This is a genomic window from Collinsella aerofaciens, assembly GCF_015561195.1.
GTDB lineage: Bacteria > Actinomycetota > Coriobacteriia > Coriobacteriales > Coriobacteriaceae > Collinsella > Collinsella aerofaciens_AC.
This window is the reverse complement of sequence record NZ_JADMSU010000008.1, coordinates 57,422-115,092: the sequence shown is the minus strand read 5'-3', so window position 1 is coordinate 115,092 and position 57,671 is coordinate 57,422. Positions and strand designations below refer to the sequence as shown.

Sequence of the window (57,671 nt, the reverse complement as noted above, 5' to 3'; positions counted from 1 at the left end):
ATCGCCACCAACCCCAACATCGAGGGCGAGACCACGGCGAGCTACCTGGCCCGCACTATCAAGCCACTGGGCGTTGAGGTGTCGCGTCTGGCGAGCGGCCTGCCCGTGGGCGGCGACCTGGAGTATGCCGACGAGCTTACGCTCGGGCGCGCCATCGAGGCCCGTCGCACGATTTAGGTGGCGAGCCTGCTCCTGCCGTATGTTTTCCTCGCGACGCACGGGGTAGTCATAATTTTCCCGTGCGACTGTAAGTTTGTTGTGCAACAAAGATGCTTTGTATCCGCTTATCGCATGGATGCTTCCACTCGCATCCTTAATTTGCCCATTCGTTGCGCAACCTTTTGGGTTCGCTGATACACTCAAATATGGATTCGAATGAATGCGCCGCTCCCGAGCGGCGTGTTTTTGTTGGAGGAGAACGCATGCGGCCCGGTGGCACTCAGACAAAGCACGGCGCCGCGGTGCGCATGCGACGCCGACTGGGCTTGGCGCCGCGGGCGTACGCACTGCTGTCTTGCTCGCTGGTGCTGGTCATAGCTGGCGTTTCTGCCTATGGCATGACCGTGCCGTCCATGATACAGGCACATGCCGCACGCGAACCGCGCGTGGGGCATGAGGTCAAAAGTGACCTGGGCACCACGACTGGATATGCTTGGGCAAGTGTGGTCGCGCATATTGTGTTTGGCACTGACGACGCGGACGGCGCCGAGGCCCCGGACAACGAAGTCACGCTTGCCAATGGCAAAACCATCGTGCTCACCAACACCAAGATTATCGATCGGTTGTCCAACAATAGCGTGGCGGCAACGGTGAATAAGGTCGAGCAGCAGAAGGAGCAGGACGCCCAGCAGTCCGGAAAGCCCGGTAGCTCGGATACTTCTGGCTCCGGCTCGGATTCGTCGAGTTCGGGCGGCGGCTCTGGGTCGGGTTCCTCTGCCGGAGGGTCTGGAAGCGGCGGCTCGACGGGCGGCAACACTGACAACGATGCAAACTCCGGTGGCCTTTCCGCTGCTGAGGAAGAGAGCATTCACAGTTGGCTTGTGACCAAGTACAACATGCTCGACGGCTATGTTTCTCGTGCCAATGACGTGGTTTCGACCTATAACTCTACGGGAGATCCCAGGCCGTGCGACAGCCTGGTCGGGGAGATGTTTGTCATTCGAGCCGAGTTCGGTCGTCAGACATTCTCGCCCCGGTCAAAGTGGTATCAGCAGTATGCCAATCTGTGGGGCTGTTACACCAACCTATGTCAATGGGTCGGCCATTACGGCGATGATGACGTCGCGCTCGGTAACTTCAACAATAACGTGGCGGCGCTTGCCCTATGATGACCGATCTTGCATCCACCACACCGCAATCGCTCGGTCGCGATCCCATGGTCGGCCTGCGCCTGGCGCGTGTCGACGGGTTTGAGCCGGCCATTGCGCTCGGTCAGGACGAACTGCCTGCCTATCTGCGTCGTTTTACGATACTGTTTGCCGACGATGCCACCATGCGCCGTGGCGGTATCGGCCGCGTGACGCGTGCCGTCAACGCCCAAGGCGAGGCCGTGGCACTCAAACAGCTCATCTTGCCGACGCGCGATGAGTTTGACGACGATGCCGCCCATGAGGCGCTGGTCGCCAAGTTCAAAGCGGCATTTCGCGAGGAATATGAATGCCATCGCGCCCTTTCGGGCCTTAAGGGCTTTCCCCGCCTCTATGGCTGGGGCGAGGTTGACGGTGTGCCTGCAATTGTCATGGAATGGGTCGAGGGCGAGACGCTCGCCCGCTTGCGCTCGCGCTTTGCCGTGGACGATGCCGGCCGCCTATCGCCGCTTGTGGCGGCGCGCTTGGGGCGCGACCTGTTCGACCTGCTCTGCCGCATGAGCCTGGTGGGGGAGGGCTTTGTCCATCGCGATATCTCGCCCGCTAATATTATGGTGCGCACGGCGCGCCTGCCGCTTGACCGGCAGCTTGCCGAGGGCACCTTTGACCTGTGCCTGATCGACTTTGGCTCGTCGCTGGCGCTCGATCCTGCGTCGGCCGTGGCCGGTACCGGCGGCAAGGCGTCGTTTACGGAGCGCTATGCCACGCTGCGTCGCGCGACGGTGGCCTACGCTCCGCCCGAGATGCTCACCGACGATATTCCCGACCTGCGTGCTTTGCGTATGTCGCCGGCGATCGACGTCTATGCCGCAGCAAGCACGGTTTACGAGCTCATTGCCGGCGCCGCGCCATACGAAGCCGCGCCGAGCACTTCGGGCACCTCGGGTTCGCGCAAAAAGACGCGCGACATCGCCAGCCCCTACCGTCTCAAGATGGACACGCTGCCCGACTATCCCATTGGTGCCCATGCGCCCGGTTGCGATTTGACTCAGCTGCTTCGTCGTGAGCCCGATGTGGCGCTCGCTGCGGCCGAGCAGGCCCAGCAGCTGGGGCTTGAGCCGGATTCCGAGGAGCTACGCGATGCGCTGGCGTTTGTCGATGCCCAGCTGTTCGACGTGGTGATGGCCTGTCTGTCCAGCCATCAAAAAGATCGTCCCGAGCCGGCGGCGGTCGAGGCGGCGCTCTCGGCGTTTTGTGACCACTATGCGCAAAATGTCGGTCGTTCGCTCCGCGGCGAGCCGCTCACGCCGTGCCCCATGGATGCGTCTGGCCGCGCGGTTCGTCGCGCGCTGATGGTCGGCGCGACGGTCGTCTGTGGCGTGGTTTGGGCTGTGGTCGTGGTTTCGGCCGCGCTGCTGGCGTCGGGCGCTCGCGTGACGGCGACTTTGGGATCGCTCGTGTGGTCTGGGTCGCTACCGGGTATTATTGCCGCACTGGCGTTGGCGCTGCCAGGCATAGCCGGCGTTGCCGCGGGGGCACTTGCGCGCAATCGGCGCTCGGGCTTCCTGCAGGGTGTGCTTGCGCTTTCTGCCTGCGAGGTTCCGGTGCTGGTTGTGGCTGCATGTAGCGTATTTTCCCAACGCGCCGTGATGGGCGGCCTTGTTGCCGCTCTGGTTGCAACCTATACGCTTACGTGGTTTTTGCTTGCGATGGGCTTTGCCTTTGAACTTCCCGTTTCGGCACCGCGACGTACAAAAGCCCAGATGGCGACTCCGCTTGCCGGTGGAGCCGCAGCTGCCCGTACTTTTGGCGGACCTGTCGAAGTATCGTCCGATTCTATTTCTACGACCAAGGAGGCCTAGGTCATGGCATCTCAAGTTGAGCTCACCCCATGCGGGGCCATGTTTGACATCTTTAAGCGCGCGGCGCATCTGAGCCATATCGAGCTGTGCGGCTTGGTGCTTTCGTCCCGTCCGCTCGCCGACGGCCGCAGCCCGCAGAGCCGAGCCGCCGATCGCTCTTGGGTTTCCCGCTTTATCGTTCGCGCGCCGGTCGGCACGCTTCAGCAGCGCTGCTTTGCCGAATACGGTACCTCGGCTGCGCGTATTATGTCGCAACTGGCCCTGCGCCAGCGCAATCCCATGGACTCCACGGCTGTGATCAATATGGTGTGCGGTCCTGCAGGTGAACCGATGGTGCGCGCGCTCGAAGAGTGCCACCAGGACACGAATCTCTATCGCAACGCGCTCGATCGCCTGTCCCAGGCGGCAGAACTCATGCCCGCCGAGCGCGCCGAGGCCGTGCTGGTGCTGTTTGTCGCCGTCGGTTGTTCGGCGGATGTGCGGTCCTCGGTGAACTATGCCATCGACTACGCACACGCGACCTGTGGCGGAGGCACCTCCACGCCGCGTTCGCTTGGCATGTCGATGACCGCGGGCGAGCGCGAACCCGCCCCGGCGCATCCCTTGGGCTTGCTGCGCGTGCAAAACAGTTTTGTCGTGAGCGCCCCGCGTTGGATTCAGCCGAGCGAGCAGGGTGTTGAGATTGGCGCGCTGGCCACTGGTGAGGGCGATATTACCGACGTCGGCGACGATGTCTCGGCCCGCCATGCCCATATCTGGTGCGATGCTCAAAATATCTGGCACGTCGAGGACTTGTCGTCTACCAACGGAACCGTGGTGGTAAACGGGGCCACGCGCGTCTGCATTCAGGTCGAGCCCGGCCGTTCCGCCCAACTCAATCCCGGCGACGAGCTCAAGCTCGGCGAATCCACTACCTACGCCATCCTCTTCGGTGCCCTCTAGCCAGTCCCGCCAAATGGTCCCTCCGTCCCCAAGGGATCATTTTGCTCCCGGCAGTCACCCGAGGTAAACCTTTACCGCCCGCCTATATTTGCCGAAATTACACTTGACGGCGGGGTACAATAAACCCGCATGCGGATTTCCGTTGCGGGCGCTTCCCATCGCCGGGGCGTGCCCGGGAGCATCCGGCATGCGGCCTTTGCGGCGCTCGGTCATGTGCAAGACGGGCGGTCGGGTCTGTGGGGCGCATCAGTTGCCCCTCGCCTCGGCATGTCTTCTCTCCACGCCACGTACCTGCTGCTGAGCCTGCCTGCCAGATGATTGGAAGCAACAGCGTAAATCCCATCACGCCAACATCCCGGCGATCGCCGGGGCCTGTATACCTATATGAGAGGAGAGGGGTATATGGCGCGTAAGTTTAAGTCTATGGACGGCAACGAGGCGGCCGCATATGTTTCGTATGCGTACACCGAGGTAGCGGGAATCTATCCCATTACGCCGTCCAGCCCGATGGCCGACCATGTCGACCAGTGGGCGGCCCAGGGTCGCAAGAACATCTTCGGCACCCCGGTCAAGGTCGTCGAGATGGAGTCCGAGGCAGGTGCGGCCGGTACCGTTCACGGTTCGCTGGGCGCCGGTGCTCTGACCACCACCTACACGGCTTCTCAGGGTCTGCTCCTGATGATCCCGAACATGTACAAGATCGCGGGCGAGCAGCTCCCGGGCGTCTTCCACGTCTCCGCGCGTTGCGTCGCCTCCCACGCCCTGAACATTTTTGGCGATCACTCCGACGTCATGGCCTGTCGTCAGACCGGCTTCGCCATGCTCGCCGAGGGCAACGTCCAGGAGGTCATGGACCTCTCGCCGGTGGCTCACCTTGCCGCCATCGAGGGAAAGACCCCGTTCCTTAACTTCTTCGACGGCTTCCGCACCAGCCACGAGATCCAGAAGGTCGCCATGTGGGACTACAAGGATCTGGCCGAGATGTGCGACATGGACGCCGTCCAGGCTTTCCGCGACCATGCGCTCAACCCTGAGCACCCGCACACCCGCGGCAGCCACGAGAACGGCGATATCTTCTTCCAGAACCGTGAGGCCTGCAACAAGGTCTACGACGAGCTTCCCGCCGTCGTCGAGGGCTACATGAAGAAGATCAACGAGAAGCTCGGCACCGATTACGGCCTGTTCAACTACTACGGCGCTCCCGATGCCGATCGCGTCGTCGTGTGCATGGGCTCCTTCTGCGACGTGCTCGAGGAAGTCATCGACTACCTCAACGCTCACGGCGAGAAGGTCGGCCTGGTCAAGGTTCGTCTGTTCCGTCCGTTCTCCATCAAGCACTTCGTCGACGTTCTCCCCGAGACCGTCCAGAAGATCGCCGTCATGGACCGTACCAAGGAGCCGGGTTCCATCGGCGAGCCGCTCTACCAGGACGTCGTCTCCGCTCTCTACGAGGCTGGCAAGACGGGCATCAAGGTCGTCGGCGGCCGTTATGGCCTGGGCAGCAAGGACACGCCTCCCGCGTCCGCGTTCGCTGTCTTCGAGGAGCTCAAGAAGGACGAGCCCAAGCGCGAGTTCACCATCGGCATTGTCGATGACGTGACCAACCTGAGCCTGCCTGAGGCCGAGGATGCGCCCAACACCGCAGCCCCCGGCACCATCGAGTGCAAGTTCTGGGGTCTGGGTGGCGACGGTACCGTCGGCGCTAACAAGAACTCGATCAAGATCATCGGCGACCACACCGACAAGTACGTCCAGGCCTACTTCCAGTACGACTCCAAGAAGACCGGCGGCGTCACCGTCTCGCACCTGCGCTTTGGTGATTCTCCGATTCGTTCGCCGTACTACGTGACCAAGGCCGACTTTGTCGCCTGCCATAACCCTAGCTACATCGTTAAGGGCTTCAAGATGGTCCGCGACGTCAAGCCGGGCGGCACCTTCCTGGTCAACTGCCAGTGGAGCGACGAGGAGTTCGCCGAGCACATGCCCGCCGTGGCCAAGCGCTACATCGCGAACAACAACGTCAACGTCTACCTGATCGACGCTATCGACCTGGCGGCCAAGGTCGGCATGGGCAAGCGCACCAACACGGTGCTCCAGTCCGCCTTCTTCGCGCTGGCCAAGGTCCTGCCCGCCGAGGACGCCCTGCAGTACATGAAGGACGCGGCTACCAAGTCCTACATGAAGAAGGGCCAGGCTATCGTCGACGCCAACCACAAGGCCATCGATGCCGGCGCTACCGCTTTCCGTAAGTTCGAGGTTCCGGCCGACTGGGCTACCGCCGAGGACGCCGCTCCCGTCGAGCTCTCCGAGGAGACCAAGTCCGCCATCGCCCAGCAGGTCAAGAACCTGCTCGAGCCCATCGATCGCATGGATGGCGACAGCCTGCCCGTTTCCGCCTTCGTCGGTTGCGCCGACGGCCAGTTTGAGCTGGGCGCCTCCGCATACGAGAAGCGCGGCGTCGCCGTGGTCGTTCCCCACTGGGACGAGACCAAGTGCATCCAGTGCAACCAGTGCGCCTACGTGTGCCCGCATGCCACCATCCGTCCGTTCGCGATGACCGAGGACGAGGCTGCCGCCGCGCCCGAGGCTACCCGCACGCTCGACGCCATGGGCCCCAAGGCCAAGGGCATGAAGTTCACCATGGCTGTGTCCCCGCTCGACTGCATGGGTTGCACCAACTGCGTCAAGGTCTGCCCCAAGGGCGCCCTCGAGATGGTTCCCACCGAGCAGGAGATGGACCAGCAGCCCGTTTGGGACTACATGGTCGAGAACGTCTCCGAGAAGAAGGAGCTCATCGCGGCCAACGTCAAGGGCAGCCAGTTTAAGCAGCCCTACCTGGAGTTCTCGGGTTCCTGCGCCGGCTGTGCCGAGACCGCCTATGCACGTTTGGTGACCCAGGTCGCCGGCGACCGCATGTTCATTTCCAACGCCACCGGTTGCTCCTCCATTTGGGGTAACCCCGCTGCCACCGCTCCTTACTGCAAGGACAAGGACGGTCACGGCCCGGCGTGGAACAACTCCCTGTTCGAGGACAATGCCGAGCATGGTCTGGGCATGGCCGTTGGCTATGAGGCCGTTCAGCACAAGCTGATCGCCGCTACCCAGGACATCATCGCTGCCGATGGTCCGTCCGATGAGCTCAAGGCCGCCGGCCAGGCTTGGATCGACTCCGTCAATGACGCCGAGGCCTCCAAGACCGCTGCCGCTGCCTACGTTGCCGAGCTCGAGAAGTGCGGCTGCGACGCTTCCAAGGCAATCCTCGCCGACAAGGCTTACCTCACCAAGAAGTCCTTCTGGATCTTCGGCGGCGACGGCTGGGCCTACGACATCGGCTTCGGTGGCCTGGACCACGTCCTGGCTTCCGGCCACAACGTCAACGTCTTCGTCTTCGACACCGAGGTCTACTCCAACACCGGTGGTCAGGCCTCCAAGGCCTCGAACCTGGGCCAGGTCGCTCAGTTCGCCGCTGCCGGTAAGGTGACCAAGAAGAAGTCCCTGGCCGAGATCGCTATGAGCTACGGCTACGTCTACGTGGCACAGGTTGCCATGGGCGCCAACCCGGCTCAGACCCTCAAGGCCATTCACGAGGCCGAGGCCTACGACGGCCCGTCCCTCATCATCGGCTACAGCCCCTGCGAGATGCACTCCATCAAGAAGGGCGGCATGCAGAACTGCCAGGCCGAGATGAAGAAGGCTGTCGAGTGCGGTTACTGGAACCTCTTCCGCTTCAACCCCGAGGCTGCTGCCGGCAAGAAGTTCTCGCTCGATTCCAAGGAGCCCGCGGGCGGTTATCAGGAGTTCCTGATGAACGAGGCCCGTTACGCTTCGCTGACGCGTTCCTTCCCCGAGCGCGCCGAGGAGCTCTTCAAGGAGAATGAGCAGGCCGCTATGGACCGCTATCAGCACCTGCTGAAGCTCAAGACGGTGTACAACGAGGCTTAGGTCTCCCACCGCAGGATCTGAGGGCTGACCTTCGCGGACGTCCTCGGACATGAAAGAACCCCCGCTGCGCACTACGTGCGGCGGGGGTTCTTTCGTCCTGCGGAATGTCCGCGAAGGTCAGCCCTCAGATCCCGCTACGACTACGTCCTCGGATTGTGGGGCTGAATGAAGGACATGGCTGTGGGGGTGCCTTGTCCCTAGCGCTGTTTCGCGCCCTTGGCGCGAAAGGCGCGTTACTTTGGGAGTGGAGGGGGACTTGGCTGTCGCTGCCTTCTATTCCCTTACTGTTTCGGTGGCTTTGAGACCTCAGTGAATCACGCTATTTGCCGATTTTTGTACTATTTAGGTCATTACTATTTGCCAATTTTTGTACTATTACTAGTAATTCTATCTGCCAATTTTTGTCATTTAGGGGTTTTAATGCTACGCCGCAAGGTTACTGATAGGCTTTTGAGCTGGAAGAATAACTCCAATAAGGCGTTGCTTGTTACTGGCGCACGTCAGATTGGCAAGAGTTATGCGATTCGCGCGTTTGGAAAAGGCAACTACGCTTCGTATTTTGAGGTCAATTTGCTACTCGATGCCGAGGCAAGGGATGTGCTAATTGACGCTAAGAACGCCGTTGACTTTATCAACCGTGTAGCCCTTCTTGCGGACGCGCCGCTTGTTGAGGGGGATACGCTTGTCTTTGTCGATGAGATTCAGGAGTATCCGCAGATTGTCACACTTATGAAGGCGTTGGTCGAAGACGGGCGCTTTAGCTATGTATTCTCAGGGTCTATGCTTGGGACCGAGTTTAAGGGGATATCTTCTTTTCCGGTGGGGTATGTCGAGCACGTTGTTATGCGACCGATGGATTTTGAAGAGTTTTGTTGGGCAAATGGCGTCAGCGAGAATGTGCTTGCAGACATTCGCAACTGCCTTGTCGAGAGACGTCCCGTCGAAAACTACATTCATGAGGCAATGCTCAAAAACTATAGAGCTTATATCGTTTGCGGCGGCATGCCGGAGGTCGTTCAGAACTATATCGATTCGGGTTATTCGCTCGTGAGAACGCGTGAGCTTCAAATTCAGCTGGTCGATCAGTACAAGAGCGATATCTCTAAATATGCATCGACTCGAGCGTTTAACGTTCGCTCGATTTTCGAACAAATTCCCGTTCAGCTTGAAGCGGAGTCCCATCGCTTTGTTGTTTCGTCTCTGGGCGAGGGAGCGCGCCTTAAAAAATATGAGCAGGATTTCCTATGGCTGGTGAGCGCGGGCGTTGGATTGATGGTCGCCCAGGTAACGGAGCCTCGGAGCCCCCTCAAGAGGACGGAGAAGGCGACAGCCTTCAAGCTGTACGAGTCCGATACGGGTATGCTCGCATCGCGGTATCCCGGCAGCACGGCACGAGCTGTCTATCTTGATATGAAAACTCCCAACCTCGGCGGTCTCTACGAGAACGTGGTCGCTCAGGAGCTTGTCGCCCTTGGGGCTGATGCATGGTACTACCAGACGCGTGAGGTCGGTGAAGTTGACTTTGTGATCGAAGGCGCCCGCGGGCATGTTGTCCCGATCGAGGTCAAATCGGGCAAGAAAGTTCGAGCGCATGCGGCTCTCGATCGCCTAATGAGTGTAGACGAGTACAAAATTCCCGAGGCTGTTGTACTAAGCCACGAGAATCTCGGCAAAGAGGGCAAGATCCTGTACGTCCCTATCTATATGACATTCTGTCTCGATGAGTTTATAGAAAAGGATGACCCCGACAACGATTTCTCGTTTGCACCCATATCTCTCTAGGCTATCTGAGTCCGCAATCCAGCCCTTGTTGTTTCGCGGCTATGCCGCGAAAGGCGCGTCACTTTGCGAAAGGGCTGGGGTCGCTGCTGTATGCGTCTCCAGCCCTCTGATTGCTACTTTGGGTCCTGCGATGGGGTGTTGTTGGTGTTGCTAGTTCGGCTTACCTTGTCTCGCCGGTTTCGGTGCGTAGGCGGTAACCGTGGACCAGGTCACTGATGGCCGGCCAAGGAATCTGGCGATCGACCCAAAATTGCAGCTGAACCAGATAGCGCTCGGCGGCGCGGGTGAGGGCGGCAAACTGCTCGTGGGTTTCGACCTGAGCGTAGAGGTCGCGGCTGTGGGCGAGGATGGCGGTCGTATCGTCCATCTTGCCGGTTACATCGAAGGCGCCCGAGAACCAATTGCACAGGCGCGCGGCGCTGTTGCTGAGGGTGGCCAAGTCGGCGGTGTCGCCGTTGGCGTTCTCGGTTGCCTGGGCGCGCAGGAGCGAGAGGGCGTCGGCGGCGTTCATGCAGTAGCCGACGGTGAAGTTCCAGACGGCGAACTCACGGCCGGTGTCGAGCTTGCGGCGGCGCATATAGTCGATATCGCGCGGCTCCTCGAGCATCATTTGATCGGCAAGGGCTTCAAGCGAAGTGGTGTACTCCGCAAGATCGAGTGCAAGCAGGGTGTCGATATTCGTCATCTTTAGGCCTCCGCTTCGATCTCGATGATTTCGTTTTTGATATACATGCCCTGGTTGTCCCAGACGTTGCGGCAAGCGGCGGCAAAGCGCTCGCGATCGGCCTCGCAGATGCGGGCGAACATATTGCAGGTGCCAAAGGGCTCGCAAATATCAAAGAAGATGCAGATCGACGACCAGCCGCCGTACCAGCTCACCGCGCCTGCCGGCTCGTGAAAGACGGGGTTCTCGATGTGCTCGTAGTTGGCGATAGGTCCCGATACGGGATAGGTCACCTCAGCATCGCAGATCTTGGCCGAAAAGATGCGCGACTCGACCGGACAGGACGATTCGAACAGCCTGCATGTTTCGGGTGCCTCGTTCCAGAGCATGTCGGCGAGAAACGTCTCGTCATTCAGCGTAATCTTGAGCATTTTTGTCATGGTAAGGACCTCCTCAATCCGTCGCTCAAGGGGCTCGCTGGCGGATAAAGGAGAAGACAGCTACGGGGTCGCCGAACCCAAACTTCACGACAGATACCTGTCGCCCCAGCCCGTGCTGTACTCGGCTAAAGTATCATGCCGCAGGTACGGAAGCAATATCCCAGTTTTGTTTTGGACACTTGATTAGACCCGCTTGGCCAAAACGCAGTTCATTCTCAGTCGCTTGCCGCAGGGTGAGGCGCGATTGGTTATTCCTTATGTTGGATGAAAAGTCCCATGTTTTTGCAGGGGTGCATACTCGTCTTATAAGTGCATAGAATCTCGTATAGTGCGAGTAAGATTTTGCGCTGTCCGTTTTGTGTTTAGCAGAGATATAGTTTGCATAATCCGGTCTAATCCCTGCTCTATTTAAATAAAGTTGCACGTAAATGGCGTAGATATGCGTGAGCTGGGGTTCTTTACGCTGAGCGGGTAAAAACGACCGTTCACCGTTCCGCTATTTTCAAAATGAATAAAATGAGCGATAAAGAGAATATAAACCTTAATAAACTCGCGTATCGCACGGACGCGGGTTATTAATGGGTTGTAGGCCTTTTACAGAAAGGATTCCAGCAATGTCTAAGCCTCTTGGCAAGCCCGACCGCATCGTCGTCGCCCTCGGCGGCAACGCCCTCGGCAACAACCCCGTCGAGCAGATCGAGGCCGTGGGCAACACCGCCCACGCCCTCCTCGGCCTCATCGAGCAGGGCAACGAGATCATCATCACCCACGGCAACGGCCCGCAGGTCGGCATGATCCAGAACGCCTTCGCCGCCGCCCACGACGCCATCGGCACCCCCGAGATGCCGCTGCCCGAGTGCGGCGCCATGTCCCAGGGCTACATCGGCTACCACCTGCAGCAGGGTATCGGCCGCGAGATGCACAAGCGCTACAAGCGCTGGCACGCCGCAACCGTCGTCACCCAGATCGAGTGCGACCCGGATGATCCCGCGTTCAAGAACCCGACCAAGCCCATCGGCCCCTTCTACACCGAGGAGCAGGCCAAGGAGTTCATGGCCGAGGATCCCTCCAAGGTCTTCGTCGAGGATTCCGGCCGCGGCTGGCGTCGCGTCGTCGCCTCCCCCGATCCCAAGAAGATCGTCGAGGCCGACTCCATCCTCAACCTGCTCGACAACGAGTTCATCGTCATCGCCTGCGGTGGCGGCGGCATCCCCGTCGTCCGCGACTACGAGAACAAGGGCTGCTACAAGGGCGTTCCCGCCGTCATCGACAAGGACCTGGGCGGCGAGCTGCTGGCCGAGGACTGCGACGCCGACGTCCTGTTCCTGCTGACCGCCGTCGAGCATGTCGCCATCAACTTCGGCAAGCCCAACCAGGAGGAGCTCGAGGACCTCACCGCCGACGAGGCCGAGCGCCTGGCTGACGAGGGCCAGTTCGGCAAGGGTTCCATGGAGCCCAAGGTCCGCGCTGCCATCAAGTTCGCCCGCTCCCGCAAGGGCCGCACCTGCATCATCGGCGCCCTGGACAAGGCCGCCGAGACCATGGCCGGCCTCTCCGGTACCCGCATCCACGAGTAGCCTCTACTCTGTTGCCTCTCCCGTGGGCGCCAGGCAAAGCGCCCACAAACTAGCCTCTCTTCATGAGCCCCGCGGTCCGCTCCGACCGCGGGGCTTTTGCTATTCACCTAGTCATTGGGGACAGACTTAAATGAGTAGTCCAAAACGGGTGCATTTTCCTTTGAGGCCCTCAACCGGAAAATGCATCCCGGAAATATGCCGAAAAGTGGCTCTCAGTTTCCCAAGCAGGCCGCTAACGGAAAGCGTATCCCGCTATCGAACTTCAAAGCGGGATGCGCCTTCCGTGCCGGCAGTTCCGGGCAGTCTGGGGCCACTCATTTAAGTCTGTCCCCAATGAGTGCACCCAATGACTAGTAGTAGGCCCACATGGCTTCGATTTCGTTGAGGACCTCCACCACGCCCCAGCGGCGGGCGCTGCGGCTGGCCGAGTTGGGGTCGTAGACGCCAATCTGGTTGGCATCGTCGATGCCGTGGAGCACGATATAGTGGCCTACGTTGGTAAACGTGCCGGGGCGCACTGCGGCGATGACGGGCGCACCCGAGCGAAGTGCTTGGGTAATCGATTCGCGATTGTTATAGAGCTGTGTTCCGTTGAGCCCCAGCTGCCACGCACCGCCTGTCATAAACGACCACTCGGTGGCACCAGTGGGGGCGTAGTTGCCGGCTTCGGCCAGTGCGCATATATCGACCGGCGTCTTATCGGTGTGGCCGGTCTTAAAGATATAGACCATGGTGAGGCAAGTGGGACCGCAAGCGTTTTCGCGAATAGTGCCACCGGCATAGGGCAGCTCCGACCATGCGGGGTCAATTTGGTAGATGTGGGGCATGGTGCCGGCCTGCCATTGCGAGCGCGGGGTCGAAAAGGCAAATGAGTAGCCGGGCGCGACGGGAGCTTTAAGCAGCTTGTCCTCGGCAGTGGGCTCAAGACCGGCTGATCCGTGGGAGATACAGGATCCCAAAAACACAAAGACGAGGCAGGCGGCGATGGAGCAAAGCGCAAGGCGTAGGCGGCGGGCCGGAAGCGCGTGACTTGTGGCGTGCGACGCGGGGTGAGGGGCGGAATTGCCGCGATCGCGTTGAGGTCGCGAAAAGGAGCGCTTAACGTAGTAGTCGGTCTTATGGCGATCGTAGCGGCGTGGCCGCGATGTGTCGGTCTGGCGTTGGCGTGTGCTCGTACTCACGCGGTCTGACTGCTGCACGGTACGGCTATGTTGCCGCGAAGAAGCCCCGAGCTGCTCTTGGGGGCGCTGCGGGCTGTCGTTGTCGGAGGTGCTTCTGGGCGTTGGCGTGGTGCGGCCGGCAAGGCGCACGCTTTGTGGCCGTTGGTCGCCGTCATTGTATCCGTGTGCCATTCGAATCACCTTGCCTCGTGTGTAACTTGTCTATCCTACATAAAAAGATGCACGACACATGGGCATGTGCGCCAAAAGCCTGACAAATGGTATGAACGTTGCCGCGCCGCGCGCCAAGCGTCACGGCAACAGGTCTTCAAAAGCAGACAAGATGAAAGCGTCCAAGACGAATGACGTCTTCCGCCGTTCGTCCCAAAAACGGTGCCGCTCGTTTTGCAGTTCTGCCTTCGGTCGAGCTACAAGCGGCGCTGCTGTGCCAAGGCCGTATCTTAAAGCCACGAAATAAAAGCGCGCGGCAAAACAGACCGCGCAAGGGGTGACGCCAAAGAGGCGTCAATAAGGAAAGGAGGGGAACAATGGCGGACAAGAACGCAGAAGTTGCAGTCGAAGGTAACGGCGGCATGAAGAAAACACTCTCGCTCTGGAACTTCTTTACCATCGGTTTCGGTGCCATCATCGGTACCGGTTGGGTTCTGCAGGTCGGCGACTGGATGGTCGTGGGCGGCGGTCCCGTTCCCGCTATGATCGCATTCCTCTTGGGCGCGATCTTCCTCGTGCCCGTCGGAGCTGTTTTCGGTGAGCTCACGGCTGCTATCCCCATCTCGGGCGGCATCGTCGAGTATGTCGATCGTAGCTTTGGCCGTACGCTGAGCTACATCACCGGCTGGCTTTTGGCCCTGGGCAACGGAATCCTGTGCCCGTGGGAGGCCATCGCCATCTCGACCCTCGTGTCCGAGATGTTCGGCAGCCTGCCCGGTCTTGAGTGGCTGCGCGCCGTCAAGCTCTACACCATCCTGGGCGCAGACGTTTACCTGTTCCCGACGCTGATCGCGCTCGGCTTTGCAGCCTACGTCATCTTCCTCAACTTCCGCGGTGCCAGCTCGGCTGCCAAGCTCCAGGCCTTCCTGACCAAGGCCCTGCTCTGCGGCATGCTGCTCGCCATGGGCGTCTCGCTGTTCACCGGTTCGCCGGAACACGCCATGCCCGTGTTCTCCCAGGTCACCGGTGCTGGCGGCGGCAAGCCTGCTACCGAGAGCACCAGCCTGTTCGCCGGCATCGTGTCGGTCCTGGTTCTGACCCCGTTCTTCTACGCCGGCTTCGACACCATTCCTCAGCAGGCTGAGGAAGCAGCCGAGGGCCTCAACTGGAACAAATTCGGCAAGATCATCTCCCTGGCCCTGCTGGCCGCCGGCGGCTTCTACATGGTCTGCATCTATTCGTTCGGCACCATCCTCGACTGGCATGAGTTCGTTAAGAGCCCGGTTCCCGCACTCGCCTGCCTCAAGGGCATCAACATGCTCCTGTACTTGGCCATGCTCGTCATCGCCACGCTTGGACCCATGGGCCCGATGAACTCCTTCTACGGCGCCACGAGCCGCATCATGCTCGCCATGGGCCGCAAGGGCCAGCTGCCCGAGAAGTTTGCCGAGGTCGATCCCAGCTCTGGCGCTCCCAAGCTCGCCTGCGTCGTTCTGGCCGTCATCACCGTCGTCGGTCCGTTCCTGGGCAAGAACATGCTCATCCCTCTGACCAACGTGTCGGCTCTCGCCTTCATCTTCTCCTGCGGCATGGTCGCCCTCGCTTGCCTGCGCATGCGCTTTACCGAGCCCGACCTGCCTCGTCCCTACGAGGTGCCCGGCGGCAAGTTTGGCATCAGTCTCGCTGTTGCTGCCTGCGCCGTCATCATCGGCCTGCTCGTGATCCCGTTCTCTCCCGCCTCCCTCAACATGGTGGAGTGGAGCATCGTGATCGGCTGGTTGGCTATTGGCCTGGCCCTCATGGCCTTCACCAATTCCCGCAAAAAGTAACGCCGAGCCGGGGCGGATCGGGTGCGCGGACCCCTCTCTCCCGCGCACCGAACCCGGCACCACTTGGGTAGCTTTGTGAGGCCTTAACCCAACACGGCCTCGCCCACTATATGGATCCATAAGGAGGAACCATGTCCACTAAGTATGCAATCGTTGGCGGTAAGCTCATCGACGGTACCGGTGCCGAGCCGGTCGAGAACTCCCTCGTTCTCGTCGACGACAACGGCAAGATCGAGTACGCCGGTGTCATGCAGGACCTTCCCGAGGGCGTTGAGGTTATCGACGCCGCCGGCAAGACCGTCCTTCCCGGCCTGATCGACACCCACCTGCACTTCTCGGGCAACCTGACCGACGATGACACCGACTGGGTCATGCAGCCGCTCCTCGAGAAGCAGGCCGTCGCCGTCAAGCAGGCCTACGACTGCCTCACCCACGGCCTCACCACCGTCTGCGAGATCGGCCGCTTTGGTATCCAGATCCGCGACTGCATCGACAAGGGCGTCTTTAAGGGCCCGCGCGTTCTGGCCACCGGCCTGGGCTTCTGCCGCGTTGCCGGTCACGGTGACTCCCACCACTGCACCCAGGAGCTCAACAAGGAATCCCACCCCTGGGGCGACCAGGTCGATGGTCCTTGGGATCTGCGTAAGGCCGTCCGTCGCCGCCTGCGCGAGAATCCCGATGCCATCAAGATCTGGGCTACCGGTGGCGGCATCTGGCGCTGGGACTCCGGTCGCGACCAGCACTATTGCTCCGAGGAGATCCAGGCCGTGGTCGAAGAGGCCAAGATGGTCGGCATCCCCGTGTGGAGCCACTGCTACAACAACCACGCCGCTGCCTACGATTCCGTTCGCTTTGGCTGCGAACAGCTGATTCACGGCTTCGATATCGATGAGCGCACTATGGACCTCATGGCCGAGCAGGGCACCTTCTTCACCCCGACGATCGCCTTCCTGCCCACCTGGTACGCCACCTATCCGCCCGTCTACGTCCCCGAGCTGCACGACAAGTACGAGGGCACCCTGGTCGAGAAGGAGCTGCAGCGCAACTACGACTGCCTGCGCGAGGCCAAGAAGCGCGGCGTCGTCATGACGATCGGCTCCGACTCCTTCTCCTTCGTCACCCCGTATGGCACCTGCTCCATCGAGGAGATGTACGAGTTCGTCGACAAGATCGGCTTCACCCCGGTCGAGACCATCACCTGCGCCACCCTCAACGGTGCCAAGATGTGCCACATCGAGGACGAGACCGGTTCCATCGAGGCCGGCAAGTGCGCCGACCTGCTGGTCGTCAACGGTGACGTCGCCGCCGACATCCACGTGCTCAACACCGACAACATGGACGTCATCATGAAGGACGGCTGGATTGTCGAAGCCGGCAGCTTCGGCGAGGCAAACAAGTACAGCGCCTAAGCTACCGTTCATCGATGGCTGGATGTAAAACACAGTATTTGATTGCATAATGCAATGGAGAGGGTCGCTTGCGGCCCTCTTTATTGCTATGGGGTGCGTCAGTAAGAAGGGGATGACGGTGGATCTCAATAGGCTGATTCTGGGCAAGAGCTACAACTCTACCAAGGTCTTTCGTACCGCTCAGCATGTGGTTCAAGCCATCTTGCTCGGTATTGTCGTTCCGCTGCTTATCCTGCTGCTCATCTGGGATCTAACCGATAATCCCAATCCCGTTCCGGCCGTTGTCGTCATTGCCGGTTTGGTCATGCTGTGCTTCTTCTTCTCGTATGTCTTTGTCGTTCCCGACGACCTTACATCGAGCGCAACCGACCGCACGCTCGCTATCGCTTCAAAAATATTCGCCTACACGTCGCGCGGCCTTACGCCCGAGGCCGCCCTGGGCGCCTCTAAGATCATCCTGTCCGAAACTATTGCTTCTGCCATCTGCTTTACCGACGGCAAGCAGGTGCTGGCGAGCTGGGGCGAGGATTCGGCAAAGTGTCCCGCCGGCACCCCGGTGGTGCTCAAGACCACGCTCAACGTCATCGAGACGGGCGAGCAAAGCGTGTTTTCGCGCGATGCCTCGACCGAGACGGGTGGCTACTTTCCGCGCCTGCGCGCCGGTATTGTCGCACCGCTTACCGTGCGCGGGCATTGCGTGGGCACGCTCGAGTTGTATTATCCCCGTCTGAGCAGCATCGATATGCGCCAGACGGCGCTTGCCTCGGGCTTTGCCGACCTCATTTCCACGCAGCTTGCGAGCTTTGAGCTCGAGCGCCAGGACGAGCTCACGGCCCGCGTGGAGCTGCGCGCCTTGCAATCGCAGGTCGATCCTCATTTTCTGTTTAACACCATCAGCACCATCGTGTCGCTCGTTCGAACCGAGCCCGACAAGGCGCGATCGCTGCTGATCGACTTTTCCAATTACTATCGTCAGACGCTTTCTGATTCCGATACGCTCACCACGCTCGAGCACGAGGTGGAACAGGGCACTCGTTATATCAATCTTATGCAGGCCCGGTATGGCGACGGCCGTCTGCGCGTTTCGGTCGACATCGACTTTGAAGTGCGCGACAGCCTGGTGCCGCCGTTTATCTTGCAGCCGTTGCTCGAAAACTGCATCAAGCACGCGCAGCGCGAGACCGAGCCGCTTTCTATTCATGTTAGGGCTTTCGAGACCGATGACGGTTTGGAGATCATCGTCGAGGACGATGGCATCGGTATGAGCGAAGAGGTCTGCGCGCATCTGTTTGAGCAGCATCGCTTGGAGGAGCCCGAGAGCATTACCGCCGACGGCTCCGTCAAGCGAGGTTGCGGCCTGGCGCTCTTCAACGTGCTTCAGCGCATCCATTTCTTTTACGGAGAAGATTCCGGCATGCGCGTGAAGTCCCAGGAGGGCGTGGGAACGCAGGTCATCGTCGAGCTGAACGGCGAGCCGCATGAGCCGGCGCCGTTGACGGCGTAGCACGCGGTTGGATTGAGAGAAAAAGAGGGGAAGCACATATGTCCGAAGGCTGGAACATCTTGGTGGTTGATGACGAGCCTCCAATTAGGGCTGAGCTACGCTATCTGTTGGAAAAGGATACGCGTGTGGGTCAGATTGCCGAGGCGGGCAATGTCACCGAAGCCGTGGAGTCGATTCTGTCGAACAAGCCCGACGTGTTGTTTTTAGACATTACCATGCCCGGTCGCTCGGGAATTGAGCTTGCCGAGACGCTGCAGAACCTAAAGACGCCGCCGGTGGTTGTGTTTGTGACGGCGTTTGCCGAATTTGCCGCTGATGCGTATAACCTCGATGCGGTCGACTATGTCGTCAAGCCGGTCGAGGACGCACGCCTGTCAAAGGCACTCGACAAGATCGAGGCAGCCTTGGGTGCCCGTCGTGTTATCCATGCTCCGCGCCAGCCTTTGCGTCTGACGGTGGACCGCGGGGGCAAAAAGGTGTTCATTCCCGCCGCAGACGTCTGCTACTTTGAGGCGCGCGCCGATTTTTGCAACGCCATCTGCGCCGAGGGAACGTACCTGATCAATGAGTCGATCTCTTCGCTCGAGCGTCGCTTGGACTCCGAGGGCTTTATTCGCGTTCATCGCAGCTACCTGGTCAATTTGGAAGACGTGCACAATGTTGAGATTGGCTCCACGGGGTTGATGGAGCTCAGGCTCGACCGCGTGAGCTCGACGGTGCCGGTGTCCCGTCGTCGTGCCGCCGAGGTCAAGTCGCACCTGGGGCTTGCGTAAGAGGCTTGCGTGCCGTCGTTTACCATCGCAGGTTTGGCATGGGCGCGCGGTGGGCATAATGGGTGGCATCGAATGAAATCGAAAGGATCATTATGCCCGCGCTTATCACCCATCATCTGTTTGGCGAGGAAAGCATCGACCGTCTTCCGCAGGGCGTCATCACGTCCGATGAAGAGCGCATTGCCTTTATCTTGGGCAACCAAGGCCCCGACCCGTTTTTCTTTCACATTCTGACACCGCGTGTTTCCGACTGCACGCTGCTGGCGCAGGTCATGCATCGGTCGCGCATGTCTCGCCAGTTCGCGTGCCTGCGCGACGGCGTGTCGCACCTGCAGCCGCGCGATGCCAGCTTGGGTCGCGCCTTTGCGTTGGGCCTGCTGTCTCATTACGTGCTCGACCGCAACGCCCATCCCTTTGTCTATGAGCAGCAGTTTGGCATCGTGGAGTCCGATTCAGAGCTTGAGGATTCGAGCAGTCAGGTCCATGCCGTGATCGAGAGCGACCTGGATGTACTGATGCTGCAGCTTAAACGCGATGGCGCTACGGTCGACGATTACCCGCCGGCGGGCGAGATCGTCACCACCGATCGCATCAATCGCGTGGCCGGCGTGCTGATGAGCTATGTTGCCGGACGCGTGTACGGCATTGACATTCCGGCGGGGGAGTACGGTGCTGCCGTTGCCAATATGCAGCGACTTTACCGCGCGATTGAGCCGGCCGGCTCCGCAAAGACGCGCGCGATCTCGCTGGTTGAGGGCTTGGTGCACGACTACTCGCTGCTCGACGGCCTTGCCCATCGCGTGACGACGGAGCTGCCCGAGCGCACCGGTAACCTGGGCCATCTGACATGGAAGAATCCCTTTACCGACGAGGTCTCGAACGAGAGTTTCCCCGAGGTCTTTGATCGCGCGCTGGTCGATTACGAGTGCACGGTCGCACGTTTTATCGAGACCGGTGACATGGATGCCGTGACCAGTCGCGTCAACTACAGCGGTCGCGTGCTCAATGCCGATGAGGAGTTCGACCGCGAGGAATAGGGCCCGTGCGTGCCCCTTTGCCGAATCCTTACCGGCGGTTCTGGACAATTGGGGTACGATGAACTAACTGCATATCGGGCGAATACGAAGGGTCCCTGTCCATGAAATACACCAAGCTCGAGCGTAACTGGGTTATGTATGATGTGGGCAATTCGGCCCTTGTGCTGCTCAATACCTCGGTGGTGCCCATTTACTTTAACGCCATCAATACCGGCGCTTCCTCGGCCGACCTGGTGGTCGCTTGGGGCAATGCGCAGACGATCGCCTCGCTGGTCATCGCCATGCTCATGCCCATTCTGGGCGCGCTTGCCGACTACGCCGGCAACAAGATCAAGTTCTTCTTGGGCTTCTTCCTCACGGGCCTGGTGCTTTGCCTGGCGCAGGCTATCCCAATGTCCGCCATGGCATTTTTGACCGTGTACGTGCTGTGCACCATCGGCCTTAACTCTTCTATGACGTTCTACGACGCCATGCTGCCCGACATTACCACCGACGAGCGCATGGACGCCGTGTCCAGCTCGGGCTATGCCTGGGGCTACATCGGTTCCACCGTGCCGTTCGTCATCTGCCTGGCGCTCATCATGGGTGGCCCCGCTCTTGGCGTCCCCACCATGCTGGCAACGCGTCTGTCGTTTATCATCACTGGTGCCTGGTGGCTCATCTTTACCCTGCCGCTCATTCGCACCTATAAGCAAAAGTACGGTCGCGAGCGCGGTCCCGAGGACACTATCGGCCACATCGTGGGCGGTGTGTTCTCCGAGGTCGGACACACCATGCGCGAGATCGCCCACAACAAGACCGTGCTGGTCTACATGATCGCGTTCTTCTTCTATATCGACGGTGTGCACACGGTCATTTCCATGGCTACCAGCTACGGCTCGGCTTTGGGCATCGATTCGACCCAGTTGGTCCTGGCGCTGCTCGTCACGCAGTTCGTGGCCTTTCCATCCGCCATCATCTACGGCAAGCTCGCCGGCCGCGTGGGCACGCTCAACATGATCTTGGTGGCAGTCGCCGCCTATATGGGCATTGTGCTGTTCGCCGCGTTCTTCCTAAAGACCGCCTTTGAGTTTTGGGTGCTTGCCATTATGGTCGGCCTGTTCCAGGGCGGCGTGCAGGCGCTCAGCCGTAGCTACTTTGGCCGCATTATCCCCAAGGAAAAGTCCAACGAGTACTACGGCTTCTTTGACATCTTTGGTCGTTATGCAAGCGTTATGGGCACCTTCCTGGTGTCGGTCGTCACCTCGCTGACCGGCAACCCGTCGCTGGGCGTCCTTTCCATTGGCGTGCTGCTGATCGTTGGCTTTATGCTGCTGGTCCGCCTGTCCCGCATGACTCGGGCGGCAGAGCATGCCGCATAGGAGCGAGCGGCTATTGTGCCTGTCCACGGTACTCTTTTGGGGTTATCCGCAATAAACATTGCGACTTGCGAGCAATGATTTGCCCAAGTGGGTATGATGGAATCAGCTAGGTCGCGGGGCGTCGCCTGTGTTTGGCGGCGCCCCGTTTTTGTGTTGCAGGGAGGGTAAGGCATGAACGCCACGGTCGTGATTCCAACGTATTGGGCGGGCGATGACGCTTGCGCAAACGCCCCTGGCACCTATGACCATTCGACGCGACTCAACGCCGACAATCCCGAACTCGACCGCTGCCTGGCCTCGCTTGAGCAGGTACGTGACATCCCGCGCATCATCCTTTTGGTGGTCTGTCCCGTTTCTGCCACAGCCGATGTGTCGCTGCGCGTGCACGAGATTGTCGACGCGCATCCCACGCTCAAGGTCACCGTTGTCACCAACACCCAGGCCTCGCGCATCGCAGACCGGGTTGCTCAGATCGCGCCCAAGGGTTCGGGCGAGTGCGTGAGCCTGCGAGGCTACGGTGCCATCCGCAATATGGGGCTAGCCTGCGCCGCTGTGCTGGGGCATGACGCGGTTATCTTCTTGGATGACGATGAGACTGTCATCGACGCCGACTTCATGAAGCGCGCGACCTATGCGTTGGGGCAGCAGACGCGTCAGGGCTTGCCGATCTTGGTCAAGAGCGGCTATTTCTACGATTGCGACGGCTCGCCGCTGGCTCCCACGGACAAGGCGGGCATCTGCCATCGTTGGTGGACCAAGCGCATCGAGTTCAACCGTTGGATGAAAAAGGCGCTCTCGGGCACCCGCATCTCGCGCTCCAACTACGTGTGCGGCGGCCTGATGGCCCTGCACGCCCGCGCCTTTACGCGTGTGGCCTTTGACCCGTTTATCACCCGCGGCGAGGACTTGGATTACCTCTTTAACATGCGCATGTTTGGCTACGACGTGTGGTTCGATAACGAGTGGACCGTGCGCCATCTGCCTCCGGAGTCCGAAAAGCGCTCACCGCGCTTTATGCAGGATGTATACCGTTGGTACTACGAACGGGCCAAGTTGACATTCGCCGCGCATCAAAAGGAGCTCATTCCCGTTACGGCGGCATCGCTCATGCCCTACCCGGGCCCGTGGATTTCGCGCGAGCTCGACGACCGCGTGCGCAAGACCGCTATGGTCCGCAGCGTGTTTACCTGCGAGCATGAGGGCTACCTGCGCATCTGGCGCCATGGTATCGACGAGGCAAAGGCCTATGCGCGCCAAAACGCTGCAAGCTACCTGCGTTTCCAGAGCTTTTGGCCCAAGATCATGGACGGGCTTTGGCGTGACGCACAACTGATCAGTATCCTGGAGGGGGCCGAATGATCGACCGCCGCGCCCAGCGCGATAGTTCAATATCAATCTTTCGCATCATTGCCGTTGCCTGCGCCATTTGCGTGCTGGTATACTTTATTTTTGCCTTGGTGACCGGTATCGAGCCGATCGCCACGGTGATTGCCTGCGCGCTGCTGTGCATCTTTCTGTGCATCTTTATCTTTTTGACGCTCAATCCCGATTCGGTGCGCTCCCAGTACACCGAGGAGACGCTCTCGGTGGCCTCGGCCATGCTCGAGGACATTAAGGGCGGTCTGACGCAGGAGTCGGCGCGTTTGGTGTGCCGGCGCATTTTGCCCGAGACGCGCGCCATGACGGTGGCCATCACCGACGAGGACAACGTGCTTGCCTGCGCGGGCGAGTTTGAGGAAAAACTGCTGCCCGATACTCCCATCCACACGCTTGCCACACGCTACGTTATCGAACATGGCATCGTGCAGTCGTTCAACCGTATGGTGGATGTCGTGGGCTCGGACGGCTCGCACAACCAAGTCCCCGCCGGCATTATCGCCCCCATCAAGGTGGGCGATCGTACCGTCGGCACGCTCAAGTTCTACTACAAGACCCCGCGCGCCGTCGACCGTACCCAGTACGCGCTTGCCTCGGGCTTTGCCGAGATCTTGTCCACGCAGCTCGCCATCCACGAGCTCGAGGTGCAAAAGGAACTCACGGCGCGCGCCGAGGTGCGTGCGCTGCAGGCGCAGATTAACCCGCACTTCCTGTTCAACACGCTGAACACCATTGCATCGTTTACGCGCACCGACCCGCTGCGGGCCCGCGAACTGCTTCGTGAGTTCTCATCGTTCTATCGTGCCACGCTCGACAACTCGGGATCGCTTATTCCGGTCTCGCGCGAGGTCGCACAGACCAGGCGCTACCTTACCTTTGAGAAGGCCCGCTTTGGCGAGGACCGCGTGCTTGCGACGTTCGATGTGTCCGAGGACGTGGAAGATACGCTGGTGCCGGCGTTCGTGATCCAGCCGATTGTCGAGAACGCCGTACGTCATGGTATGGGCGATGACGACGCCCTGAGGATCGACGTGACCGTTCACCAAGACGGCGAGGATGCAATCTTGATTGCCGTGGCCGATAATGGCGTGGGCATGGATGAGGGTACCGCCGCCAGACTGTTTGACGAGCGTTCTGCCCGTCCCGACGCCAGCTCTCCCCAGGGTGGCGGCGCCGGTGTGGCCATGCACAATATTTCGGAGCGCATCCATCGCTTTTATGGGCCGCACTCCTATACGCGTGTCGAATCGGCGCCGGGCAAGGGCACCAAAGTGCTCCTTCATCTTGATTTGTCAGAGAGCATCTTTGACATTCAAGAGTAAAATAAAAGGCTACGGGCTCAACGTCATGCGACGGATGCCCGGCGTAGTTAGTTGACGAAAGGTTTTATCCCTATGCTGCGTGCGATGATTGTGGATGATGAGGCGCCGGCTCGCTCGGAGCTTCGCTTCCTGCTCGAGCAAACGGGCAAGATCGGCACGATCACGGAGGCGTCGAGCGTCCGCTCCGCCATCGAGATGCTTATGGAAAGTCGCGTGGATGTCGTGTTTCTCGATATCTCGATGCCCGGTGCCTCGGGCCTGCAACTTGCCGAGGCGCTGCATAAGCTCAAAAATCCGCCGGCGATCGTGTTTGTGACTGCGTATAGTGACCATGCGGTCGAGGCATTCGACGTGGATGCCGTCGATTATCTGATGAAGCCGGTCGAGGAAGCTCGCTTGGATCGCGCGATCGAGAAGGTCATGCAACGCACCAAGCCGGTTACGGACAGCAAGGTGACCATCGAGCGTATCCCGGTGGAAAAGGGCGGCCGCAAGGTGCTCATTCCCGTGGACGACATTCGCTTTATCATGGCCAAGGACGATTACTCCTGCATCTATACCGTCGATGATCGCTTTTTGTCGACGACCTCGCTGGCGCAGTTTGAGGCCAGACTCTGCGACTTTGGCTTCTTCCGTGTTCACCGCCGCTATATCGTCAACTTGGCGTGCGTCACGGATGTGGAGACGGTGCCCTCGGGCGCCATCCAGCTGGGCATTACGGGCGTCGACGAACGCGTGCCGGTTTCGCGCCGCCGCGTCGTGCCGCTCAAGAAGGCTCTGAGTCTCTAGCACACTGGCCCCGCAGCCCTGTAGACCCATCGTCTGCGGAGCCGTGGGGCCTTTTTGTATGTATCTGCCGAATCGTTTTTTGCGGAAGGGATCCCATGAACAGTGCAAGCGCCAAGCGTATCGACATCATCTCGGACACCCACGGCTATCTTTCGCCTGCGCTCCTGGATGAGCTTGAGGGCGCAGACCTGATTATCCACGCCGGCGACCTCACGTCAGAGATGGACTACGAGCACCTATGCACCATCGCCCCCGTGCGGGCCGTACTGGGCAACAACGATTACTACCGCGACTACGGCCCCGATGTAGACCGTCTTGCGCTCTTTACCTACGAAGGCCTTAAATTCGCCGTAGCCCACTACCGCGAAGACCTTCCGGTGGGATCCGTAGACGTAGCCATCAACGGCCACACCCACGTAACCAAAGAAGCCCAAGTGGGCCGTTGCTTAGTCCTCAACCCGGGCAGCGCCAGCTACCCCAGAGGCACCCGAGGCCCCACCATGGCCAGAATGCTAGTAAAAGACGGCAAGATCCTAAGCACTAAGTTTATTGACCTAGAGTAATCACAACAAAAACGGGGGATGCAGATGCGTCCCCCCGTTTCCATTTGAGCCAAAGGCGGAAGTTCAACAAGATCCATCAGACCAACCCCGCCGAGGAGCATGCGGGCTAGCCGCGCAGCGGCGCACGCCCGCAAAACTGATTGAACAATGTGACGGCAGGGAGGGTCTCCGGGGCTGAGGGCGGGGGTTAAGTTTGTCGCGAGTTCCGCACGCAAAGGAAAGCACTTAATGTGCTTTCCGTCTTGCGCAGGACTGTAGAGCAGCAAACTCAACCCGCGCCCGCCGGCCCCGGAGACCCTCCCGGAGGGACCGAAAAATTTTTTCAAAAAAGTTGTTGCGCGCCGGACAGACTTCTGTGTATACTAATCCCCGCAGCGCACGCGAGCGGAAACAAACGCGAACGTCTGCCTGGGGAGTTAGCTCAGTTTGGTTAGAGCGCCGGCCTGTCACGTCGGAGGTCGCGGGTTCGAGCCCCGTACTTCCCGCCAACGCAATTAAAGCCACGTCTTCGGACGTGGCTTTTTGCGTTTGATGCACTTTGTTTCGATAGAACGATCGCCCTGGTGCATCTTCGCCCAGAATCCCCGCGCCTTCGGGAACGCAAGTAAAATCTAATAAGTATATCTGTCTGAACAACAGCTTTGTTGCGCAACACCTGTTTTACGAGACAGGGGGTTAGGTTATACTAAATTGCACTGTGCGCCGCATCTGATGCATTTCGCTCCAAGCGCGGCACTCAGTGGATATCCGATTTACCATTTGGATGTCCTGGCGGTCATTTAGCGTCTCGACACAAGCTCGGCCCCGGAGCTCGTTCGAGCTGTTCGTATTCCTCGAAAGGGGAAAAATGGACATATCGAGGAAGACTGATTACGCCCTTCGCATGCTGGCGATGCTTGCCGAGGATCCGGAGCGTTTGCTTTCTGTTCGCACCGCTGCCGAAGAGGTCAATGTCCCGTATTCGTTTGCCCGTTCGATCCAGCACGGTTTGGTCCAGGCCGGTATTGTGGAGAGCCTGCGTGGCGTCCACGGTGGCATGCGTCTCAAGGTCAGTCCGGACGACGTCACTATCCGCCAGGTCGTCGAGGCCGTTCAGGGTCCTATGGTTATGAACGATTGCACCGCGCCCGATGGTGACTGTGCGCGCATGGGCGCGTGCTGCTATCATCCCCTGTGGGCCGGAGCCCAGGCGTTGATGCGCGACTACCTCGATTCCGTTTCGCTCGGCGACATCGTCGCTCACCGCCAGTTCCCGGCCGTCGATCCCAAGTTCGCCGACCGCGAAGCGTTTCCCGAGTACGCCACCTGCGCGTGCGCTTACCGGGAGGAATAGCGCCGCATAAGGAGCATAGCCATGATTCAGGACCCCTTTCGTTCGATGATTCGTTCGGAAGGGGTCCTGCGTTATCGCGACCTTCCGTGGCGCCGCACACGCGATCCGTACATCATTTGGCTTTCTGAGGTCATGCTGCAGCAAACGCAGGTGCCGCGTGTGGAGGCGCGCATGCCGGTGTGGCTCGATCGTTTTCCGACTGTGCAGGCGCTTGCCCAGGCCGCGCCTTCCGATGTTTTGGACGCTTGGCAGGGCATGGGCTACAACCGACGCGCTCTGGCGCTTCATGGGGCCGCTCAGCGCGTTGTAGAGGACTGGGACGGGGAGTTTCCGCGTGAGACGCGTGACTTGGTCGCTCTGCCCGGCATTGGCCCGGCAACGGCGCAGGGCATCCGTTCGTTTGCGTTTGATCTTCCAGGCGTGTATCTAGAGACCAATGTGCGCACGGTCTTTTTGCATCATTTCTTTCCCGATGTGCCGGCCGTTCCCGATCGCGAGCTGGTGCCGCTGATTCAAGCCGCCTGTCCGGCGGCCCCTGGTGCGGCGGCGGATGAGATTGCGCCCTTTGCCGTGCCTCAAGACGATGCCGACACGCCGCGCGCATGGTATTACGCGTTGCTGGATTACGGCGCGTATCTTAAAAAGACGCTGCCCAATCCGTCCAGGCGGTCGGCGGGCTATAGTCGTCAGTCCAAGTTTGAGGGCTCGCGTCGCCAAAAGCGCGCCCACATTGTGCGCATGCTGCTGGCGGCGCGCGATGGACAACCGGCAGGTATTACGCTCGATGAAGCCGTTGCAGGCGTTAACGAGATGGAGACGGCAGCCGGCCGAGAGCCGGTCGAGCGCGAGCTGGTCGCAAGCATTCTTGCCGATCTGGAGCGCGAGGGCTTTTGCGGCTCCGAGGGCGATCGTTGGCTGAGTGTGTAGCTCACTCGAATCTGAAGAACGGGATTGTAAGGTTTAAATTCGCGGCTTGAGGGCATCCTAAAGACGAGGCCGCTCGAAGCCTACGGGCGGCATGCGTTGAAGGGAAGTACACCTATGGATTTTGAGAATTCCCAAACCAAGAAGAACCTCGAGACCGCTTTTGCCGGTGAGTCCCAGGCACACACCAAGTATCGCTACTATGCATCCAAGGCCAAAAAGGACGGCTACGTTCAGATCTCGAATATTTTTGCCGAGACGGCGGGCAACGAGTCCGAGCACGCCAAGCTGTGGTTTAAGTATCTGCACGACGGCGCCGTTCCGGGCACTCTGGACAACCTGCGCGACGCCGCTGCGGGCGAGAACTACGAGTGGACCACGATGTACGACGAGTTTGCCAAGACCGCCGAGGAGGAGGGCTTTGCCGAGATTGCCGCAAAGTTCCGTGGTGTCGCCGCCGTCGAGAAGGCCCACGAGGAGCGCTACAACAAGCTCGTCGAGCGCATCGAGTCGGGCGAGGTGTTTGAGCGTGAGGGCGTAAAGGTGTGGAAGTGCCTGAACTGCGGGCACCTGCATGTGGGTGCCGAGGCGCCTGAGGTGTGCCCGGTGTGCAACCACCCCAAGGCGTACTTTGAGGAGCAGGTGGTGAACTACTAGCGCTTGGCGCTGGCTGCTGCGGGGCGCAGGGCGGGAGGCCGGATCGCCTTCCCTCCCCGCTCACGGCTCCGCAGGGTCGCGTTGAGGGAAGGCGATCCGGCCTCCCGCCCTGCGCCCCGGCTTCGGTTCGTCGCGTGCTCGCTACAGAAAAGCTGATATTAAAGTTTGTGTGCCGCCCCTTTTTGGGGCGGCACGTTTTGTGTGGGGGCCAGTTGGGGCCGCACCATCGCTTAGGGGTAAACTGGGTAGTGTTTTTGTTTATTTACTGCCTGATGTGGGGTGCTTTATGGGTAAGAAGTCTCGGGCTCGGATGGCTGCTGCTGGGACTCGTCGTGATCCTAATCGCGTGGTTAATGAGGACGGTAAGGTTGCCCGTGCCGATAAGGAGAAAAAGGTTGGGGCGCATGCTCATCCTGAGTGGGCGCCTCATTTGAATTCGGCTAGTGAGGATTTGACTGCCAAGTTGTTTACTCTGGTCGAGGTCATCTTGGGCGTGGTGCCCGTGGTGGTCATTGGCCTGTTCCTGGCCTCTAAGGATGCCACGAGCGTGGATAAGCTCACCGATGTCTTTTCTCAGGAGCCCTCGATGGTGGTTACGTTTATTTCTGCGTGCTTGCAGCCGTTTGTGGCGTACATGCTGTATATGGTCTACCGCAAATACTGCGAGGGCGATGCTGGTTTTGTTGCCGGCAACCTGATCGGTCTTTTGTGCTCCGAGATCCTACTGCTCAATATCCCGGGCGTCATCGGTATGGGCATCTTGCTGTGGCGTGTTTGGCGCAACGTCGCCCCGCACTTTGAGAGTTGGCTGTTTGAGCGCCGCGTAATGGGCGTGCTGGCAGACATCGCCGGGTCGCTCGTGATTCTCGTCTTGGCATTTATGTGCGCCACCGCCGCCCGCGGTCTCGCGGGCATGTAGTCTGTTCTCACCGACCACGGGGCGCAGGGCGGGGAAACCTTCCCCTCTCGCTCACGGCTTCGCAGGGTCGCGCGAGGCAAAGGTTTCCCCGCCCTGCGCCCCGGCGTTGAGTCGCCGCATGCTCGTTACAGAAAAGCTGATAATAAGTTTGTGTGCCGCCCCTTTGGGGCGGCACTTTTTGTGTGGGGTCCCGGTCTCCACAATTTTCGTCAAGCTATTGGTTAGATTTTGGTCAGTTGGCGTAAGGGTGGAAGGCCAAAAGATTGTTGGCGAAAAAAGCTCAGAGAAAGTGCTGGTAGGGGAGTTGTTGAGCTTTTCGACAGCTTTTGAGCAGAAGAAACTTTGTGGCTATTGCCGGCGATTGCGTTGTCGCGGTCATGGCGGTGCGGGATGCTGGTCGTAAGCGTCGAATGCTCCGATTTTGGAGGCCAGCATGGATCTGTTTCTTGAGACTCCGCAGCAACAAGCCGAGCGCATGTTGCGCCAACAGCAACGGCTTATAGAGATGCAAATGCAAGGGGTTGCCAACCAGGCGCCCGTGCAAAATGTCGTGCCCGCTGCTGTACCTGCAGCTGTGCCCGGGTGTAAATCGGCGCCAGAGGCCTATTCCGTACAGCAAGATTCATATGCGCAGGAGCTCGCGTTCGACAAGCGTCGTGCGCGTCGTCGCCGCGTGGGCCAGCGCTTGCGCATATTGGCGATGATCGTGCTCATCCCGTTAGGGCTTGCGGCCATCTTTCTGGCGTCGTATGCCCTCACGTGCATCCTCAACGGCGCATCGCCCAACGAGGTGCTCCAACATCTGTCAGCCCTCGGCCAGCGCCTAGGCGATGTCATAACAACAATCCGCGCCGGCTGGGAGAGTTAGCGTTTTAGCGTCCGCGGCTCTAAGAGAAATTTGTCTGCAAGGCAGTGAGTGATCCGTGTGTGTGACGGGGTAAGATTGATCGCGATTTTGATTGGTGCTCGATTGGGTTTGTTGGGCGGAGTTTATGTCTGCTATTGATATTGTGCTTGTTGTGATCGCCTTGGTGGCGGTGGGGGTTGCTGTGGCTTGCGCCCTCCAGCTCAAGAGCCTGCGTGCCGAGTTGCGGGAGCGTGGCGACAGTAGCGCGGAAACGCTGGCAGCACTCGAGCAGGCCAACAACGCGCTCGATGCCCTGAACGTCGCGCTGGCCGAAACCCGCCGCACGGCCAATGCCATCGCGCAGCAGCAGACGACCGATGCGGCCGTGGAGCAGCAACGTTACCTGACCATCGCACGCGAGTTCTCGCAGGCTGGTGACCGGATGGATGACCTGCGCCGCGAGACGGCCCAACAGCTCGGCGCCAACCGCGAGGGCATCGAGCATCGCCTGGACAAGGTGCGCGAGACGGTCGATGCTCAGCTGGGCGCCATCCGCAAGGACAACAACGTGCAGCTCGATCAAATGCGTGCGACGGTGGACGAGAAACTCTCCCGCACGCTCAACGACCGCCTGTCGGCATCGTTTAAGCAGGTGAGCGACCAGCTCGAGGCCGTGTACAAGGGCCTGGGCGACATGCAGTCCATCGCCACCGGCGTGGGCGACCTTAAGCGCGTGCTGGGCAACGTGAAGGCGCGTGGCATTTTGGGCGAGGTACAGCTGGGTGCAATTCTGGCGGACATCCTTACACCCGACCAGTATCTGGAAAACGTCGCCACCAAGCCCGGCGCCTCGGAGCGCGTTGAGTTTGCCGTCAAGCTGCCGGTGGACGAGGGCGACCCCGTGCTGCTGCCGATTGACTCCAAGTTTCCGGGCGACGCGTACGAGCACTTGCTCGACGCGCAGGAGTCGGGCGATGCTGAGACCGTGGCGGCTGCGCGCAAGACGCTCGACACCATGGTCAAGCGCGAGGCCAAGGACATCTGCGAAAAGTACCTGAGTGTGCCGGCAACGACCAACTTTGGCATCATGTTCGTGCCGTTTGAAGGACTGTACGCCGAGGTCGTCAGCCGCCCCGGGCTTATCGAGACCCTGGGCCGCGACTATCACGTCAACGTTGCCGGCCCTAGCACCATGGCGGCCATTCTCAACAGCCTACAGATGAGTTACCAAACGTTTAAGCTGCAAAAACGCACCGACGATGTACTGCGCGTGCTCTCCGCTGTCAAGGCCGAGCTGCCGCGCTATCAAAAGGCGCTGCGCCGCGCCCAGCAGCAAATCGAGACCGCGGGCAAAACGGTCGAGGGCATCATCACCACGCGCACCAACGTTATGGAGCGCAAGCTCAAGGACATCGACGCGCCGGAAGACGCCGACCAAGCCGATGAGATCTTGGGACTCACGCTCGCGGGCCTTTCCACAGACCAAGAAGACGAGGACTAATTGCAACAAGGCAGCGGGGCACCGGCGCAAACGCGGGCACCCCGCTGCCTTTCACATCGCGCTTGCCTGAAGTGCGCTTTAGTGTGCAACAATGGCGTTTCGCCCTATCAGACGCGAAAGGAAGCCCATGTCTCAGAGAAGCACCAGTCCGCTCAAACGCTCCACCGTACGTCGCACGCTGCAGCGTTTTTGGGACGTCACGCGCACACAGCCGTTGATTGTTTTTCTCTCGGTGTTCTCGTCGGCGGGCTATATCTTTTTGCTTACGTTTGCCAACACCTACGTGATGGCCCTTATCGTCGACCGCGTCCAGGCCGGCCCCGTGGCGGGCGACCAGGTGTTTGAGGTCTTTGGTCCCTACATTCTGGCACTCGTGCTCGTTAACCTAGTGGGCCAAATCCTCTCCAAGCTGCAGGACTACACCGTCTACAAGCTCGAGATTGCGGGCAACTATCACCTGGCACGCCTGTGCTTCAACACGCTCTCCAATCAATCCATGACATTCCACACCAGCCGTTTTGGCGGATCGCTTGTGAGCCAGACGAGCCGTTTTATGAGCGGCTACACGGGGCTGGTGGACGTGACGGTGTATTCGCTCATTCCCACTATCACCTCGGTTGTCTGCACGGTGGCAGCACTCGCCCCGGTGGTGCCGACGTTTACCGTGATCCTGGTGGGCATCATGGTCGTCTACATCGCGTTTGTCTGGCTTATGTACAAGCGCATCATGCCGCTTTCGGCCGCGACGTCCGCCGCGCAGAACAAGCTGTCGGGCGTGCTGTCCGATGCGGTCACGAATATCCTGGCCGTCAAGACCTGTGGGCGCGAGGACTTTGAGCGCGACCTGTTCGATGCCGCCGACCGCGCTGCGCGCGATGCCGAAACGGTATCGATGCACGCCATGATGCAACGCAACTTTACGACCTCGGGCCTTATCGTTATCACCATGGCCGTGGTGAGTGTGTTCGTCGCGGGCGGCAACGCGTGGTTTGGCATCTCTGCCGGCGCGCTCGTCATGATCTTTACCTATACGTACAACCTCACCATGCGTCTGAACTACGTGAGCTCCATGATGCAGCGCATCAACCGCGCGCTGGGCGATGCGGCCGAGATGACGCGCGTGCTGGACGAGCCGTGTCTGGTGGCAGACGACGAGAACGCCCCCGAGCTCAAGGTGAGCGAGGGCGCGATTGATTTTGAGCACTTGAGCTTTGCATACCGTGATGCCGCGGCGGGCGAGAGCGTGTTCGACGACCTGACGCTCCATGTGGCGGCGGGCCAGCGCGTGGGCCTGGTGGGCAAATCGGGCTCGGGCAAGACAACACTCACCAAGCTGTTGCTACGCTTGGACGACGTGCAGGGAGGCTGCGTGCTCGTGGATGGTCAGGATGTCTCGCGCTGCACGCAGCAGAGCCTGCGCCGTCAGGTTGCCTACGTGCCGCAAGAGGCGCTGCTGTTCCACCGCTCTATCCGCGAAAATATCGCCTACGGCCGCCCCGACGCTACCGACGAGCAGATTCGCGAGGCTGCGCGCCTGGCCAACGCGACTGAGTTTATCGACCGCCTGCCCCGTGGCTTTGACACCATGGTGGGCGAGCGCGGCGTTAAGCTTTCGGGCGGCCAGCGCCAGCGCGTGGCCATCGCCCGTGCCATTCTCACTGACGCGCCGATTCTGGTGCTCGACGAGGCGACGTCTGCCCTCGACAGCGAGTCCGAGGCGCTGGTGCAGGAAGCGCTCGAGAACCTGATGCGCGGGCGCACCTCCATTGTGGTGGCGCATCGCCTGTCCACCGTGGCAGCGCTCGATCGCATCGTGGTGTTGGCCGACGGCGAGATTGTCGAAGATGGCACGCATGCTCAGCTCGTCGAGGCGGACGGCGAATACGCAAGCCTGTGGAGCCGCCAGACCGGCGCATTTTTGGAGGCTTAAGGCCCCCGTACGTGGGACAATCTTGCCTGTAGTTTGTTGTGCCGCCGAGCCGAGGAGTCGTTATGCCACGCGAGACCAATGCCGCCAAACGCGAGCGCGCCGTTGAGGTGTGCGAGCGCCTCAACCGCCGCTATGGACCGGTCGAGTGTTTCTTGGACCACGAGAATCCTTTTCGGCTGCTGATTGCAGTGCTGCTCTCGGCTCAAACGACCGATGCACAGGTCAACAAAGTGACGCCGCGGCTGTTTGCCCAGTGGCCCACGCCCGAGGCCATGGCGGGGGCGAGCGTGGCCGATGTGGCGGATACCATCAAGTCGCTCGGCTTTTATAAGAGCAAGGCCAAGCACGCCGTGGAGGCCGCGCAGATGATCGTTGCCGACTACGGCGGCGAGGTCCTGGCCGACATGAAGGAGCTCGTCAAGCTGCCGGGCGTGGGGCGCAAGACGGCGAACATCGTGCTCAACGTGGGATTTGGCATTGTTGAGGGCATCGCGGTCGATACGCACGTCAACCGCATCGCGCACCGCCTGATGCTGAGTCCCAAGACGCACGCCAAAGAGCCGCTCAAGACCGAGCAAGATCTGCTCAAGATTCTGCCGCACGAGTATTGGGAGTCGGTCAATCACCAGTGGATCACCTTTGGCCGCGAGATTTGCGACGCCCGCAAACCCAAGTGCGACGAGTGCCCGCTGGCGGATTTGTGCCCCAGCGTGCGCGTGATGGGGTAGGGCTCGGCACGTTTTGCCGGCGTCCGAAGACGGCGGCTAATGTTGCGCAACACATTTGGGCCGCGAAGGCTCAATATGATGGCGACAGATGCCGTTTGTTGTGAGGGGATGCCCGAATATGTTTTGCACCAAGTGTGGCTCCGAGATGCCCGACGGAACCGATTTTTGCACGAACTGCGGGGCACGCATGGGCGCCGCTTCTCCGGCTGCCGCGCCTGCTGAGCCCGCGCCGATGCCGGCGGCAGGGATGCCTCCCGTGCAGAAGAAGTCGCATAAGCGCGCGGTGATTGTCGGCGTGTGCGTGGTGGGCGTGCTGGTGGCGGGCGGTGCCGCTCTGGCGCTGACCGGCGTACTGGGTCCGCTTGGGCAGGGCAGCTCATCGCAGGTTACGGTGCTGGGGTCCGACGAGGGTTCGGCCGAGCATAAGGACAAGGGAAGCGCCAAGGAGAAGCCTACCGCCGACGAGGACGAGGCGGATGAGCCCGAGCAGACGGGCAGCAGTGTAAAGGTTGACCTCAACGACCAGGCAACCTATGCCGCCGCAAACCTGTTTCTGTCGAACTTTACGGAGGAGCACTTCGATCTGGACTGGTATCAGGCGGGTGCTTTCGATTCGACTGATGGGCTTTCGGATGACGAGAAATACAAGCTGGTCAAGTTTATCTGGTGCCATTTTATTGACAACGCGCCGTATCGAATCGAGAAAGGCGACTATGACAACGGTAATAGCCAGCGTATAGCGACTGATGCGGTCAATAGGGAACTCAACCGCTTGACGGGCCTGACGCTTTCCGATGCTGATATGACGTATGACAGAACGCCGGAGGGGCAGGTGATTCCTGATTCGGCCGAAGCGCATGGTGGGTACTTGTACCTGAAACAGGAATACGGCCAGGGGAATTACAACCCACCGTGTGCCATCGTTACGGGCGCGACTGACCTTGGCGACAACATCTACGAGCTCACCTATGAAGTCTACAGTGCTGGCGGCATGTTACTTCCTTCCGACATCCCCGAGAGCACCTACGGCCTGTCAAAGGATCAGTTCATCGCCGCAATTCAAGCGGACGCATCCAGGGGCCGTACCGAGACTTGCACGGTCCGCGTCGCGCAGGGTGACGGCGCCCCGACCTTCACGCTGCTTAAAATGGGCGTCTACGACTAGGCTCGGCGTATAGCTCACTCTGATAGCGCCAGGTGGCTCGTCTGTCTGGCGTTTTTGTTGCGGGGCTGGGCGTGCGCTTGAGCTGGAGTATATGTTGCCTCCCGCTGCCTCATGCAAAAATGTGTTGCTAATTTAGAAGGCTATTCAAGCGCGCCGAAGCCGCGCGCGCTGGCGTAGCATGAGCAAAAAATCGAGCAATGGAGGGTAACGTGGCAACATCGAAGACGCGAGAGCTTGAAGATTATTTTGAGCGCATCGTGCGCAAGCGCGAAGGTGACCTGCCTGGTCGTCGCAAAGGCGACGAGCACTTGTCTCAAACCCATGCGCTCTACCACGGCGATCCTGCGCCCTGGGCTCTGACGCCAAAGATATTCGACAAGAACATGACGGCGCTTCTTAAAGAGGCCGCCGAGCGTATGTACGGCATCATGGACAAGGTGACGCGGGCGTTTTGCTCCGATGCGTCCGTGCGTGCGTGGTTTCGCATGGATCCGGCTTTTGCTGACCTGTGCGCTATGGATGCCGGCTATGATTGCCAGATTCCCCTTGCGCGCGTCGATATCTTTCTTGACGAGGACACCGGGTCGTATACGTTTTGCGAGCTCAATACCGATGGCAGCGCTGGAATGGTAGTGACCGATGCGGTCTGCCAAGCCGTGCGAATGACACCTTCCTTTGAGGAGTTTGCGTCCAATCATCCCGGCTTTCGGCAGTACGATTTGTGCGGTAGCTGGATAGATGCATTGTTTGAGACCTATGCAGAGTGGGAGCTGGCCCATCCTCGCCGCACCGAGGATAGTGCACGATCGGACGACGGGGTCCGCGTTGACGAGGGACCCCATGCACCGCAATCAAAGATCTATCCCGCTTCGGTGGCAATCGTCGACTATTCGGAAAGCATCGACTTGGAAGATGCGGCTCATTTTGTCGACCTTATGAGGCGGCGGGGTGTAGTCGCACGCTTTGCGGACGTGCGCGACCTGCGGATTGCCGAAGAAGAGGGCGGTGCTAGGCGCCTGTGCGATGCCGCTGGTCCCATTGATTGCGTTTGGCGGCGCGCGGTGACCGGCGAGCTGTGGGATAAGCCGTGCGACGGACGCTCGGCCTTAATCGAGGCTGCCCAAGAAGGGCTTGCATGTATCGTTGGTGGTTTTAGAACGTGGCCGTGTGCGACTAAGACCGTATTTGCGTTTTTGTGGTCTCGGGCCGGTCAGTCCTTGTTGAGCTCGGAGGAGCAATCGTTTGTACGGGAGCATGTGCCCTATACCGAGATTTTGGACGAAAGCACCCAGTTGTTGAGATTTGTCGAAAAGGATCGATGGATCGTCAAGCCGTGCGGCGGCTACAATGCGGTTGGCGTTGTCGCTGGTTTGGATGTCACGGAACAGGAATGGTCCCAGGTGCTAGCTCGCGCTGCGGCCGCTGGGGCGATTGTACAGGAGTATGCTCAGCAGTATCAGACTCCCTGCTTGCGCGGAACGCTTGTCGATGGGCCGCATCGAGGAGAGGCGCCCAAAGGACTTGTGGATGATCTTGGTTTTGCGCCCGCTTCTAATATGGAAGGCCTGTACCTGTATCGCGGCCGTTTTGCGGGCGTGTATACACGCGTCGGTTTTGCCAACACCATAGGCGAGTGGACGAGCCGCTTAAACGTTGCGAGCTTTTTTGAGGAATAGCCGTTTCTTGGGGCACCTTCCGTGGTTGCGGCGTTCGACGTGACGGGGAAATTTTGGCGAAGCCGGTGAGTCCAGTTCTATCTGGCGTTTTTGTTGCGGGGCTGGGCGTACGCTTGAGCAGGAGTCCTCTCCATGCGCTACCATGACAGGCAGTGATTTTTGACGTACGACCCGCCGAGCTTGCCCCGGCGGGCTTTTGGCGTTGCAATGCCGGAGGAACAGCATGCTCATTCACCGTATAGCCGCGCAGCTCTACACTGCCGAGGCGCTGCAGACTGTCGAGGCCGGACTCGATGCCGGCGAGGACGTGACGCTGGCCGTGTCGCAATCGGGTCGCACGCTTATGGCGGCAGCCCAGTTTGCGCGCCGTCCGCGCCCCACGGTCTACATTGTGAGCGGCGAGGACGCGGCCGATCGCGCCGCGCGCAGCCTTGCTGCTTATGTGGGCCTGGCGCACGTGTGCCGTTTTCCCGAGCGCAAGGACTATCCGTGGCGCGAGCAGGCGCCTGACGATGCCGTGGTTGCCCAGCGCTGCGAGGCGCTCGGGCGCATCGTGCGCGGGGACAACTGCATCATGGTCGCCTCGGCCCGTGCGCTGCTGCGTTGCGTGCCGCCAGTCGAGAGCCGCTACTGGGAGTCCACTACTTTTGCGGTGGGCGAGGAGATTCCTTTTGACGAGGTGCCACAGCGCTTGGTGGGCATGGGCTACACCAATGCCGGTGCCGCCGACGCGCCCGGCCTGTTCCGTGTGCACGGCGACACCGTCGAGGTGTTCCCCGCGCAGGAAAAAGCGCCCGTGCGCATTGAGTTTTTCGGCGACGAGATCGATCGCATCCGCCGTATGGTGAGCTCAACGGGCCAGACCATCGGCAACGAAGACAGCATCGAGATCTTCCCCTGCCGTGAGCTGGCGCTTACCGACGAGGCCGTCCACAACATGCATGTGGCGCTCTATCGTGCCAGCCAGGACGACAGCAAACTGGCCGCATTGCTCGAGATGGTGGATGCGCGCATCGTCACGCCTGAGCTCGATCGCTTTTTGCCGGTGATGTACGGCCAGACCGTAAGCCCGCTGTCGCACGTGAGCGGCAAGGCGCTCGTGGTGCTGTCCGAGCCGCGCTCGCTGTTCGACGATTGCCTGCGCGCCTACGAGGATATCGAGGCCCGTGCCGGCGAGGCGGGGGTCGATCGCCTGGACGGCTTGTACGTGCGCGCCCAACAGCTCGACTTTGGTGCCCAGCAGCGCCTGAACTACGTGAGCCTCATCCGTGCCGGCGGTGCGGTGACGGCCGAGCTCAAGATTGAGCAGCCGGCCATCGCAGGCTCGGACAACCGTTTTATGACGCGCATCCAGGAGGTCGTGGGTAAGCGCTATGCCTGCGTGTTTGCCATCCCCGACCGCGGTGCGCGCGAGTCGATGGAGCTTACCTTTGGCGACGAGGGCATTACCTTTGAGGAGTCGCTGACCGCGGCGCCCGAAAATACCGGCGCTATCGGCGACCGCGTGCGCGTGGCAGCGGCGGATTCTGCCGACCGTGCCGCCCGCCAGGAGGCCCATGCTTCCATTCGCGAGCGCAAGGCAGATGCGCTCAACGCCCGCTCACTCGAGGCGGGTGCCGCCCAGGCTGCCGCCGGTGCTGCCGTGCCCACCATCTCGCGCGGACGCGTAACCTTTGTCGATGCCGCCCTGCCGCAGGGCGTAGTGGTGCCCGATGCCAACCTGGCCGTGTTCTCGATCGCCGACCTCAACGCCCGCATGGACGCCAACCGCGCGCGCAGCCGCCGCAAGGTGGACATTACGCAGATCACGTTCCCGTTTAAGCCGGGCGACTACGTGGTGCACGCCACTCACGGCATCGCGCTCTTTAGCGAGATCGCGCGCCAGGAAGTGGGCGGCAAGGAGCGCGACTACTTTTTGCTGGAATATGCCGACGGCGACAAACTCTACGTGCCGCTCGAGCAGGTCGACCGCATCACGCGATACGTCGGTCCCGACGGTGACAAGCCGCGCCTGACCAGGCTCAACACTGCCGACTGGACGCGTGCCACGAACAAGGCGCGCAAGAACGCCAAAAAGCTGGCGTTTGACCTGGTCGATCTGTATACGCGCCGTTCGTCGATTACCGGTATCGCCTGCCCGCCCGACACGCCCGAGCAGATCGAGATGGAGGAGAGTTTCCCTTACGACGAGACGCGCGACCAGCTGGAGGCCATCGCCGATATTAAGGCCGACATGGAGGCGCCCAAGCCCATGGACCGCCTGCTGTGCGGCGATGTGGGCTTTGGCAAGACCGAGGTCGCCCTGCGCGCGGCGTTTAAGTGCGTTGACTCCGGCCGCCAGGTCATGGTGCTCTGCCCCACGACCATTCTTGCGCAGCAGCACTATGAGACGTTCTTTGAGCGCTTTGCCCCGTTTGGCCTCGAGGTCGAGGTGCTCAGCCGCTTCCGCACGCCGGCGCAGCAAAAGCGCGCGCTCAAGGCGTTTGCCGAGGGCACGATCGACGTGCTCATCGGCACGCATCGTCTGCTTTCGGCCGATGTGAACCCCAAGAACCTGGGCCTGGTGATCATCGACGAGGAGCAGCGCTTTGGCGTGCAGCACAAGGAGCAGCTCAAGAACCTGCGCGAGCAGATTGACGTACTCACGCTTTCGGCAACGCCGATTCCGCGAACCATGCAGATGGCCACGAGTGGCGTGCGCGACATGAGCCTAATCACCACACCGCCGACCGGGCGTCGTCCCGTGATCGTGCACGTGGGGGAGTACGACCCCGACGTGGTGAGCGCGGCGATTCGCCTGGAGGTGGGTCGCGGCGGCCAGGTGTACTACGTGTCCAACCGCGTCAAGACCATCGACGACGCCGTGGCGCGCGTGCACGAGGCCGCGCCCGAGGCGCGCGTGGGTGTGGCACACGGCAAGATGAGCCCGCGTGAGGTCGAGGACGTGATGATCGAGTTCGCGACCAAAAAGATCGACGTGCTCATCGCCACGACCATCGTGGAGAGCGGCATCGACAACGCGACCGCCAACACGCTGATCATCGAGGACTCGCAGCGCTTGGGCCTGGCACAGCTCTACCAGCTCAAGGGCCGTGTGGGCCGCTCTGCCACGCAGGCCTACGCGTACTTTATGTTCCCGGGCGAGCTGCCGCTCACCGAGGAGGCCACGGCGCGCCTGACCGCACTTTCCGAGTTCCAGGACCTGGGCAGCGGCATGCGCATCGCCATGCGCGACCTGGAGATTCGCGGCGCCGGCTCGCTTATGGGCGCCGAGCAGCATGGCAACCTGTCGAGCGTGGGCTTTGACCTGTTTACGCAGATGCTGGGCCAGGCTGTGGCCGAGGCGCGCGGCGATGACGATGCCGGCGTGGAGGCGGCGAGCGTGGGCATTAACCTGCCGGCCGACTACTTCTTGTCCGAGGAGTACCTGCCGGCGGTGGACCAGCGCGTGCTCGTGTACCGCAAACTCGCGGCGGCCGAGGACCTGGAGAGTATCGACGAGGTGCAGGAAGAGACTGAGGCCGCGCACGGTGAGCTGCCGTTGGCGGGGCTTAACTTGTTCAACCGCGCTCGCATCCGCATTCGCGGCGAGCGCTTGGGGCTCGAGAGCGTCACGCTCAGCGGTGGACGCATTACCTTCCTGGGGGTTGACGTTCCCAAGAAGGTGGCCTTTGAGCTTAAGACCCGCTATGGCGCGGTGAACTTTCCCAAGAGCCGCAAACTGTCGGTGCCCTACAAGGCGGGTGCCGGCGCGGGCAGCGGCCTGGGTCGCGGTCTCGACGCCAGCGACGGCACCGGCCCCGTGGCCGCGGCACTCATGCTGCTGCAGCAATTAGGCACGAGCGACGATGACTAACAAGTAGGGGCGTGGCGGGGCATAGCTACCAGTTGTTCTTTGCCCCGCCACCTCGCAGGTTGATTCCAGCCCCATCGAAAGGAAAGCATGTTCGGATACATCTATAAGAAAGATGTCGCCATTATCGCGGTTGTCCTGTGTCTTTGTCTGGGCGTGGGCAGCTTCTTCGATTATCAGATCTCGAGCGCGCTGTTCAACATCGGCAGCATGTACGGCCGCTTTATCGAGGCGGCCGGCGAGCTGCCGTTCGAGCTGACGGCGAGCATCGCGGGCGTTATGCTCGTGCGCTCGGCGCGACCCGATTCCAAGACGAGCAAGTGGCTCGCCGTGCTCGGCATCCTCGTCAACGTTGGCCTGACCGGCTACGAGATCGTTTCGTCCCTGAGGGTTGGCGGCAAACTCATCGCGGTTCAGTTGGTGCTGACGTTTGTGCTGGTCATTGCTGCCAACCTCATCGTCTATCGCTTTACGCGCACGACCGAGCCCGACGAGCTCACGCGCTGGGCGTTGATGGTGCTGGCCGTGTGGGTCGCTCAGGCCATCATCCTCAACGTCATTGTTAAGCCGTTATGGTCGCGCCCGCGCATGCGCGTGATCGAGGTCACGCCGGGGCTCAATTTTCAGCCGTGGTGGGTGATCGGCAACCCCGACAAGTGGGCCTATATCGCCGCCGGCGTGATTAAGGACGGGTTCAAGTCGTTTGCGAGCGGACACACGGCGCATGCGGCGATTGGCCTTATGCTCGCCGGGCTTCCCGCGGCAGCCTTTAAGGAAAAACCTTCGCGTCGCCGCGTGATCTTTTGGGCGGCGGCTGTGATCGCGGCGCTCGTCGCCTTTGGGCGCATCGTGATTGGAGCGCACTTTTTGAGTGACGTGAGCTGCGGTTTTGCCCTGGTACTGGCACTTGAGTGCCTTGCCGCGCGCATCGCCTATCCCAACGGCGTACAATAGCCCCGTTTGAATCATCTGGCCGATACCCGGTAAGAGAGGATTGCCATGCTCGCGTTTAACAACGACTATTCCCACGGTGCACATCCGGCGGTGCTGCAGGCGCTTGTCGACACCAATATGGAGCCGCAGCCCGGCTACGGTACCGATGCGCACACCGAGCGTGCCAAGCAACTTATCCGCGAGGCCTGTCAGGCCCCCGATGCCGACGTGTTTTTTCTGGTGGGCGGCACGCAGGCCAACGCGACGGTGATCGACATGTTGCTTGCGCCGTACGAGGGCGTCGTTGCTGCCGAGACCGGCCACGTCGCCTGTCACGAGGCAGGCGCCATCGAGTTTGGCGGCCACAAGGTGCTCACCATCCCCGGCTACGAGGGCAAGATGCACGCCGAGGACCTCGAGAACTATATCCAGGTGTTCTACGAAAACGAGAGCTACGAGCACACGGTGTTCCCGGGCGCCGTGTACGTGAGTCTATCGACCGAGTACGGCACGCTGTACTCCAAGGCCGAGCTCGCGGCGATCCATGCAGTGTGCCAGAAGCGCGAGATTCCGCTGTTTGTGGATGGCGCCCGCCTGGCCTATGCGCTGGCGGCCGATGAGTGCGACATTACCCTGCCCGAGCTGGCGCAGCTGTGCGACGTGTTCTACATCGGCGGCACCAAGTGCGGCGCTCTGTGCGGCGAGGCTGTGGTGTTTTGCGGCATGCACACCCCGGCGCATCCCATTCCGCGTATTAAGCAGCACGGCGCGCTGCTTGCCAAGGGCCGCCTGACGGGTGTGCAGTTCGAGGCCCTTTTTACCGATGGCCTGTATTTTGAGATTGGTCGCCAGGCGATTGAGACCGCTCAGGCGCTGCGTCGCGTGCTGCACGAGCGCGGCTACCAGTTCTTCTTGGAGACGCCGACCAACCAGCAGTTTGTGATTCTGCCCAACGAGGACATGGCCCGCATTCGCGAGCATGCCTCGATCGAGTACTGGGAAAAGTACGACGAGACCCACACGGTGGTGCGCTTTTGCACCAGCTGGGCCACGACGCAGGAGGATATCGACGCGTTGGCGGCTGTCCTGTAGCCTGATGTAATGACAAGGGGCCGCCCTGCGCCTGAGCTTGGCGCAGGGCGGCCTTTGCTTTTGGGGAGAAGGGTTGTATGACCGAGATGTCCGAGCCGACGATTCGCCTGGCGACGCCCGATGATGCGCCGGCGTTGCTTGCCATCTATGAGCCGTATGTGCGCCAGACGGCGATTACCTGCGAATACGAGGTGCCGAGCGTTGAGGAGTTCGCTGGGCGCATCGAGCGTACGCTCAAGCGCTATCCATATTTGGTGATGGAGTTGGACGGGCGTCCGGTAGGCTATGCCTACGTGAGTTCGCTTAACAGCCGCGAGGCGTACGACTGGTCGGTCGAGACATCGATCTACCTGGCGCGCGATGTGCGCCACGGCGGGCTGGGCCGCAAGCTGCACGACGCGCTCAAGCAATGTCTGATCGCGATGGGCATCACCAACATGTGCGCGCTCATTGCCGTGCCGCACGACAAGGACGACGAGTACCTGACGCACAACAGCCAGGATTTCCATGCCCATATGGGATATCGCCTGGTGGGCGCCTTCGACCGCTGCGCCCAAAAGTTCGGCCGCTGGTACGACATGTGCTGGATGGAGCTGGTCCTGGCCGAGCGCGTCCCTAACCAACCTAAGCCAACCTGGTTCCCCGACCTCCTCGCCTAAAACCACCACAAAGGTGCCTGTCCCCTTTGTGGTGGTTTTGGTGTTGGTTAGCCGATGGGTTCGGTGTATTTGGCACGGTCGGTGCGTTGGATGCGCTTGGAGACATGGAGCGGGCGGCCGTCGGTGTCGTAGACGTAGTCGGTGATCAGGATTAGTGCCTGCCCGCGCTCGACGTTGAGCAAAAACGCCTCGTTTTGCGAGGCGTAGCACACCTCAAAGGTCTTATGCCCCTGTGCCGGCGCGCGATGGAATTCTTGGCGCAGCGTCGCGTAGAGCGAACCGTTGATATCGCGATCGATGAGCGTCTCGAAGCTTGGCGGCAGGTAGGTGGTCTCCAGGCACAGCGGCACGTCGTCCAGGTAGCGCAGACGGACAAGTTTGACGAGCTTGCTGCCCACGGCGGCGTCAAAGAACTTAGCTATGCTGCCGGCCGCCTTGGCAAAGCCCGAGTCCACGGTGCGCGTGGTGGGCTTCATGCCCTGACCTTCGACCTGCTTGGTATAGCTCGAAAACACTAGGTTGTTCTCGTGGAGCGCGGGCGTGTCGGCCACAAAGGCGCCACGCCCGCGCTCGGTGCGCACCAGGCCCTCATCAACGAGAACCTTAAGGGCGTGGCGCACGGTGCTGCGCGACAGCCCCGATTCGTCCATGAGTTCCATCTCGGACGGCAGCTTGTCTCCGCGTGCGTAGGTGCCGGCGGCGATGCGGTCGCGCAGCATGCCCGCCAAGCGCTCGTATTGGGCCAGTTTCTTTTTAGACGAAGCGTTCATGCGATCAACCTGTATCTAACTTGTATACTTACCGAACAAAGCATGTATCCAACATGACAACAAAACCGCTGGTAATGGATTGTCGAAAACCTTACCAACAAAATTTCTAAGACAAATATAGCATACAACTAGTCGACATAACCAAAACATGTATGTAACTTGTATGCCATCGAGAGCATCAAACGAGAAGAAAGGCTGATGCACGATGACTACTCAGGAACAGGTTAAGGATGTCGTCTCCCAGGTTTTGGCTGACAAGGCAGACAAGGGCGGCATCAAGCGCGTCGTGTGGATTGGCGCTGGCGGATCCAACGGCGGCAACTATCCTGCCCAGTACTTTATGGAGCACGAGGCCACGCAGGTCGTGAGCTCCAGCTACACCAGCAACGAGTTCGTGCACGCCACCCCGGCCTACGTCAACGAGAACACCCTGGCCGTGGTCGTGTCCATGCGCGGCACCAAGGAGACCATCGTTGCCGCCCAGGTCGCCAAGGACCACGGCGCCAGCACCATCGCCATCTATGTTGACGAGTCCGGCCTCACCGAGGTCTGCGACTACAAGATCCAGTACGATAGCCTGGCCGTCGATGAGTCCTGCATGGGCCGCACCAACTCCGCCGTCGTGACCATGATCGCCATGGAGCTTACGCAGCAGACCGAGGGCTATGCCGAGTACGAGACCGCTATGGCCGCGTTCGACTTGGTCGACCCCATCTATCGCAAGGCCGTCGAGTACACCCGTCCGCTCGCTGCCAAGTGGGCCGAGCAGAACGCCGACAAGCCCTGCATCAACGTCATGGCCCAGGGCCCGCTCTTTGGTGCCGCCTACGTCTTTAGCATCTGCAACGTGCAGGAGATGCTGCAGATCGACTCCTGCACCATCAACACCTGCGATTTCTTCCATGGCCCCTTCGAGATTCTGGACAAGCGCACCTCGCTGTTCCAGCTCATCAGCGTCGGCCGCAGCCGCTGCAACGACGAGCGCGGCATCCGCTTCGTCAACCAGTACGGTGGCGATCGCGTCTATCAGCTCGACGCCAAGGAGCTCGGCCTCAACGACATCAAGGACAGCGTGAGCGAGTACTTCAACCACCTGATCTTTGCCCCGATCCTCAACAACGTCTACATGCGTGCGCTTTCCGCCGTCACCCACAAGGACTACATGACGCGCCGCTACATGTGGAAGCTTGACTACTAGGGGATAGAGCGGCCTAACAGCTCGATGTCCTCATAAGTTGCGGTGGAATAGTTCCTGTTTGGGGGCTTGAAGCCTCTATTTAGGAACTATTTCACCGCAACCGCCAAGTAATCCGCTGGGGATGGAGGAAAACGGATCACTGACTCAGACCAGCCCCTCAGTGATCCGTTTTCCTCCATCCCCAGCGGATCATTTTTCCGTTCGGCGATTTGTGTCTTGAAAAATGTATATAACGACTATAACGTAGTGTGAAACATATTGGAAACAATACCGAGGAGGCTGCGTTGAAGAAAAGCAATCTGGGCTATGTGCTGGTGCTGATCGCCGCGCTTATGTGGGGCAGCATCGGAATCTTTGTAAACGGCATCTCGGCCATGGGTGTTTCGTCTCAGAGCATGGCGGCCTTTCGCCTGTTGTCGGGTGCCGTCTTAATGGCTCCGGTCTTGGCGTTCATGGGTTGCCAGGGAGGCGATCGTGAGGGAAAAGCATCGGGTCCCCTGGCACTGTTCAAGGCAAGTCCTAAAGAGCTTGTTCCCTGTGCGCTTCTTGGCATTATCGGCCTCGCCACCGCTAACACGCTTTATTACGAGTGCATGGGCGAGGTGGGCATGTCCACGGCCTCGGTGCTGCTCTACACCTCGCCGGTGTTTGGCGTCATGCTCGGCCGCGTGCTTTATCGCGAGGATGTGACTCCCAACAAGCTCGTTGCCATCGCTTTTAACATTGTGGGTTGCGTGCTCGCGGTGACGAGCGGCGACCTGTCCGGTTTCCATTTCTCGGCTTGGGGCGTCGTGTCGGGTGTGATCGCCGGGCTTTGCGGTGCGCTACTGGCTGTGTTTAGCCGTATGGCTACCAAGACGCTGCATCCGCTGGCGGTGACGTTTTGGGGCTTTGTCTTTGGCGGATGCTTTATGGCAGTGCTTTCGGCTCCGTGGTCCGATGTGGCCGCGGCAATGTCCCCGCAGCTCATTCTGCTGTTCGCGGGCTTTGGCTTTATTCCGACGGCTCTTGCGTACATCTTCTATATGCAGGGCCTTTCGATGGATCTTGAGACGTCGAAGGTGCCGGTCGTGGCTTCGTTTGAAACCGTTGCGACCGTTCTGGTCGGTATTGGCATCTATGCCGAGCCCGCCGGCGCGATCAAGGTCCTGGGCATCGTGCTGGTGCTCGCGTCCATCCTGATCATGAACACTAACTTCTCCAAGCTGCGCAACAGTGCCTTTGTCGGCCATATCGTTGAGAGCATGACCTTTAAGCCCAACGCGTGGTGGACGGAGAAATCGCAGGACATGGATCTGTTCCGCGAGCGCACCGGCATCGCGCTGGAGCCCACCGTGCAGGAAAGCCCCTGGTACTTCGTGCGATAGGGGATTGGCGAGGCGTCTGATCTGGGGTTATCCAGCTAGCGCCGGCCTACCTAGCCAAACGTTTCGAGTACGTTAAACCCGTCAACGGTCGATTTTCACCCGCGAACGGTCTTTATACTAATTAGCAATATAAGCAACGTATAAGACGTTATAATGACCATAACGAAAAGGAGGAGGCAAGATGAATCAGATCATTCTCGCATCTCATGGCGGCCTGGCCGCAGGCGCCAAAGACACGCTCGAGATGGTTCTCGGCGACGTGTCGAACGTCCACGTCGTGTCGCTTGCTCGTGACGACAAGGAGCCCATCACCAATAAGGTTGAGACTATGATCGCCACGTTCAACGCGGAAGACACCGTCTATGTGCTGACCGATATGCTCGGCAGCTCGGTCAACAACAACATGGTCGAGCTTTCCAAGAACGGCACGAAGTTCACGGTTGTCAGCGGTTTCAACATCCCGCTGGCGCTCACGCTCGCTATGAGCCCCGTCCCCGTCAAGGGTGCCGAGCTCGCAGCCCTCATCAACGAGGCCCGCGCCGGTCTGACCAACCCCAACGCACCGGTCGAGGCTGCCGCGGCTCCCGCCAAGAAGGCCAAGGCGTCCCGTCACAGCTCCGGTCCCGCCAAGATCGTCCTCGCACGTCTTGACTACCGTCTGCTGCACGGCCAGGTCGTCTTTACCTGGACCACCAAGGTTCAGGCCGAGCGCATCATCGTCGTCGACAACGCTGCCGCCAACGATGACATCAAGAAGGGCGCTCTTAAGCTGGCCAAGCCCCAGGGCGTGCGTCTGAACGTCTTCACCGTCGAGCGTGCCCTCGCCAAGATGGACAAGCTCAACACCCTCGGCGAGCGCGTCATGTTCGTCTTTGGCAACACTGCCGAGATGCTGCAGTTCTGCCAGGGCTACAAGCTCGACGCCATCAACCTGGGCGCCACCGCCAACCACGACGGCGCCGATCAGGTCGGCGGCAAGGACAGCTCCGTCTTCCTCGACGCCACCCAGAAGGCAGACGTCAACCAGCTGCTCGACATGGGCATTAAGCTCTACGTCCAGCAGACCCCTACGTATCAGAGCGTCGACATCGACGCCAAGCTGTAATCAACCAGGCTTTTGCCTGACTGAAAGGAGAAGGGTATGAATACGTTCATCAGTGCGGTGCTCGTCGGCCTCGTCGGCGTGTTCTGCATGTGGGACTCCCGCCTGCTCGGCCGTCTTAACTTCGAGCAGCCCCTCGTTGGCGCTACGCTCGTCGGTCTGCTGCTGGGCGATGTGCCCACCGGCCTTGCCGTCGGTGCCGCCGTCGAGCTCGTGTCCATGGGCCTGGTGCAGGTCGGCGCCGCCGTTCCGCCCGATATGGTCCTGGGCGGCATCGTGGCCGCTGCCTTTGCGTGCCTGACCGATGCTTCCGCCGAGACCGCCATGACGATCGCCATCCCGGTCGCCGTCCTGGGTCAGCTTCTCGGCATCGTGTTCCGTTCCATCATCGCCGCCCTCACCCATGTGGCAGATAGCGCGATCGATAACGGAAAGTTCAAGACCGCCTACCGTATGCACATCTGCGCCGGCTCCGGTCTGTACGCCGTCATGTACTTCCTGCCGATCTTCCTCGCCGTCTTTGTTGGCACCGACCTGGTTCAGGCCATCGTCAACATGGTTCCCGAGTGGCTGTCCACCGGTCTTAACGTTTCGACCAAGATCATGACCGCCTACGGCTTGGCCCTGCTGCTCACCATGATGATCAAGAAGGGTATGACTCCGTTCCTGTTCATCGGTTTCCTGTTCGCCGCTTACCTCAACCTGTCCGTCATCGCGGTCGCTCTGATCGGTGTGTGCCTGGCTGTCGTCTTCATGGGCTTCAAGTTCAACGGTTCCCATGCAGCCGCCGGTGTCGATTCCGACTACGATCCGCTCGAAGACGACGAAGACTAAGGAGGAACACACTATGGCAACCGCAACCAAGGACGTGTCCCTGAACAAGAAGGTCAGCCAGTTCTTCTGGCGCTCCTGGGCCATCCAGGCCTCTTGGAACTACGAGCGTCAGATGAACATGGGCTTCCTCTACGGCATGGTTCCCACGCTCGATCGCCTCTATCCGGACGAGTCCGACCCCAAGCAGCTCGCTGCTAAGAAAGAGGCTTACCACCGTCACATGGCGTTCTACAACTGCACCCCGCAGACGAGCGCTTTCATCCTGGGCCTCTCCGCCTCCATGGAGGAGGAGTACGCCAAGGATCCCGAGAACTTCGATCCCGATTCGATCAACGCGGTCAAGACCTCCCTCATGGGCCCGCTTTCCGGCATTGGTGACTCCTTCTTCCAGGGCACCATCCGCGTTATCGCCTTTGGTCTGGGCGTTCAGCTGGCTCAGCAGGGCTCCATCATGGGCCCGATCCTGGCCATGCTCATCTCCATCGTCCCCTCTGTGCTGATCACTTGGTTCGCAGCCAAGATGGGCTATCAGGGCGGCCACGAGTACCTGAGCAAGCTTCAGGGCGGCGATCTCATGGAGAAGCTCATGTATGTCTGCGGCATCGTGGGTCTTATGTCCGTGGGCGGCATGATCGCCACGCTGATCGGCGCCACCACCCCGCTGCAGTTCGCTGACGGCACCGTCGTTATCCAGGACATCCTGGATGGCATGATGCCCCAGATGATCTCCCTCGGCCTCACCGGCCTTATGTACTGGCTCATCAAGAAGAACGTCAACACCGGTTGGCTTCTCGTGATCGCCATCGTGGGCGGCATCGCCCTCTCCGCGGCCGGCATCCTGGCCTAGTCGCGATCAAGCGTCTAATCGCTTTCCCCGGGGAGCCTGCCTGACATCCCATACCCCAGGCAGGCTTCCATCCCTAAATGTGTCAAAGGGACAGTTCCTTTGACACATCCTCAACGGGCCGGCGACTCGGTCCAAACCACGGTAACCCTGCGAGCGCTCGGCAATGTGGCGCCGCAAAAATCGAAAGGAATGTGTCAGATGTACGAGATCGACCTTAACCTCCCTAAGCAGATCGTCGCTGACGTCCTGTCCAACCACGAGATCCACAGCGTCGCCTTCGTCGGCTGCGGTGCTTCCATGTCCGACCTTTACCCCGCCAAGTACTTCCTGGCCAACAACACGGACAAGCTGAACGTTCAGATCTTCACCGCTAACGAGTTCAACTACGACACGCCTTCCTGGGTCAACGAGCACACCTTCGTGATCACCTGCTCCCTCGGTGGCTCCACGCCCGAGACCGTCGAGGCCAACAAGACCGCCAAGAAGCACAACTGCCCGGTCGTCTCCCTCACCAACAAGGCTGGCTCCGCTCTGACCGTCGACGCTGACTACGTCATCGTTCACGGCTTCCACGCCAACTTCGCTGCCAAGTGCGAGAAGCCCGGCTATGCCATCGCTCTTGCTCTCGAGATCCTTCAGCAGACCGAGGGCTATGACAAGTACGACGACATGATCACCGGCCTCACCAACGTCTTCGATCTCTGCGAGAACGCTGCTCAGTCCTGCAAGAAGCTCGCCAAGAAGTTCGCTGAGGACTTCAAGGACGACAAGATGATTTACTTCATGGCCTCTGGTGCCTCCGAGAAGATGGCTTACTCTCACGCCGCCTTCCTGTTCACCGAGATGCAGTGGATCGACGCCGCCGCCTACAACACCGGCGAGTACTTCCACGGCCCGTTCGAGGTTTCCACCGAGGGTAAGCCCTACGTCTTCTTCATGTCCGATGGCGCTACCCGTCCGATGGACGCCCGCGCCCTCACCTTCCTTGAGCGCATGGGCGCCAAGGTCGCTCTGATCGATTCCAAGGACTACGGCCTGGCCGACGCCGTGCCGGCGAGCGTCGTCACCTACTTCAACCCGCTGCTGCACCTCGCCGTTATGCGCGAGTACGGCAACCAGATCGCCGAGGCCCGTCAGCACCCGCTGACCATGCGTCGCTACATGTGGAAGCTTTCCTACTAATCACAAGTAAGTAGACCTTACGGGTTGATTGAGAGGGGATGGGGTTTGCGCCCCGTCCCCTTTTTTGCTCTGGGGAGGGCGTGTCTGTCGCGTCGCAAATCCCAGATAAAACCTACCAAAATAAACCTGTCCCTTTTTGGCAGGTGGGAGGAGATGCGTATGATCAAGGCAGTGCTGTTCGACATGGACGGCGTGCTGGTCGATACCGAGTGGTTCTACAACCGCCGCCGCGTGGCGTTTATGGAGGAGCATGGCATTACGTACGATAGAATTCCAGATCTTTCGGGGTCTAATGAACCGGCAATCTGGGAAGCTCTAGTTCCTGGCAATCTCACGTTACGCGAGGAATTGCTCACGGAATATAAAAAAAGATATTGCCCCGCTCATCCCGTTCCGTATGCCGAGCTACTCAACGAGCAGACGGAGCCGGTGATGCGTGAGCTGCACGAGCGCGGCGTGAAGTGTGCCATCGCGAGCTCATCCTATCGCGAGCTGATCGACGAGCTGGTGGAGATTGCCGGCATCGCCGACGTGCTGGACTACACCATCAGCGGCCACGAGTGCAGCGCGTTTAAGCCCGATCCCGAGATCTACCTGCGCGCCATGGAGGCGCTGGGGGTGGAGCCCGCCGAGTGCTTGGTTATCGAGGACTCGCCTTTGGGCATCGAGGCTGGCAAACGTTCCGGCGCCCGCGTCCTGGCACTGCGCCCGCACGAGGGCGTCAACCTCGATCAATCGCGAGCCGATGCCGTTATTGATAATCTGACCGACATTTTGGCCGCTTTGTAGTGTCAATCCGCCGCGAGAAGCACGGGTTCAAACGTTTTTTGCGGTGGACTGGCTCAATTTGGTTTCGATTTTGATCCGTTTGGCTTCGATTCGGACTAAGTGAGTAGACTTTTTGGTGCAGGACGAGCACAAAGCGCATCTGCTCTAGTAAAACCGCAGGTCACAGGGGTGGCGGTTTTGGGTGTGCTCTGCAGGTCGCGTAAAGTCTACTCACTTGTAATTTGGGCCTTTGGTCGTGGGGTTGCTGGTCCCGCTTTGGTTGTCGAGAGAGGGTGAATTGAAGCGCCCCCGCACGCTCCATGCTACAATCGCGGACATACCCCACAACTACATCTGCCTTCGAAAGGAGCCTGCGTGGCGAACGCCATCGATCAGCTCACGGACCGAGTGCTCGTACTCGGCCGCCTCACCATCGTCCGCCGCGCTATTACTGCCGTGGCGGTCACCATTTCCGCCGTTCTCCAGACATTCCTGATCCAGGCGTTCATTCAGCCCGCCGACTTGCTTCCGAGCGGTCTTACCGGCGTCGCGGTCCTACTCGATCGCGTTACCTCGCTGGGCGGCGTCCACATCGACATCTCACTCGGCATGCTCGCGCTCAACATCCCCGTGGCGCTCCTATGCTGGAGCGGCATTAGCAAGCGCTTTGTCATCTTCTCGATGATGCAGGTCGTGCTCTCGTCGCTGTTCCTCAACATCTTTCACTTCGCCCCGTTTTTGGGCGACAAGATTATGCTCATCATTTTTGGCGGCGTGGTCTCGGGTCTGGGCGCTGCCATCGCGCTTAAATCCGGCGCATCCACCGGCGGCACCGACTTTATCGCGCTGTGGGTTTCCAACCACACGGGCAAGACCATCTGGGGCGTCATCTTTGGTTTCAACTGCTTTATCCTGGCGATCTTTGGCTTTATGTTTGGCTGGGACAAGGCGGCGTACTCCATCGTGTTCCAGTTTATTTCGACCAAGACCATCGACAGTTTCTATCGTCGCTACGACCGCGTGACGCTGCAGATCACGACGCGCAAGGCAGATGAGGTCATGACCGCCTATGTTGACCATTTTCAGCACGGCATTAGCTGCGCCGAGGTCATCGGCGGATACAGCCGCGAAAAGATGTACCTGCTGAACACCGTTGTTTCGACCTACGAGAGTCAGGACATTATCAAGCTGGTGTGCGACATTGATCCCGGGGCCGTGATCAACGTGTTTCACACGCTCAACTTTGTGGGCGGCTGGTGGGGAGGTCATGTCGACGAGCCCATGCCCACGGCCGTTCCCGATCCCGACAAGCCCGCACGCATGGCCAGCAGGCAGGCGCGCCTCAGCGAGCAGGACAGCCTGCAGCAGGACGACGGCAAGTAGGGTTTTGGCATTTTACCGGCCCGGCGCAACCCTTCCGTATGAGCCCCACGAAAGCCCCATTGCTTTCGAGGGACTTTCGTTTGCCCAGATAAAACCTGCCAAAATGAAGCTGTCGCTTTTTGGTAGGGAGGGTGTATCGTTTTATCAATATGAGGTAACATGAAACTAGACGTTATATACGTATTAGTTATTTCAATATTTCGATAAGAGTGATCAGATATGCCTGCGCCCAAAAATGCACCGCTTTACCAGCAGATTTACGACGAAATCAAGGATGCGATCGAGAAAGGTGTTTATGCACCCAAGGAGCGTATTCCGTCCGAGCTTGAGCTAGCCGAGCAGTACGACGTGAGCCGCATTACGGTGCGCCGCGCCGTCGAGGAGCTGTGCTCCGATGGCTACCTGGTTAAGCAGCAGGGCCGTGGCACCTTTGTCTCCACACCGCACATCAACCGCCAGTTCCACGCTTCGACGCTGCAGACGTTTACCGCGCTGTGTGCCGATAATGGCATGAAGGCGGGCGCGCATGTGGTCGATCGCCAGATTGTGCCGGCACGTCAAAACGAGATGGAGTTCTTTGGCCTGCAAAAGGACGCGCTGCTGCTGCATATTAAGCGCGTGCGTACAGCCGACGGCGAGCCCATCTTTGAGGAGAACATCTTTGTGCCGTTTGACGCCTACCGTGAGCTGTTGACGGCCGATCTTGAGGACAAGTCGATTTTTGCCGAGGTCGAGCGTGTTGGCGGAACGCCGATTGTCTCGGTTGGCTACCGTACGGTCGAGGCCGTTCGCGCCAATGCCGAGCAGGCGGCCGAGTTGGGTATTGCTCCGCACGATCCCCTGCTCAACCTGCGTGCCAGCTTTACCGGTCCCAATGGCGAGCCGGTCCTGATGGGTAAGCAGTACTACGTGGGATCGCGCTACGTTATGGTTATGTAGGGTTGGTTCGGGCTGGTTCCGCCGTTCTGACGAACGACGGACCTGTCGACGCTGCAAACGCCCCTAAGCGGCAATCTGACGTTCAATCGTCGGTCGCGTACCGAAGTACGCTTCCCTCCTCTTTCACGTCACCTTGCTCGCTTAGGGGCGTTTTCGCTGACTTTTGCTCAACCTGCGGGATTTCCGCGCTTGTCAAGAGACTAGTCGTTGGGGACGTTCTTAAACGACTAGTCATTCAAGAACGTCCCCAATGACTACCCGCAGAATGAGCGTGGCTGAGAGCCGGGCGACGCCTGTCCGCGTGGCGGCGTATAATCGGCGGCAGATGATTCTGACGTTAGGAAACCATGACCGATAGCATGCAGCAGATGGCGCTCGACACGCTCGGCGCCTATTTTGGCTACACCTCGTTTCGCCCGGGGCAGGACCGCATGGTGGATGCGATTCTTGCCGGCCGCGATGCGCTCGGCGTTATGCCCACAGGCGCCGGCAAGTCCATTTGCTACCAGGTGCCCGCGCTCATGCTGCCCGGCATCACCTTTGTGGTGAGCCCGTTGCTGTCGCTTATGGAGGACCAGACCCGCGCACTGCTCGCGGCGGGTGCGCGCCCCAGTTATCTCAACTCCAGCCTTACGCCGGCCCAGCAAAACACCGTGCTCAAGCGGGCGCGCGAGGGCCGCTATCAGCTTATGTACGTGGCACCCGAGCGTCTGCTCGAGCCGCGCTTTTTAGCCTTTGCGCAGGAAGCTGCGGCCAAAGGCGGCATCGGCGTTCCACTCGTGGCCATTGACGAGGCCCACTGCGTAAGCCAATGGGGCCAGGATTTCCGTCCTGCCTACCTGCAGATTCGCGAGTTTATCGATTCGCTGCCGCGGCGCCCCATCGTGGCGGCCTTTACCGCCACGGCGACCGAGCGTGTACGCGCCGATATCCAGCAAATGCTCGGCCTGCAAAACCCGGCGACCGTGGTGACGGGCTTCGATCGCAAGAACCTCTACTTTGGTTGCGAAGAGATGGGCGACAAGGCCAAGACCGCGTGGGTGCGCGACTACGTGATCGCGCATTCGAGCGAGAGCGGCATCGTGTATTGCTCGACCCGCAAGACGGTCGACGCGCTGGCCGCGGAGCTTGCCGAGGCACTGGGCCCCAGCGGCATTCGCGTGGGCCGCTACCATGCCGGCATGGGTAATGACGCCCGCCGCCAAAGCCAGCGCGCCTTTATCGACGACGATATTCAGGTGATGGTTGCCACCAACGCCTTTGGCATGGGCATCGACAAGCCCAACGTGCGCTACGTGATCCACAACAACGTGCCCGAGAGCATCGAGGCATACTACCAAGAGGCGGGCCGCGCCGGCCGCGATGGCGATCCGGCCAGCTGTCACCTGCTGTGGAACGGAAACGATTTTCGAATGCGTCGCTTCTTGATCGACCGCGGCGATGCGGCCGACGAGGCGCTCGACGACGAGCAACGCGCGTGGGCGCTCCAAAATCGATATCGCCTGCTCAGCCAGATGGAGGGCTACTGCAATACCACCGGCTGTCTGCGCGAATACATGCTGCGCTACTTTGGCGACGAGGCTGCAGCCGAGCATGCGGCTGCGGGCGGCGCCGCCACGGACGACGCCGAGGGCTGCGGCAACTGCAGCAACTGCCTCACGCAGTTCGAGGTCGAGGACGTCACCGATATGGCCCGCGCCGCCGTGCGCTACGTCGCCACGCGCCCCATGCGCTTTGGCAAGTCGCTCATCGCCGACGTGCTCCACGGCGGCAACACCGAGCGCATTCGCCAGATGCATCTGGACGAGGATTGCGGCTACGGTGAGCTGTCGAGCGAATCGGTCGGGCGCATCAAGGACATCATCGGCCAGCTGTGCGGCCGTGGCTATCTGGCCACCTCGCAGGGGCAGTACCCGGTCGTGGGGCTCGGTCCGCGCGCCGGCGAGGTCGAGGACGAGGCGTTCGCCTTTACCGTTAAGCGTCGCGCGTCCAAGCGCAAGGCCTCGGCACGCGCCCGCCGTGCGGTGGATCTGCTGCGCGAGGAGGCCGAGCTGGATCAGCGCCCGCGCGTGGGCGACGATGCCGAGCTGTTCGAGCGTCTGCGCGCCCTGCGCAAGGAGATTTCGACCGAGCTGGAGATGGCGCCGTATATGGTCTTCTCCGACAAGGCCCTGCGCGGCCTGTGCCGCCTGCGCCCTCAGACGCGTGCCGAGCTGATCCAGGTCAACGGCATTGGCGAGAAAAAGGCCGACGCCTTTGGCGAGCAGTTTATGGCGTCGATTGAAGAATTTGAGTCCGAGCATGCGCGGGATGGAGCGTAACGATGGCATTCGACGATAAAACCGGCCGCGCTGACGTGTCCGCCGTACCGCTGTACCAGCAGGTCATGGACGACCTAAAGGGCGAGATCGCGCGCGGCGTGTACCCCGCCGGCTCGCGCATCCCTGCCGAGATGGAGCTCGCGAAGTCCTACGGCGTGGGGCGCATCACCGTGCGCCGTGCCATCGAGGAGCTGTCGCGCGCGGGGTATCTCAACCGCCAGCAGGGGAGGGGCACGTTTGTGTGCGCCCCCAAGCTCAAGCGCAAGATTCGCCAGAAGGGTGACGTCCAGAGCTTTACTGAGGGTTGTGCTGCCAACGACATGGTGCCGGGTGCGCGTCTGGTGTCGCGCACGGTGGTCGCGGCGACTCACGAGGATGCGGCGTTCTTTGGCGTGGAGCCCGGCTGCGAGCTTATCGTGGTCGAGCGCGTGCGCACGGCCGACGGCATCCCCGTCATGCTCGAGAACAACGCCTTTGTGCTCGCCGACCATCCCTACCTGCAGACGCTGGCCGACGAGGACCTCACCGATAACTCAATCTTTGCGCTCGTTGCCGAGCATTCGGGTCGCGCGCCGCTCAAGTCCGACCCCTGCACCGTGGAGATTGCGCTTGCCGATACTCAGGCGGCCCCGCTGCTGGAGGTGCCGGTCGGCGAGCCTCTCTTCTATATGGAGGCCTACTTTACCGACGCCGGCGGGCGCCCTCTACTGCTCGGCCGCCAAAAGATCGTGGGCTCGCGCTACGTCTTCGACATCTAACATACACAGATAGAACAACATAGAACAAATTTGCCGAGATGACTTCACGGGCTTTGTTACACGTGTTATAAATAGGACAACATAGAACGACAGCAGGTACGAGCCGCCGTCGCTCAAAGCCGCCCCACAAGGAGGAACATCAGGATGAACGCACATGATCTGGTTCAGGAAATC

At 60.3% G+C, this 57,671-nt stretch carries 47 protein-coding genes and 1 tRNA gene (2 of these 48 running past the window's edge); 44 read left to right on the top strand and 4 right to left on the bottom strand.

From position 1 onward, the window contains the following. The 6 genes from recR to I2H81_RS08405 form a co-directional block, all read left to right on the top strand. Positions 1-177, top strand: partial view of a recombination mediator RecR gene (recR, locus tag I2H81_RS08430; protein ID WP_089573257.1) — the 3' end only. 420 nt of this gene lie to the left of the window's left edge; the window shows 177 of its 597 coding nt (coding positions 421-597); its start codon lies beyond the left edge, outside the window; the stop codon is at positions 175-177. A 245-nt stretch (positions 178-422) separates the two neighbouring features. After that, positions 423-1,328 (top strand): hypothetical protein, encoded by a 906-nt coding sequence (locus I2H81_RS08425; RefSeq protein ID WP_195645244.1) that lies wholly within the window; start codon positions 423-425, stop codon positions 1,326-1,328. Next, positions 1,325-3,169: a serine/threonine protein kinase gene (locus tag I2H81_RS08420; protein ID WP_195645243.1), complete on the top strand. Its 1,845-nt coding sequence runs from the start codon at positions 1,325-1,327 to the stop codon at positions 3,167-3,169. The genes I2H81_RS08425 and I2H81_RS08420 overlap by 4 nt, the downstream gene beginning before the upstream one ends. Before the next feature lie 3 nt (positions 3,170-3,172). Further along, positions 3,173-4,111 (top strand): FHA domain-containing protein, encoded by a 939-nt coding sequence (locus tag I2H81_RS08415; protein WP_195645242.1) that lies wholly within the window; start codon positions 3,173-3,175, stop codon positions 4,109-4,111. Between the two features lie 402 nt (positions 4,112-4,513). After that, positions 4,514-8,053, top strand: a complete 3,540-nt coding sequence (nifJ, locus tag I2H81_RS08410) for a pyruvate:ferredoxin (flavodoxin) oxidoreductase (protein WP_117800772.1) — start codon at positions 4,514-4,516, stop codon at positions 8,051-8,053. Between the two features lie 309 nt (positions 8,054-8,362). Beyond that, entirely contained in the window at positions 8,363-9,835 is a 1,473-nt protein-coding gene (locus I2H81_RS08405) for an ATP-binding protein (protein ID WP_195645241.1), read from the top strand. A gap of 160 nt (positions 9,836-9,995) precedes the next feature. On the opposite strand, the gene I2H81_RS08400 is transcribed toward I2H81_RS08405, so the two are convergent. Both I2H81_RS08400 and I2H81_RS08395 read right to left on the bottom strand, forming a co-directional pair. Next, positions 9,996-10,520, bottom strand: coding sequence for a hypothetical protein (locus I2H81_RS08400; RefSeq protein ID WP_195645240.1), 525 nt, complete (start codon positions 10,518-10,520; stop codon positions 9,996-9,998). Between the two features lie 2 nt (positions 10,521-10,522). Continuing rightward, positions 10,523-10,939, bottom strand: a complete 417-nt coding sequence (locus I2H81_RS08395) for a DUF3830 family protein (RefSeq protein ID WP_195645239.1) — start codon at positions 10,937-10,939, stop codon at positions 10,523-10,525. Between the two features lie 614 nt (positions 10,940-11,553). Here I2H81_RS08395 and arcC point away from each other — a divergent pair. Next, the gene (gene arcC / locus I2H81_RS08390) at positions 11,554-12,516 is read left to right on the top strand and encodes a carbamate kinase (RefSeq protein ID WP_195645238.1); all 963 of its coding nucleotides are present in this window, start codon (positions 11,554-11,556) and stop codon (positions 12,514-12,516) included. A 350-nt stretch (positions 12,517-12,866) separates the two neighbouring features. Here arcC and I2H81_RS10425 read toward each other — a convergent pair whose 3' ends face one another. After that, positions 12,867-13,868: a C39 family peptidase gene (locus tag I2H81_RS10425; RefSeq protein ID WP_229108137.1), complete on the bottom strand. Its 1,002-nt coding sequence runs from the start codon at positions 13,866-13,868 to the stop codon at positions 12,867-12,869. A gap of 356 nt (positions 13,869-14,224) precedes the next feature. On the opposite strand from I2H81_RS10425, the gene I2H81_RS08380 reads away from it, so the two are divergent. The 25 genes from I2H81_RS08380 (at position 14,225) to I2H81_RS08260 (ending at position 44,028) form a co-directional block, all read left to right on the top strand. Next, positions 14,225-15,676 (top strand): APC family permease, encoded by a 1,452-nt coding sequence (locus tag I2H81_RS08380; protein WP_195645237.1) that lies wholly within the window; start codon positions 14,225-14,227, stop codon positions 15,674-15,676. A gap of 131 nt (positions 15,677-15,807) precedes the next feature. Further along, a complete protein-coding gene (locus I2H81_RS08375) occupies positions 15,808-17,085 on the top strand; it encodes a metal-dependent hydrolase family protein (protein WP_195645236.1) in 1,278 nt (425 codons plus the stop codon). Positions 17,086-17,197: 112 nt separating this feature from the next. Next, positions 17,198-18,589 carry a histidine kinase gene (locus tag I2H81_RS08370; protein WP_229108136.1) on the top strand — a complete coding sequence of 464 codons (1,392 nt, stop codon included), beginning with the start codon at positions 17,198-17,200 and terminating at the stop codon, positions 18,587-18,589. Between the two features lie 38 nt (positions 18,590-18,627). Then, positions 18,628-19,362, top strand: a complete 735-nt coding sequence (locus I2H81_RS08365; RefSeq protein WP_148345452.1) for a LytR/AlgR family response regulator transcription factor — start codon at positions 18,628-18,630, stop codon at positions 19,360-19,362. A 92-nt stretch (positions 19,363-19,454) separates the two neighbouring features. Continuing rightward, complete coding sequence (locus I2H81_RS08360; protein WP_161145313.1) at positions 19,455-20,399, top strand: zinc dependent phospholipase C family protein; 945 nt, start codon at positions 19,455-19,457, stop codon at positions 20,397-20,399. 101 nt (positions 20,400-20,500) lie between these two features. Continuing rightward, positions 20,501-21,760, top strand: coding sequence for an MFS transporter (locus I2H81_RS08355; RefSeq protein WP_006235159.1), 1,260 nt, complete (start codon positions 20,501-20,503; stop codon positions 21,758-21,760). 171 nt (positions 21,761-21,931) lie between these two features. Continuing rightward, positions 21,932-23,119: a glycosyltransferase gene (locus I2H81_RS08350; protein ID WP_195645234.1), complete on the top strand. Its 1,188-nt coding sequence runs from the start codon at positions 21,932-21,934 to the stop codon at positions 23,117-23,119. Then, positions 23,116-24,459 (top strand): histidine kinase, encoded by a 1,344-nt coding sequence (locus tag I2H81_RS08345; protein ID WP_195645233.1) that lies wholly within the window; start codon positions 23,116-23,118, stop codon positions 24,457-24,459. Before I2H81_RS08350 ends, I2H81_RS08345 begins: the two co-directional genes overlap by 4 nt. Before the next feature lie 72 nt (positions 24,460-24,531). Beyond that, positions 24,532-25,248, top strand: coding sequence for a LytR/AlgR family response regulator transcription factor (locus I2H81_RS08340; RefSeq protein WP_195645232.1), 717 nt, complete (start codon positions 24,532-24,534; stop codon positions 25,246-25,248). A 95-nt stretch (positions 25,249-25,343) separates the two neighbouring features. Next, a complete protein-coding gene (locus I2H81_RS08335) occupies positions 25,344-25,811 on the top strand; it encodes a YfcE family phosphodiesterase (protein WP_006235155.1) in 468 nt (155 codons plus the stop codon). 410 nt (positions 25,812-26,221) lie between these two features. Beyond that, positions 26,222-26,299, top strand: a tRNA-Asp gene (locus I2H81_RS08330). Between the two features lie 359 nt (positions 26,300-26,658). Next, positions 26,659-27,144: an RrF2 family transcriptional regulator gene (locus tag I2H81_RS08325; protein WP_138341664.1), complete on the top strand. Its 486-nt coding sequence runs from the start codon at positions 26,659-26,661 to the stop codon at positions 27,142-27,144. A gap of 21 nt (positions 27,145-27,165) precedes the next feature. Then, positions 27,166-28,071, top strand: a complete 906-nt coding sequence (locus I2H81_RS08320; RefSeq protein ID WP_055285277.1) for an HhH-GPD family protein — start codon at positions 27,166-27,168, stop codon at positions 28,069-28,071. 114 nt (positions 28,072-28,185) lie between these two features. Next, a complete protein-coding gene (rbr, locus tag I2H81_RS08315; RefSeq protein WP_195645231.1) occupies positions 28,186-28,725 on the top strand; it encodes a rubrerythrin in 540 nt (179 codons plus the stop codon). 286 nt (positions 28,726-29,011) lie between these two features. Further along, on the top strand, positions 29,012-29,644 hold the full coding sequence (locus I2H81_RS08310) for a hypothetical protein (protein WP_195645230.1): 633 nt from the start codon (positions 29,012-29,014) through the stop codon (positions 29,642-29,644). Between the two features lie 433 nt (positions 29,645-30,077). Then, the gene (locus I2H81_RS08305; RefSeq protein ID WP_195645229.1) at positions 30,078-30,512 is read left to right on the top strand and encodes a hypothetical protein; all 435 of its coding nucleotides are present in this window, start codon (positions 30,078-30,080) and stop codon (positions 30,510-30,512) included. A 124-nt stretch (positions 30,513-30,636) separates the two neighbouring features. Continuing rightward, positions 30,637-31,992 carry a DNA recombination protein RmuC gene (locus I2H81_RS08300; RefSeq protein ID WP_195645228.1) on the top strand — a complete coding sequence of 452 codons (1,356 nt, stop codon included), beginning with the start codon at positions 30,637-30,639 and terminating at the stop codon, positions 31,990-31,992. Positions 31,993-32,119: 127 nt separating this feature from the next. Next, positions 32,120-33,922: an ABC transporter ATP-binding protein gene (locus I2H81_RS08295; RefSeq protein ID WP_195645227.1), complete on the top strand. Its 1,803-nt coding sequence runs from the start codon at positions 32,120-32,122 to the stop codon at positions 33,920-33,922. A 62-nt stretch (positions 33,923-33,984) separates the two neighbouring features. Further along, complete coding sequence (gene nth / locus I2H81_RS08290) at positions 33,985-34,650, top strand: endonuclease III (RefSeq protein ID WP_195645226.1); 666 nt, start codon at positions 33,985-33,987, stop codon at positions 34,648-34,650. A gap of 118 nt (positions 34,651-34,768) precedes the next feature. Next, positions 34,769-35,815, top strand: coding sequence for a zinc ribbon domain-containing protein (locus tag I2H81_RS08285; protein ID WP_195645225.1), 1,047 nt, complete (start codon positions 34,769-34,771; stop codon positions 35,813-35,815). A gap of 209 nt (positions 35,816-36,024) precedes the next feature. Continuing rightward, positions 36,025-37,491 (top strand): ATP-grasp domain-containing protein, encoded by a 1,467-nt coding sequence (locus I2H81_RS08280; RefSeq protein WP_195645224.1) that lies wholly within the window; start codon positions 36,025-36,027, stop codon positions 37,489-37,491. Positions 37,492-37,714: 223 nt separating this feature from the next. After that, complete coding sequence (mfd, locus tag I2H81_RS08275) at positions 37,715-41,347, top strand: transcription-repair coupling factor (protein ID WP_195645223.1); 3,633 nt, start codon at positions 37,715-37,717, stop codon at positions 41,345-41,347. A gap of 87 nt (positions 41,348-41,434) precedes the next feature. After that, the gene (locus I2H81_RS08270; protein WP_195645222.1) at positions 41,435-42,298 is read left to right on the top strand and encodes a phosphatase PAP2 family protein; all 864 of its coding nucleotides are present in this window, start codon (positions 41,435-41,437) and stop codon (positions 42,296-42,298) included. A gap of 45 nt (positions 42,299-42,343) precedes the next feature. After that, complete coding sequence (locus I2H81_RS08265) at positions 42,344-43,369, top strand: threonine aldolase family protein (protein ID WP_195645221.1); 1,026 nt, start codon at positions 42,344-42,346, stop codon at positions 43,367-43,369. 77 nt (positions 43,370-43,446) lie between these two features. Continuing rightward, positions 43,447-44,028 carry a GNAT family N-acetyltransferase gene (locus I2H81_RS08260; protein ID WP_118080704.1) on the top strand — a complete coding sequence of 194 codons (582 nt, stop codon included), beginning with the start codon at positions 43,447-43,449 and terminating at the stop codon, positions 44,026-44,028. Between the two features lie 47 nt (positions 44,029-44,075). On the opposite strand, the gene I2H81_RS08255 is transcribed toward I2H81_RS08260, so the two are convergent. Further along, positions 44,076-44,798: a GntR family transcriptional regulator gene (locus I2H81_RS08255; protein WP_195645220.1), complete on the bottom strand. Its 723-nt coding sequence runs from the start codon at positions 44,796-44,798 to the stop codon at positions 44,076-44,078. Positions 44,799-45,003: 205 nt separating this feature from the next. Here I2H81_RS08255 and I2H81_RS08250 point away from each other — a divergent pair, with 205 nt between their 5' ends. The 12 genes from I2H81_RS08250 to I2H81_RS08195 all read left to right on the top strand — a co-directional run. Beyond that, positions 45,004-45,996 carry an SIS domain-containing protein gene (locus tag I2H81_RS08250; RefSeq protein ID WP_117806039.1) on the top strand — a complete coding sequence of 331 codons (993 nt, stop codon included), beginning with the start codon at positions 45,004-45,006 and terminating at the stop codon, positions 45,994-45,996. A 284-nt stretch (positions 45,997-46,280) separates the two neighbouring features. After that, complete coding sequence (locus I2H81_RS08245) at positions 46,281-47,363, top strand: DMT family transporter (RefSeq protein WP_195645219.1); 1,083 nt, start codon at positions 46,281-46,283, stop codon at positions 47,361-47,363. Between the two features lie 181 nt (positions 47,364-47,544). Further along, on the top strand, positions 47,545-48,468 hold the full coding sequence (locus I2H81_RS08240) for a PTS mannose/fructose/sorbose transporter subunit IIAB (RefSeq protein WP_195645218.1): 924 nt from the start codon (positions 47,545-47,547) through the stop codon (positions 48,466-48,468). 36 nt (positions 48,469-48,504) lie between these two features. Then, complete coding sequence (locus I2H81_RS08235) at positions 48,505-49,299, top strand: PTS mannose/fructose/sorbose/N-acetylgalactosamine transporter subunit IIC (RefSeq protein WP_195645217.1); 795 nt, start codon at positions 48,505-48,507, stop codon at positions 49,297-49,299. Between the two features lie 13 nt (positions 49,300-49,312). Then, the gene (locus I2H81_RS08230; RefSeq protein ID WP_195645216.1) at positions 49,313-50,146 is read left to right on the top strand and encodes a PTS system mannose/fructose/sorbose family transporter subunit IID; all 834 of its coding nucleotides are present in this window, start codon (positions 49,313-49,315) and stop codon (positions 50,144-50,146) included. 198 nt (positions 50,147-50,344) lie between these two features. Next, entirely contained in the window at positions 50,345-51,328 is a 984-nt protein-coding gene (locus tag I2H81_RS08225; RefSeq protein ID WP_229025861.1) for an SIS domain-containing protein, read from the top strand. Between the two features lie 159 nt (positions 51,329-51,487). Then, on the top strand, positions 51,488-52,117 hold the full coding sequence (locus I2H81_RS08220; RefSeq protein ID WP_195645215.1) for an HAD family hydrolase: 630 nt from the start codon (positions 51,488-51,490) through the stop codon (positions 52,115-52,117). Positions 52,118-52,471: 354 nt separating this feature from the next. Next, on the top strand, positions 52,472-53,479 hold the full coding sequence (locus I2H81_RS08215; protein ID WP_195645214.1) for a YitT family protein: 1,008 nt from the start codon (positions 52,472-52,474) through the stop codon (positions 53,477-53,479). 219 nt (positions 53,480-53,698) lie between these two features. Then, positions 53,699-54,418, top strand: a complete 720-nt coding sequence (locus I2H81_RS08210) for a GntR family transcriptional regulator (RefSeq protein WP_195645213.1) — start codon at positions 53,699-53,701, stop codon at positions 54,416-54,418. Positions 54,419-54,765: 347 nt separating this feature from the next. Further along, entirely contained in the window at positions 54,766-56,739 is a 1,974-nt protein-coding gene (locus tag I2H81_RS08205) for a RecQ family ATP-dependent DNA helicase (protein ID WP_195645212.1), read from the top strand. A gap of 2 nt (positions 56,740-56,741) precedes the next feature. After that, positions 56,742-57,497, top strand: coding sequence for a GntR family transcriptional regulator (locus tag I2H81_RS08200; protein WP_195645211.1), 756 nt, complete (start codon positions 56,742-56,744; stop codon positions 57,495-57,497). A 144-nt stretch (positions 57,498-57,641) separates the two neighbouring features. Continuing rightward, positions 57,642-57,671, top strand: the 5' portion of a protein-coding gene (locus tag I2H81_RS08195) for an SIS domain-containing protein (protein ID WP_195645210.1). Its footprint extends 939 nt past the window's final position; 30 of the gene's 969 nt are visible here — the first part of the coding sequence; the start codon lies at positions 57,642-57,644; the stop codon falls past the right edge of the window.

Bases quoted from the DNA above. Each gene is read 5' to 3' on its own strand.
- I2H81_RS08395 (WP_195645239.1), bottom strand. From the start codon at position 10,939: ATGACAAAAATGCTCAAGATTACGCTGAATGACGAGACGTTTCTCGCC.
- I2H81_RS08380 (WP_195645237.1), top strand. From the start codon at position 14,225: ATGGCGGACAAGAACGCAGAAGTTGCAGTCGAAGGTAACGGCGGCATG.
- I2H81_RS08345 (WP_195645233.1), top strand. From the start codon at position 23,116: ATGATCGACCGCCGCGCCCAGCGCGATAGTTCAATATCAATCTTTCGC.
- I2H81_RS08255 (WP_195645220.1), bottom strand. From the start codon at position 44,798: ATGAACGCTTCGTCTAAAAAGAAACTGGCCCAATACGAGCGCTTGGCG.
- I2H81_RS08210 (WP_195645213.1), top strand. From the start codon at position 53,699: ATGCCTGCGCCCAAAAATGCACCGCTTTACCAGCAGATTTACGACGAA.
- I2H81_RS08200 (WP_195645211.1), top strand. From the start codon at position 56,742: ATGGCATTCGACGATAAAACCGGCCGCGCTGACGTGTCCGCCGTACCG.
- I2H81_RS08240 (WP_195645218.1), top strand. From the start codon at position 47,545: ATGAATCAGATCATTCTCGCATCTCATGGCGGCCTGGCCGCAGGCGCC.
- I2H81_RS10425 (WP_229108137.1), bottom strand. From the start codon at position 13,868: ATGGCACACGGATACAATGACGGCGACCAACGGCCACAAAGCGTGCGC.
- I2H81_RS08370 (WP_229108136.1), top strand. From the start codon at position 17,198: ATGACGGTGGATCTCAATAGGCTGATTCTGGGCAAGAGCTACAACTCT.
- I2H81_RS08420 (WP_195645243.1), top strand. From the start codon at position 1,325: ATGATGACCGATCTTGCATCCACCACACCGCAATCGCTCGGTCGCGAT.
- I2H81_RS08425 (WP_195645244.1), top strand. From the start codon at position 423: ATGCGGCCCGGTGGCACTCAGACAAAGCACGGCGCCGCGGTGCGCATG.
- I2H81_RS08250 (WP_117806039.1), top strand. From the start codon at position 45,004: ATGACTACTCAGGAACAGGTTAAGGATGTCGTCTCCCAGGTTTTGGCT.
- I2H81_RS08320 (WP_055285277.1), top strand. From the start codon at position 27,166: ATGATTCAGGACCCCTTTCGTTCGATGATTCGTTCGGAAGGGGTCCTG.
- I2H81_RS08260 (WP_118080704.1), top strand. From the start codon at position 43,447: ATGACCGAGATGTCCGAGCCGACGATTCGCCTGGCGACGCCCGATGAT.
- I2H81_RS08400 (WP_195645240.1), bottom strand. From the start codon at position 10,520: ATGACGAATATCGACACCCTGCTTGCACTCGATCTTGCGGAGTACACC.
- arcC (WP_195645238.1), top strand. From the start codon at position 11,554: ATGTCTAAGCCTCTTGGCAAGCCCGACCGCATCGTCGTCGCCCTCGGC.
- I2H81_RS08265 (WP_195645221.1), top strand. From the start codon at position 42,344: ATGCTCGCGTTTAACAACGACTATTCCCACGGTGCACATCCGGCGGTG.
- I2H81_RS08415 (WP_195645242.1), top strand. From the start codon at position 3,173: ATGGCATCTCAAGTTGAGCTCACCCCATGCGGGGCCATGTTTGACATC.
- I2H81_RS08235 (WP_195645217.1), top strand. From the start codon at position 48,505: ATGAATACGTTCATCAGTGCGGTGCTCGTCGGCCTCGTCGGCGTGTTC.
- I2H81_RS08300 (WP_195645228.1), top strand. From the start codon at position 30,637: ATGTCTGCTATTGATATTGTGCTTGTTGTGATCGCCTTGGTGGCGGTG.
- I2H81_RS08360 (WP_161145313.1), top strand. From the start codon at position 19,455: ATGCCCGCGCTTATCACCCATCATCTGTTTGGCGAGGAAAGCATCGAC.
- I2H81_RS08375 (WP_195645236.1), top strand. From the start codon at position 15,808: ATGTCCACTAAGTATGCAATCGTTGGCGGTAAGCTCATCGACGGTACC.
- I2H81_RS08225 (WP_229025861.1), top strand. From the start codon at position 50,345: ATGTACGAGATCGACCTTAACCTCCCTAAGCAGATCGTCGCTGACGTC.
- mfd (WP_195645223.1), top strand. From the start codon at position 37,715: ATGCTCATTCACCGTATAGCCGCGCAGCTCTACACTGCCGAGGCGCTG.
- I2H81_RS08230 (WP_195645216.1), top strand. From the start codon at position 49,313: ATGGCAACCGCAACCAAGGACGTGTCCCTGAACAAGAAGGTCAGCCAG.
- I2H81_RS08350 (WP_195645234.1), top strand. From the start codon at position 21,932: ATGAACGCCACGGTCGTGATTCCAACGTATTGGGCGGGCGATGACGCT.
- I2H81_RS08220 (WP_195645215.1), top strand. From the start codon at position 51,488: ATGATCAAGGCAGTGCTGTTCGACATGGACGGCGTGCTGGTCGATACC.
- I2H81_RS08205 (WP_195645212.1), top strand. From the start codon at position 54,766: ATGACCGATAGCATGCAGCAGATGGCGCTCGACACGCTCGGCGCCTAT.
- rbr (WP_195645231.1), top strand. From the start codon at position 28,186: ATGGATTTTGAGAATTCCCAAACCAAGAAGAACCTCGAGACCGCTTTT.
- I2H81_RS08335 (WP_006235155.1), top strand. From the start codon at position 25,344: ATGAACAGTGCAAGCGCCAAGCGTATCGACATCATCTCGGACACCCAC.
- I2H81_RS08270 (WP_195645222.1), top strand. From the start codon at position 41,435: ATGTTCGGATACATCTATAAGAAAGATGTCGCCATTATCGCGGTTGTC.
- I2H81_RS08295 (WP_195645227.1), top strand. From the start codon at position 32,120: ATGTCTCAGAGAAGCACCAGTCCGCTCAAACGCTCCACCGTACGTCGC.
- I2H81_RS08305 (WP_195645229.1), top strand. From the start codon at position 30,078: ATGGATCTGTTTCTTGAGACTCCGCAGCAACAAGCCGAGCGCATGTTG.
- I2H81_RS08325 (WP_138341664.1), top strand. From the start codon at position 26,659: ATGGACATATCGAGGAAGACTGATTACGCCCTTCGCATGCTGGCGATG.
- I2H81_RS08365 (WP_148345452.1), top strand. From the start codon at position 18,628: ATGTCCGAAGGCTGGAACATCTTGGTGGTTGATGACGAGCCTCCAATT.
- nifJ (WP_117800772.1), top strand. From the start codon at position 4,514: ATGGCGCGTAAGTTTAAGTCTATGGACGGCAACGAGGCGGCCGCATAT.
- I2H81_RS08340 (WP_195645232.1), top strand. From the start codon at position 24,532: ATGCTGCGTGCGATGATTGTGGATGATGAGGCGCCGGCTCGCTCGGAG.
- I2H81_RS08285 (WP_195645225.1), top strand. From the start codon at position 34,769: ATGTTTTGCACCAAGTGTGGCTCCGAGATGCCCGACGGAACCGATTTT.
- nth (WP_195645226.1), top strand. From the start codon at position 33,985: ATGCCACGCGAGACCAATGCCGCCAAACGCGAGCGCGCCGTTGAGGTG.
- I2H81_RS08355 (WP_006235159.1), top strand. From the start codon at position 20,501: ATGAAATACACCAAGCTCGAGCGTAACTGGGTTATGTATGATGTGGGC.
- I2H81_RS08310 (WP_195645230.1), top strand. From the start codon at position 29,012: ATGGGTAAGAAGTCTCGGGCTCGGATGGCTGCTGCTGGGACTCGTCGT.